The organism is Pseudoalteromonas sp. SG43-8, from assembly GCF_014164245.1.
Classification (GTDB): domain Bacteria; phylum Pseudomonadota; class Gammaproteobacteria; order Enterobacterales; family Alteromonadaceae; genus Pseudoalteromonas; species Pseudoalteromonas distincta.
This window is the reverse complement of sequence record NZ_JACJEX010000001.1, coordinates 1111240-1158427: the sequence shown is the minus strand read 5'-3', so window position 1 is coordinate 1158427 and position 47188 is coordinate 1111240. Positions and strand designations below refer to the sequence as shown.

34 protein-coding genes and 9 tRNA genes (1 of these 43 cut by a window edge) are annotated in these 47188 nt (G+C 39.5%); 27 read left to right on the top strand and 16 right to left on the bottom strand.

Annotated features, from left to right (window positions below; all coding sequences use genetic code 11):
- The 14 genes from tolA to H5122_RS05140 form a co-directional block, all read left to right on the top strand.
- Positions 1–498: cell envelope integrity protein TolA (gene tolA, locus H5122_RS05205; protein ID WP_182712992.1), on the top strand; the 498-nt coding region annotated here is incomplete at its 5' end.
- Between the two features lie 9 nt (positions 499–507).
- Positions 508–1866: a Tol-Pal system beta propeller repeat protein TolB gene (gene tolB / locus H5122_RS05200; protein ID WP_182682632.1), complete on the top strand. Its 1359-nt coding sequence runs from the start codon at positions 508–510 to the stop codon at positions 1864–1866.
- A 34-nt stretch (positions 1867–1900) separates the two neighbouring features.
- Positions 1901–2443, top strand: a complete 543-nt coding sequence (pal, locus tag H5122_RS05195; RefSeq protein ID WP_002960636.1) for a peptidoglycan-associated lipoprotein Pal — start codon at positions 1901–1903, stop codon at positions 2441–2443.
- A gap of 13 nt (positions 2444–2456) precedes the next feature.
- Positions 2457–3206, top strand: a complete 750-nt coding sequence (gene ybgF, locus H5122_RS05190; protein WP_033021320.1) for a tol-pal system protein YbgF — start codon at positions 2457–2459, stop codon at positions 3204–3206.
- Between the two features lie 226 nt (positions 3207–3432).
- Positions 3433–3508: transfer RNA gene (locus H5122_RS05185), tRNA-Lys, on the top strand.
- Positions 3509–3578: 70 nt separating this feature from the next.
- Positions 3579–3654, top strand: a tRNA-Lys gene (locus H5122_RS05180).
- Positions 3655–3738: 84 nt separating this feature from the next.
- A tRNA-Lys gene (locus H5122_RS05175) sits at positions 3739–3814 on the top strand.
- 85 nt (positions 3815–3899) lie between these two features.
- Positions 3900–3975 (top strand) — tRNA-Lys (locus H5122_RS05170).
- Between the two features lie 83 nt (positions 3976–4058).
- A tRNA-Lys gene (locus H5122_RS05165) sits at positions 4059–4134 on the top strand.
- Between the two features lie 24 nt (positions 4135–4158).
- Positions 4159–4234, top strand: a tRNA-Lys gene (locus H5122_RS05160).
- A gap of 83 nt (positions 4235–4317) precedes the next feature.
- Positions 4318–4393, top strand: a tRNA-Lys gene (locus tag H5122_RS05155).
- Positions 4394–4455: 62 nt separating this feature from the next.
- Positions 4456–4531 (top strand) — tRNA-Lys (locus tag H5122_RS05150).
- Between the two features lie 141 nt (positions 4532–4672).
- Positions 4673–5713, top strand: coding sequence for a quinolinate synthase NadA (nadA, locus tag H5122_RS05145; protein ID WP_182675392.1), 1041 nt, complete (start codon positions 4673–4675; stop codon positions 5711–5713).
- 176 nt (positions 5714–5889) lie between these two features.
- Positions 5890–5979, top strand: a tRNA-Ser gene (locus H5122_RS05140).
- Positions 5980–6049: 70 nt separating this feature from the next.
- Here H5122_RS05140 and H5122_RS05135 read toward each other — a convergent pair.
- Complete coding sequence (locus H5122_RS05135) at positions 6050–8728, bottom strand: CHASE domain-containing protein (protein ID WP_182682633.1); 2679 nt, start codon at positions 8726–8728, stop codon at positions 6050–6052.
- A gap of 609 nt (positions 8729–9337) precedes the next feature.
- Here H5122_RS05135 and H5122_RS05130 point away from each other — a divergent pair.
- Both H5122_RS05130 and H5122_RS05125 read left to right on the top strand, forming a co-directional pair.
- Positions 9338–10663: an OprD family outer membrane porin gene (locus H5122_RS05130; RefSeq protein ID WP_182682634.1), complete on the top strand. Its 1326-nt coding sequence runs from the start codon at positions 9338–9340 to the stop codon at positions 10661–10663.
- Between the two features lie 107 nt (positions 10664–10770).
- Positions 10771–11640 carry an alpha/beta fold hydrolase gene (locus tag H5122_RS05125; protein ID WP_182682635.1) on the top strand — a complete coding sequence of 290 codons (870 nt, stop codon included), beginning with the start codon at positions 10771–10773 and terminating at the stop codon, positions 11638–11640.
- Positions 11641–11706: 66 nt separating this feature from the next.
- On the opposite strand, the gene H5122_RS05120 is transcribed toward H5122_RS05125, so the two are convergent.
- Complete coding sequence (locus H5122_RS05120) at positions 11707–12096, bottom strand: DUF2750 domain-containing protein (protein WP_182682636.1); 390 nt, start codon at positions 12094–12096, stop codon at positions 11707–11709.
- Between the two features lie 224 nt (positions 12097–12320).
- Between H5122_RS05120 and H5122_RS05115 the strand changes: the two genes are divergently transcribed.
- The 8 genes from H5122_RS05115 (at position 12321) to H5122_RS05080 (ending at position 29286) form a co-directional block, all read left to right on the top strand.
- A complete protein-coding gene (locus H5122_RS05115; RefSeq protein ID WP_024595958.1) occupies positions 12321–13364 on the top strand; it encodes an alkene reductase in 1044 nt (347 codons plus the stop codon).
- Between the two features lie 194 nt (positions 13365–13558).
- Positions 13559–15928, top strand: coding sequence for a TonB-dependent receptor domain-containing protein (locus H5122_RS05110; protein WP_182682637.1), 2370 nt, complete (start codon positions 13559–13561; stop codon positions 15926–15928).
- Positions 15929–16097: 169 nt separating this feature from the next.
- Positions 16098–19397 (top strand): exodeoxyribonuclease V subunit gamma, encoded by a 3300-nt coding sequence (recC, locus tag H5122_RS05105; protein ID WP_182682638.1) that lies wholly within the window; start codon positions 16098–16100, stop codon positions 19395–19397.
- Positions 19384–22962, top strand: coding sequence for an exodeoxyribonuclease V subunit beta (gene recB / locus H5122_RS05100; RefSeq protein ID WP_182682639.1), 3579 nt, complete (start codon positions 19384–19386; stop codon positions 22960–22962). The genes recC and recB overlap by 14 nt, the downstream gene beginning before the upstream one ends.
- The gene (gene recD, locus H5122_RS05095) at positions 22959–25007 is read left to right on the top strand and encodes an exodeoxyribonuclease V subunit alpha (RefSeq protein WP_182675384.1); all 2049 of its coding nucleotides are present in this window, start codon (positions 22959–22961) and stop codon (positions 25005–25007) included. Before recB ends, recD begins: the two co-directional genes overlap by 4 nt.
- 479 nt (positions 25008–25486) lie before the next feature.
- Positions 25487–26812: a PAS domain-containing methyl-accepting chemotaxis protein gene (locus H5122_RS20285; protein ID WP_182682640.1), complete on the top strand. Its 1326-nt coding sequence runs from the start codon at positions 25487–25489 to the stop codon at positions 26810–26812.
- A 286-nt stretch (positions 26813–27098) separates the two neighbouring features.
- The gene (locus tag H5122_RS05085; protein ID WP_002963298.1) at positions 27099–28169 is read left to right on the top strand and encodes a hypothetical protein; all 1071 of its coding nucleotides are present in this window, start codon (positions 27099–27101) and stop codon (positions 28167–28169) included.
- A gap of 55 nt (positions 28170–28224) precedes the next feature.
- Positions 28225–29286, top strand: coding sequence for a hypothetical protein (locus tag H5122_RS05080; protein WP_182682641.1), 1062 nt, complete (start codon positions 28225–28227; stop codon positions 29284–29286).
- Between the two features lie 82 nt (positions 29287–29368).
- Here H5122_RS05080 and ttcA read toward each other — a convergent pair whose 3' ends face one another.
- The 11 genes from ttcA to ccoN form a co-directional block, all read right to left on the bottom strand.
- The gene (gene ttcA, locus H5122_RS05075; RefSeq protein WP_182682642.1) at positions 29369–30283 is read right to left on the bottom strand and encodes a tRNA 2-thiocytidine(32) synthetase TtcA; all 915 of its coding nucleotides are present in this window, start codon (positions 30281–30283) and stop codon (positions 29369–29371) included.
- Positions 30284–30436: 153 nt separating this feature from the next.
- A complete protein-coding gene (gene uspE, locus H5122_RS05070; protein ID WP_165743043.1) occupies positions 30437–31369 on the bottom strand; it encodes a universal stress protein UspE in 933 nt (310 codons plus the stop codon).
- Positions 31370–31472: 103 nt separating this feature from the next.
- Positions 31473–32210 carry an FNR family transcription factor gene (locus tag H5122_RS05065; protein ID WP_182682643.1) on the bottom strand — a complete coding sequence of 246 codons (738 nt, stop codon included), beginning with the start codon at positions 32208–32210 and terminating at the stop codon, positions 31473–31475.
- 70 nt (positions 32211–32280) lie between these two features.
- Positions 32281–32952 carry a sulfite exporter TauE/SafE family protein gene (locus tag H5122_RS05060; protein ID WP_182682644.1) on the bottom strand — a complete coding sequence of 224 codons (672 nt, stop codon included), beginning with the start codon at positions 32950–32952 and terminating at the stop codon, positions 32281–32283.
- Positions 32945–33112 (bottom strand): cbb3-type cytochrome oxidase assembly protein CcoS, encoded by a 168-nt coding sequence (gene ccoS / locus H5122_RS05055; protein WP_002963071.1) that lies wholly within the window; start codon positions 33110–33112, stop codon positions 32945–32947. Before ccoS ends, H5122_RS05060 begins: the two co-directional genes overlap by 8 nt.
- On the bottom strand, positions 33109–35484 hold the full coding sequence (locus tag H5122_RS05050; protein ID WP_182682645.1) for a heavy metal translocating P-type ATPase: 2376 nt from the start codon (positions 35482–35484) through the stop codon (positions 33109–33111). The genes ccoS and H5122_RS05050 overlap by 4 nt, the downstream gene beginning before the upstream one ends.
- Positions 35485–35492: 8 nt before the next feature.
- Positions 35493–35984, bottom strand: coding sequence for a FixH family protein (locus tag H5122_RS05045; protein ID WP_002963075.1), 492 nt, complete (start codon positions 35982–35984; stop codon positions 35493–35495).
- 149 nt (positions 35985–36133) lie between these two features.
- Complete coding sequence (gene ccoP / locus H5122_RS05040) at positions 36134–37168, bottom strand: cytochrome-c oxidase, cbb3-type subunit III (RefSeq protein WP_182682646.1); 1035 nt, start codon at positions 37166–37168, stop codon at positions 36134–36136.
- Complete coding sequence (locus tag H5122_RS05035) at positions 37165–37350, bottom strand: CcoQ/FixQ family Cbb3-type cytochrome c oxidase assembly chaperone (RefSeq protein WP_024597380.1); 186 nt, start codon at positions 37348–37350, stop codon at positions 37165–37167. Before H5122_RS05035 ends, ccoP begins: the two co-directional genes overlap by 4 nt.
- Positions 37351–37356: 6 nt before the next feature.
- Positions 37357–38031, bottom strand: a complete 675-nt coding sequence (gene ccoO / locus H5122_RS05030) for a cytochrome-c oxidase, cbb3-type subunit II (protein ID WP_024597379.1) — start codon at positions 38029–38031, stop codon at positions 37357–37359.
- Positions 38032–38043: 12 nt separating this feature from the next.
- Positions 38044–39477 (bottom strand): cytochrome-c oxidase, cbb3-type subunit I, encoded by a 1434-nt coding sequence (gene ccoN / locus H5122_RS05025; RefSeq protein WP_002961515.1) that lies wholly within the window; start codon positions 39475–39477, stop codon positions 38044–38046.
- A gap of 340 nt (positions 39478–39817) precedes the next feature.
- Between ccoN and H5122_RS05020 the strand changes: the two genes are divergently transcribed.
- From H5122_RS05020 to H5122_RS05010, 3 genes are all read left to right on the top strand, one after another.
- The gene (locus tag H5122_RS05020; RefSeq protein ID WP_039490088.1) at positions 39818–40243 is read left to right on the top strand and encodes a hypothetical protein; all 426 of its coding nucleotides are present in this window, start codon (positions 39818–39820) and stop codon (positions 40241–40243) included.
- 621 nt (positions 40244–40864) lie between these two features.
- Entirely contained in the window at positions 40865–43447 is a 2583-nt protein-coding gene (locus tag H5122_RS05015; RefSeq protein ID WP_182671753.1) for a TonB-dependent receptor, read from the top strand.
- 104 nt (positions 43448–43551) lie between these two features.
- Complete coding sequence (locus tag H5122_RS05010; protein ID WP_024597376.1) at positions 43552–44904, top strand: hypothetical protein; 1353 nt, start codon at positions 43552–43554, stop codon at positions 44902–44904.
- A gap of 54 nt (positions 44905–44958) precedes the next feature.
- Here H5122_RS05010 and H5122_RS05005 read toward each other — a convergent pair whose 3' ends face one another.
- The 3 genes in view from H5122_RS05005 to mfd are tightly spaced (at most 19 nt apart) and all read right to left on the bottom strand, a layout consistent with a single transcriptional unit that may run on beyond the window.
- Entirely contained in the window at positions 44959–45213 is a 255-nt protein-coding gene (locus H5122_RS05005; protein ID WP_024597375.1) for a lipoprotein, read from the bottom strand.
- A 19-nt stretch (positions 45214–45232) separates the two neighbouring features.
- Positions 45233–46069 carry a peptidoglycan binding protein CsiV gene (locus H5122_RS05000; RefSeq protein WP_182682647.1) on the bottom strand — a complete coding sequence of 279 codons (837 nt, stop codon included), beginning with the start codon at positions 46067–46069 and terminating at the stop codon, positions 45233–45235.
- A protein-coding gene (gene mfd / locus H5122_RS04995) for a transcription-repair coupling factor (RefSeq protein ID WP_182682648.1) crosses the window boundary here: on the bottom strand, positions 46069–47188 show its end. Its footprint extends 2354 nt past the window's final position; 1120 of the gene's 3474 nt are visible here — the last part of the coding sequence; its start codon lies beyond the right edge, outside the window; the stop codon is at positions 46069–46071. Before mfd ends, H5122_RS05000 begins: the two co-directional genes overlap by 1 nt.

Below are 47188 nucleotides of genomic sequence, written 5' to 3'. Positions count from 1 at the left end.
CAAGAAGCTGAAAACGCAGCAAAAGCAGCAGCTGACAAACGCAAAGCTGAAGAAGAAGCACTTAAAAAAGCAGAAGCTGAGCGCAAAAAGCGTGAAGAGGAAGCAAAAGAGCGTGCTGCTGAGGCCGAACGTAAACGCCAGCAAGCAATGCAAGAGCAAATGTTACAAGAGCAACTTGCCAAAGAGCAGGCTGCCCGTAGTAAAATACGTCAGCAACAAGTGGTGAGCGAAGTTGATAAGTACCGCGCATTAATTATGGCGCGTATTCAGCAAAACTTACTGATTGATGAAAAAATGAAAAACCAACAGTGCCGAGTTAATATTCGTTTGGGCTTTAATGGTTTAGTAACGCAAGTTAAATCATTAGGTGGCGACAAGTTAGTATGTGAAGCTGCATTAAGAGCAGTGCGCATGGCTGACACATTACCGGTATCTAAAGATAAAGACGTATTCGAAAAACTTAAGAATATTAATTTAACAATCAAGCCAGAATTTTAAAGGAATGATATGTTCAACAAAATAAAAATAGCCTGTTTAGTTTTACTGTTTGGGTTTACGGGTGTTGCTAATGCAGCGCTTGAAATTGTAATAACAGAAGGTGTAGACGGTGCAAGGCCTATTGCCATTGTACCTTTTAAATACCAAGGTGTTGGTCCAATTCCTGAAAAGCTAAGTGGTGTTATTGCTGCCGATTTAATGCGCAGTGGTAAGTTTAAACCTGTTGATGTGGCGCAAATGCCGCAACAGCCAAGTAAAGATGGCGAAATTGATTATGCGTCTTGGGTTAATAAAGGTGTTGAAGCTGTTCTTGTTGGTGAGGTTGAACAACAAACTGATGGGCGTTATTTAGTTCGTTATGAATTAGTTGATGTGATTCGCGGCCAAATTACCGGTGGCAATACGCAAATGATGAGTAACGGTAAGTTAGTTAAAAGCCAAGATCATATTTTAGAAGCGCGTGAAAGTGTTATTGGCGAGAGTGGTTTTCGCCGTTACTCTCATCGAATCAGTGATGTTATTTATGAAAAGCTAACGGGTGAAAAGGGCGCGTTTTTAACTAAAATTGCATATGTAATAGTACGTGATAACGAGCCTAAACCTTATCAGCTAGTCGTTGCTGATTACGATGGTTTTAACGAACAGGTATTACTTCGTTCAAAAGAACCATTAATGTCGCCAGCATGGTCACCAAATGGTACTAAACTAGCGTATGTAACGTTTGAAAACCGTCAAAGCCAAATTTACATTCAAGATATATACACAGGTAAGCGTGAAATAATAGCAAGCTACCGTGGTATTAATGGTGCACCGCAGTTTTCGCCAGATGGCAAAAAGCTATTATTAGTGCTTTCTAAGGATAAGACGGGTGCGACAGAAGTTTACATGCTTGACCTTGCTACACGTAAAGAAACACGCTTAACAAATCATCGTAGCATAGATACTGAGCCATCTTGGCACCCTAATGGCCAAGATATTGTGTTTACATCTGAAAGGGGTGGTAATGCTCAGATTTATAAGTTAAATTTAAAAACAGGTAGGTCACAACGACTCACCTTTGATGGTGATATGAACCTTGCTGGTTCTATAACACCAGATGGAAAAGAATTAGTGATGGTTAACCGTACCAACGGGCAGTACCATCTTGCTAAGAAAGAGCTGGCTACAGGTGCGTTTCAAGTATTAACGAGAACACGCCTAGATGAATCACCGAGCATAGCGCCAAATGGTTCGATGATTATATACAGCACGCTCCATAATAATAAACAGGTACTTGCGCTAGTATCGATGGACGGCCGCTTTAAAGCACGGTTACCTGTGCTAGACGGACAAGTAAAGGCGCCAGCTTGGTCGCCATACTTACAGTAATATTACTGGTTTACTCAAAATAGGAATCTACTCAATGCAACTTAACAAAATACTTAAAGGCCTGCTAATTGCTGTGCCAGTAATGACATTAGCAGCTTGTAGCTCATCTTCTGATATTGATGAAGGTGCTGCAAACCAATCAAATCAAGGCGTTGTTGAGCAATCAACTAACACTGATACAGTTGAAGTAGCTACAATCTCTCCTGAGCAACAAGCAGAAGAGCAACTTCGTCAAAAGTACGAAGCACTTCGTCAAGAGCAAGTAATTTACTTTGACTTTGATAAAGCAACTGTTGAAGGTAAGTACGCTGATTTACTTCGTGCACATGCTGAGTTTTTAGTTCAAAACCCATCAGTTAAAGTACTAATTGAAGGCCACGCAGATGAGCGCGGTACTCCAGAGTACAATATTGCACTAGGTGAGCACCGTGGCCAAGCAGTTGAAAAATACCTATTAAGCTTAGGTGTTTCAGCTAGCCAAATGTCAGTGGTAAGCTACGGTGAAGAGAAGCCAATGGTTAAATCTCGCACTGAATCAGCTTTCGCTAAAAACCGCCGTGCGGTACTAGTTTACTAAGATAAGAGATATTATGAAGCCGAAAATTATTTTGGCAGCCATGATATTGAGCGGGAGCACCCAGTTAATGGCTGCTCCCGCTCCTGTTTCAGAAGCTGCAAGTTCACAATCAAGTATTGAGAAGCGATTAGCGTCGCTTGAGAATATGATGCAGTCGCGTAACTTTTTACAAGTAGAGTTACAGCAACAACTTAACTTGTTACAAGACGAAGTAAGTCAAATTCGCGGTGTAACTGAAGAGCAAAGCTACAAACTTGAAAAAGTACTGCAGCGTCAGCGTGAGTTGTATCAAGAAATTGAAAACCGCGTGAGCCAGGCTTATACACAGCCAACAGCAGCTCCAGTAGTCGATCAGGCGCAGCCAAACGATGCACAGAGCTACAGCAGTGACTTATCTGAAAATGAAGCGTACGAGCGTGCTGTTGCGTTAATAATGAAAGATAAACGTTATGATCAAGCGATTCCTGAATTTCAAACGTTTTTAACTACCTATCCAAACTCTGTATATGCGTCTAACGCGCATTATTGGTTAGGGCAGTTGCTTACTATTAAAAATGATGGCGTAAAAGCGGTAGAGCATTTTAAAGTGGTTGTTAACGAATTTCCAAATTCTAATAAACGTCCAGATGCAATGCTAAAGTTAGGCACACTTTTACAAGATCAAGGTTCAGCGGCGCAAGCACAAAAAATATTGAGCGATCTTATCAATCAATACCCAAGTACTACCGCTGCAAAACTAGCAACTGATCGTTTAGGAAACTAAAGTTCACCAGCGATTAAATTTCTATTTTAGGCGAGCAAACTACATGGAAATTCTCGAAGAATCTTGGATTTGCATGTAGTTTGAGCACAAACGGTTTAATTTTGTGCATCTAGACATAAAAACTTAAAAAAAGAGACAATTTCGGTTGCACTCATTTTATAAATAAGTATTATAAGCGCCCGCAGCAAACGAATGGTTACCCCACTCGAAATGCGACAAAAAGAGCGGGTTATTAGCTCAGTTGGTAGAGCAGTTGACTTTTAATCAATTGGTCGATGGTTCAAATCCATCATAACCCACCATTCTTTGAATGGTCTTTTATCGGCGGATTTACGTACAATACTAAGTTGTTATAAAACGCAACGTCAGAGCGGGTCATTAGCTCAGTTGGTAGAGCAGTTGACTTTTAATCAATTGGTCGATGGTTCAAATCCATCATGACCCACCATTCTTTATTCCTCGTGAATACGGTTTGGCATCAATCGGCGGATTTACGTAAGCTTTAACTTAGTAATAAGTTAGCATCTGGAATGGGTTATTAGCTCAGTTGGTAGAGCAGTTGACTTTTAATCAATTGGTCGATGGTTCAAATCCATCATAACCCACCATTCTTTATTCCTTGTGAATAATGACTGGTTCCAATCGGCGGATTTACGCAAAGTAGTAAGTTGCATTTAAACGTAACAATAGAGCGGGTCATTAGCTCAGTTGGTAGAGCAGTTGACTTTTAATCAATTGGTCGATGGTTCAAATCCATCATGACCCACCATTCTTTATTCCTTGTGAATACGGTTTGGAATCAATCGGCGGATTTACGTAAGCTTCATTCATAATTGAATAAGTGCATAGAGCGGGTTATTAGCTCAGTTGGTAGAGCAGTTGACTTTTAATCAATTGGTCGATGGTTCAAATCCATCATAACCCACCATTCTATGAAAAGTTATATAAGAGCGGGTCATTAGCTCAGTTGGTAGAGCAGTTGACTTTTAATCAATTGGTCGATGGTTCAAATCCATCATGACCCACCATTCTTTATTCCTTATGAATAGTGTTTGGCATCAATCGGCGGATATACGTAAGCTTCATTCATAATTGAATAAGCGCATAGATTGGGTTATTAGCTCAGTTGGTAGAGCAGTTGACTTTTAATCAATTGGTCGATGGTTCAAATCCATCATAACCCACCATTCTATGACAGTTTAATCGGCGGATTTACGCAGCTTTTTACAAAGCAGATTTATATTAGAGCGGGTCATTAGCTCAGTTGGTAGAGCAGTTGACTTTTAATCAATTGGTCGATGGTTCAAATCCATCATGACCCACCACTCTCTAATACTTTCCTTTATATTCTTTTTTAATTTCCCACTTTATTTTTTATAAACAGCCTTACTAGTTTACTGTTATTTGCTTTCATATTCTCGTATAATTCGCCCTAATTAATGCACTGTAGATAAGTGGTCGAGAACATGAGTCTAGCTCAAACTATTATGCCTGAAGGTTATATTTTTCCCCCTAAGCCAGCACCGTTAACACAAGACGAGCAAGGCGAATATAAAGCGCGTATAAAACAGTTACTAAAAGATAAAAATGCAGTACTTGTTGCCCATTATTATACCGATCCTGAAATTCAAGCACTTGCTGAAGAGACCGGCGGCTGTGTTGCCGACTCGCTAGAAATGGCGCGTTTTGGCGCACGTCACGATGCAGATATGATTATTGTTGCGGGCGTAAAATTTATGGGCGAAACAGCCAAAATTTTAACGCCAAATAAAACGGTTGTTATGCCAACGCTTGAAGCAACATGTTCGTTAGATATTGGTTGCCCGATAGACGAGTTCTCTGCGTTTTGCGATCAGCACCCAGATCGTAAAGTAGTTGTATATGCAAACACCTCTACGGCTGTTAAAGCACGTGCAGATTGGATTGTAACTTCATCATGTGCACTTGAAATAGTAGAGCACCTCGATGAGCAAGGCGAAAAAATCATTTGGGGCCCAGATAAGCACCTTGGTAGTTATATTCAAAAAAATACCGGTGCTGATATGCTTATGTGGAATGGCGCATGTATTGTACATGACGAGTTTAAAACAAAAGCACTTAAAGACATGAAAGCGCTGCACCCAGATGCAGGCGTATTAGTTCATCCTGAGTCACCAGCAGAAATAGTTGCTCTTGCCGATTCGGTTGGATCTACGAGCCAATTAATCAAAGCAGCGCAAACAATGGACAATAAAAAGTTTATTGTAGCAACTGATCGCGGCATCTTTTATAAAATGCAGCAACTATGTCCAGATAAAGAGTTTTTTGCGGCTCCTACGGCAGGTGAGGGCGCTTCATGTAAAAGTTGCGCACATTGCCCTTGGATGGCAATGAATGGCTTAAAAGCGATTAAGGAAGCCCTCATAAGCCCTAAAGGTAAAGAAGTATTCGTTGATATGGATTTACGCGAAGGCGCACTTAAATCCTTAAATCGCATGCTTGAGTTTACTGCGAGCATGGCTAAGTAACTTCTAAGGTATAAATTAAAAACGGTTAAGTCTTAGATTTAGCCGTTTTTTTGTGCCTATAGGTATGTGTTGCTTGATTAGTAAGCATTTAAAGGCCCAAATTTAAAAATGCCTTGCACCTTAAGGGTCTATTTCATACTATAGCGCGCTGTTGCATTACACAATTGCAGCACCGTGGAGGGATGGCTGAGTGGCTGAAGGCGCACGCCTGGAAAGTGTGTTTAGGTTTATCCCTAACGAGGGTTCGAATCCCTCTTCCTCCACCATTATTCTTAGAGCCCAGTTATTAATATCGAAAGGTAACAATAACTGGGTTTTTTAATGCCTTCAGTATGACTAATTACTTACTAAGCTAAGTGTCGATAACATGCCGACAAGTTCATGTTTTTCGATTGGTTTTGAAACGTAACCATCAAATAACTGCCTGTATATTTCTTTTTGTTCTGTAAAAACATTAGCAGTTAATGCAATAACAATTTGTTCGCTATTAAGCGCCTTAATTTTTTTACATGCCTGAAGACCATCCATTTTTGGCATTTGAATGTCCATAAAAATAATGTCTGGTTTGTGTAACTCGTATAATGAAATCGCTTCTAAACCATTGTTGGCAATAATAATAGTGGCTTTAGTTGGTTCAAGCATCGCAGCTGCAACGAGCTGATTTATTTTATTATCTTCAGCTAATAAAATAATTTTTCCAGATAGGTCAGGAAACTCAATATTTTTGGTTGTTAATGTGCTGTCATCCCCCTGCGCTTGTTTTAATGGTAAGTACACATAAAACTGACTCCCTGAACCTAACTGGCTTGTTACTTTAATTTCGCCATTCATCAGGCCTATTAATGATTTAGTGATGGGTAAGCCGAGGCCCGTACCACCATATTCACGCGTGGTTGATTGCTCAGCTTGTTCAAAGCGCTCAAACAATCGATCAATTGCTTGCTCAGAAATTCCAATTCCGGTGTCTGATATACAACAACATATTTTTTTTTCGTCGGTTAGCCTAAAGGTTACTGTAACGCCACCTTGAGATGTAAACTTAATCGCGTTAGATATTAAGTTTAAAAATACCTGTCTGAGTCTAACTGGGTCGCCCACCCAATGCTTGTGCTCAATATCAATCACAAATTTAAGGTAAATGTTTTTATCTGTTGCTTGCACACCTAAGTCTGACTCTAAGTGATGAATAAGTTCAAAAAAGTCAAAAGGCTTATGCTCTAATGAGAGCTTGCCAGCCTCAATTTTAGAAAAATCAAGAATATCGTTAATAATGGTGGTGAGTGCTCGAGTTGAATACAGTGATTTTTTTAAATACTCTTTTGATTTTTCATTAAGCGGCTGTTCTTGTAATAGTTGTAATGTGCCAAGTATACCGTTCATCGGGGTTCGTATTTCGTGGCTCATATTTGCTAAAAATTCAGACTTTGCCTGCGATGCTTGCTCAGCAAGTTCTTTTGAGTGACCAAGGGCTTGCTCGTGGTCAATTTGTTCTGTTAAATCGTAAGCAATACCTAAGTAGCCAACGGTGTCTCCTTCGTTATTTAACAACGAAGTGACGCTTAAATTAACTTGTATTTGCTCGCCTGTAGAAGAAATATATGTCCATTGATTAATATCTGGCTCTGTTGCTGTTGCTTTTAGGATAAATACTTCAAAACCAGGGGGTACAGGTTTATTTAATTCAGCACTAAGTAGTTTAGCCTTTGTTATAATTTCTTCTTTTAAATGAAATATGCCAGGGTTTTTAATGCCAATAACATCTTGCGCTTTGTAGCCTAATAACTTTTCAGAGGCGGGATTAAATAGAGTGATTAAGCCGTTAGTGTCGGTCGCAATAATTGAATAACTAGCACTGTTTAAAATACTTTGTTGGAGCATGTTCATATCGGCTATTTCTTGAGTACGTTGTTTAACTTCGCTTTCTAGTTTTAAATTTGCTTGCTGCAATGCGAGTTTATTTTTTTTAGCCTGAAGTGTTTTTCTCTTAATTCTTTGGTTTCTTCTAAAAATAAACAATTGCATTAAAAAAACTACAAACATACAGCCAATAGTGGCGAAAGAGCCATTAACAATGGCTTGATACCGACTAGGAAGATAAAGGTTATAAATAAAGGCGTCTGAGGCATCAATGGTAATTTTCCACGTTCTACCCATTAATTTTATAATTTTAGTTAATTGATAATCGTTAGTTTTGCTTTTTATGCCATAACTAAAAAAATCAGTCTCAGTATTGTTATTGATATCACTTATCGTTAGTTGATTTTCGTCAAGGTGTGAAAGTGAGTCTAAAATTTTATCAATTAACAACGGCGAATATGCCCAACCTAAAAGCTCATTAAGGCGCTGTTTTTTATTATCAGAAATAGTAATGGTTTTATATATTGGCACTAATATTAAAAAGCCTTGTTGCGAGAGTTTATTCGCTTGTACTAAAGTCAGTGGCGCCGTTAATTGGGTTGTATTATTTATGGCAGCATTCAGTGCTGCCTGTTTGCGCATGCTCTCAGATCCAATATCTAATCCAATTGCTTGTAAGTTTTTTTGCTCAGGAAAAATATATTGAATTATAAAATGCTCATCACTAGTCGCTACGAGTGTATTCAAATTAAATGTCTGATCGGGTCTATCGTTTTTTGCATCATTCAAAAATTTATTTAATTGCTCTACGCCAACTTTTTTTATATAGCCAATACCATTAGCTCCAGGAAATTCTTTAGCGTAGTTACGGCTCCCAGAGTAGTTAGTTATGGCTTGATAGTTTAAGTTATTTGCACCTATCCCATGTACAAAGCCCTTTAAACCAAATAGCCCATATTGATACAAATCGAGCCTACTGTTAATACCTGTAGAAAGCGAGGATAGGCGGTTATCAAGCGCATTGTTTATTTTATTTTTTATGGCTTCTTGGTGTTTAATATGAGCAAAGTAGGTAAGTATAATGCCCGCAACTAATAAAATGACGTGAGGAAGCAGTGAGATTAATAACCCTTTATTAACCGGTCGTGCTTGAATCATTAATTAATCCTTTTTCATGAGCCACAGTAAGTGTGTTTCTATTTTAATAACGTGATAAATATAGCACCTATTATTCAAGACACAACTTTGTTATTAATTGGAATGTATATATTTTATAGAGGTTTAGAGTAGGGGAAGTCTAAAAAGTTGATTTTAAGCCTCAAGATAAAATTAAAGTGCATATAAATATAATAATTTATAAATTTTGCATCACTTTATAGATACCAACAAAAGTAGTAGCAAAAGGTGCTGGTTTTTGTGCTTATTGATTTTTAGAAGAAATCAGCTGCTCATAACTTTACTTAGGTAAGTTTAAATCAAGTAAAATTCAATTGATATTGTGATACTTTTTTAAATAAAATTAGCGACTTAAATACGAGTGAGCAAGAGGTGATCTTTACCAGTTTTTACAATTCATCCGTAATAAAACAAACTCTTACTATTTTATAATATAAAAATTAAAACATTATAAATTTATATTGTTCTATATTTATTAGCATGAAAGAAATGTAATTACCTTATGACATGTTTGCCGTGTAGGTCAAAAAGCATACACATCCCTATGTGCTGCACAGTAAAAACTTCAAAAACAAGGTAACGGAGATAACTATGGCTCACCGAGTATCTAAATTACTTGCGGCAACAGGCGCAGTATTAACATGTATTTCTATCCCTACGTATGCTGCTGTTAATGGGCTGACAGAACAAGATGAATTTAATATAAAACTTAGATCAATTTATTTCGACCGTGACTACGATAACGACGCAAGTGACGATTCAACTTTTGCTCAAGGTATAGAGCTCAATTACACATCGGGTTATATAAATGATTTATTGATTGTGGGTGTGTCGACTTACACCGTAATGAATATTAACTCTACAGGTTCAGCCGCAGGTAATATTTTACCAGCAGGTAATGAGAGTGGTGGAGTAGACGATAGCTTTTCTAAATTTGGTCAATATTTTTTAGATTTTAAATTGGGCAAAAACGGTCACGTTAAAGTAGGTGGGCAAAAAAACAAAAGTATGCTTTTAAAAAGCTCAGGCAGCCGTGCTATTCCTAATACTTTTAGAGGCGTTTTTGGCGATTACAGAATTGGCAACACTAAATTATATGGTTACGTATACGATAAATGGAGCCGTCGACATGATGATAGATGGGAAGATTTTTCTACCGACCAATCGGCACCTGGTGCCATTAGCGTAATTTGGGGCGTAGGTGCTACGCATAAAAAAGACGATGTAACATTAGAGGCTGAATATTTAAATTCCCACAATTATCTAAGTAAAATGGGATTAAAAATCAGTTACGACATTAAACTTGAGCAAAGTAAGTTAACCCTTTCAACTGGCATATTTACCTCACAAGATGATGGTGATTTATTTGTAACAGGCGCAGAGGGCGGCGATTTAGATGATGAGGATGCAACTGGCGCATTAACAGGTTTAACTAGAAGTGAAAACGATGGATTTGCCTATTACTTAGATGCTGATTGGAAAAAAGATATTTTGAGTGTAGGTGCGGCATTTACTAAGGTAAGTGATGCTTGGATTGAAGATAACTTTAGTGGCGATCATGGTACAAACCCATTTCCAACTCGCTCATTGATTGGTGCCGATTTAACAAATCAAAACGAGGCAACGTGGCAGGCACGTTTTGGCATTGATTTAAAAGCAGTATCGCCTGGCTTAACAATTAAATTTTACTACACAGACGGCAGCGATGCTGAAAACTCTGCATTGGGTAAGTTAGGTGGTACAGCCGACGAAAAATATTGGGCTGTAGATACTCGCTATAAAGTTGAGAAAATAAAAGGCTTAAGCTTACGTTGGTTATTTGTAGATTATACAACCGAAAAATCAGGCAGTGTTGATGGTGTTAAAGGCGATAGAGCTGACCATCGAGTTTATGTAGATTACACTATTAAATTTTAACATGACTTTTAATAAGCCAATGCAAATTTTATGCATTGGTTTTATTTCCTTTATTAATTACCACTATGATAAAACTAACAAATAGATAATAAAAATAAAGCTAATATATGTTTTCTCTTCAACAGTGGCAATCACAGGGTCAATTTACTCAAATTAGTGGCCATCAAATTTTTACTAAAACAGCTGGTGATATAACTAAGCCTGCGCTGCTTTTAATACATGGCTTTCCAAGTGCTAGTTGGGACTGGGAAGGTATGTGGCAAACCCTTAGTGAACATTATTTTGTAATTACACTCGATATGCTAGGTTTTGGTTTGTCAGATAAACCAATAAACGCTACTTATAAAATTACCGAACAATCCGACTTATATACCCAATTTTTAAAAACGTTAAATATTAATGATGTACATATTTTAGCTCATGACTATGGCGATACTGTGGCTCAAGAGTTATTAGCAAGGCAAGTGGTTAGCCAAAGTGACTTTAAAATAAACAGCGTGTGTTTTTTAAATGGTAGGTTATTTCCTGAGGTGCATAAACCATTATTTATACAAAAGCTTTTACTTTCAAAGCTAGGTTGGATAGTGCCAAAATTAATGAATAAACAAAAATTTGCCAATAATTTAGTGACTATTTTTAGTAAAAGTACACCGCCTTCAAAACAAGTGGTAGACACACTTTGGGAGTTGCTAATTTATAAAGATGGTTTAGCCGTTATGCCTAAACTCATTAGTTATATAAAGCAGAGGCAGCAAAACCGAGAACGCTGGGTTGGTGCCATCATAAATAGCAATATACCACTTACGTTTATAGCAGGCGCAGAAGATCCCATCTCTGGTAAGCACATGATTGAGCATTATAAAAAGCTTACTCCCAATGCGCGCGTACAAGAGTTTGTAGAGCTTGGGCATTATCCGCAAGTAGAAAGTCCAGATGCTATTACGCAGGCTTATTTGGATTTTAGAAATTGCCAATAAAAACGCGGCACTAAATTAAGTGCCGCGTTTATAAATTAATAACTCTGAGCATTTAGGCTTTGAACCTTAATATTTTTTCTTTGGTGCTTTTAATTGTTTTTCAAACTCGTCTGAAAACAATATCGTGCCGTCGTCTTCCTCTGTAGGGAAAGCAGCAATAAGTAAGTCATCTTCTTCAAGGCCTGGTGTCCAGCGGCTAAACCAGTCAGCAAGCGGGATTGCTTTAGCGCTGCAGCCAGCCCATTCGCCGGTTGCCCATGCTTCTGCAAATTCACGAGTTGGCCAAACTGGTACGCAGTCGTCATCTTCGTTGGCAAGCATAACGCAGCCATCATCGTCGTTTAAAATCCATACTTGATTGAACTGTTGTACGGTTTCGAACATATAGGCTAGGCGTTTTTTTGCCCCAAGCCCTAAAATTACTGCTTGTTCTTCGCTTAAATTTGGCGTTGTCATAATTAGCTCACTCTTAATTACTATATCTAAATTATATGCACACAAGTATATCGAGTTATATGACAGAGTGTTGAAAAGTTGATATTTAATTTCAGCAATGCAGATCTAATTTGTATATTGAGCAGTATATGTCACAACTAATTTGAGCGTTCATTCAAAATAAGCTTGAATGTTTGTAAAAAGGCCACATTGTAGTAAGCATATACTTAATGAAGGATTGAAAAATGACTACTGATCTACTTGCTCCGTTTAAACTAAATAACACGATTGAGCTTAAAAACCGCGTACTTATGGCACCATTAACGCGTTGTATGGCTGACGATAACTTAGTGCCAACACAAGATATGGTTGAATATTATGCTCGCCGTGCCGAAACCGGTTTAATTATTAGCGAAGCAACTATTATTCGTCCAGATGCGCAAGGTTATCCAAATACACCGGGTTTATTTACCAGTGAGCAAATTCAAGGTTGGAAAAAAGTAACAGACGCAGTGCACGCTAATGGCGGCAAAATGTTTGCACAGCTTTGGCATGTTGGCCGTGTTGCACATCCTCACTTTTTTGATGGCGATGTACTGGCACCATCGGCAATTGGCGTTGAAGGCTCTGTACCTCGTATGCGTGAGCTTACATATATCACACCAAAAGCAGCGACTATAGATGACATTAAGGGCCTAGTAGCTGATTACGCAAAAGCGGCAGAAAATGCGATTGAAGCGGGTTTTGACGGGGTAGAAATTCACGGTGCTAACGGGTATTTGATTGACCAGTTTTTACATTACGCTGCAAATACACGCAGCGACGAATACGGTCAAACGCCTGAAAATATGTCGCGTTTTGCACTAGAAGTAACCGATGCAGTTATCGCTGCTGTAGGTAATGAGCGTACTGCTTTACGTGTTACACCGGGTGCTTATTTTAATATGAGCGAAGATAACCGTGATAAAGCGGTATTTGATTACTTATTACCAGAGCTTGAGAAGAGAGATTTAGCATATTTACACGGCGGTATTTTTGACGACAGTACAACGTTTGAATCGCTTGAAGGTAAAACGACGTCTGAATTTTTACGTGCAGGCTACAAAGGTACATTAGTAGGCGTTGGCAGCTATAGTTTTGAGTCAGCAAAAGAAGCAATTAACGATGCTAAGTTTGATTTAATCGCGATTGGTCGCCCACTTATTGCAAATCCAGATTACATTAGCAAAATTGCAAACGGTGAAGAACTAGTACCTTACAGCGATGAAATGCTAGCTGAATTAAAGTAACAGCTAAATATTATATTTAGTTATTAAGGCACCCAAAGTTAAACCTTTGAGTGTCTTTTTTTGTACATATTCCCGCCATAAATCTTCCATATTTGTTTAACCTTTATGTAAATAAAGTTCATCCTCGTTGTCATATTTAAAATTCATACTGTGCTCGTTTTCATATTTCATAATTAAAACTAAACGGGACAACAATGTACGCTTTAAAAAACAAATCGCTATTGAGCATGGCTATTGCCATGGCGGTATCAACATCTACTTATGCTAACGACAACACCATAGAAGAAGTAACCGTTGTAGCTAAACCAACGAGCTACGCTAACAATGTTATTGAGCCTGCAATGCTTGAGCAGCAAAGTTCGGTATCGAGCATATTATCGGTTATTGATAACTTACCAGGTATTAGCATAAACGAAGGTGATGCATTTGGTGGCGACGATTGGTCTACTACAATCACTATGCGTGGTTTTAGTATTGATGGAAACCAACAACAATTAGGTATGACCGTTGATGGCATTCCCAATGGTGGCTCTAATTACGGCGGTGGTGCTAAAGCTAACCGTTACTTGGAGAGTGAAAATTTAGCAACGGTAGAAGTAGGTCAAGGTACCTCTGATATTAAGTCGGCTTCACTTGAAGCACTAGGCGGGACATTTAACTTTGTAAGTAAAGACCCAAGCCTTGAAAAAGGCACTACCTTTGCTTATACATCAGGCAGTCACGATGCCACGCGTTATTATATTAAACACGAAACAGGCACTGTTTTTAATAACACACAAGCGTACGTAAGTTACTCGCAAACAGATACAAGCCGCTGGATTGGTTCAGGCAGTAATGGGGGCAAAGACAACCAACACGCAGAGCTTAAGTTTGTATCTAATTTTGACGATTTAACACTTACTGGTCGTTTATCTTACGATGATGTAAGCGAGACAAACTATAACAGCGTAAGCCTTGAGCAGTTTGAACAAACACCCGATTGGGATCAGCTAACATGGAATTGGACAGGAGTTCCGCATTTTGACCAAATGTTTGCAGAAGGTTGGGGAACGCTTCGTGAAAATACCTTAGGCTATTTAAAATTTGAATACGCGATTTCACCAACTTCATTATTAACTGTTAGCCCTTATTATCATAAAAATTCAGGTCGCGGCGATTGGATCCCACCTTATTTAACAACGCCTGTTGATGAAAATGGCGACCCAACAACCAAGGGTGGCACTAATGCAGGCTCTTATGGTTTTGCTGATAGTGAAGGCAACCCGCTTGCACCCGATGCCGATTGTACGCAAAGTTTGAGCTGGCCATGGGAGTCGGGTCCTGGTTTAAATCCTGCGTGTTACGATGCAACAGCAACGCCGGTTATGTCTTACCGCCATACGCATTACAACAAAGATCGTTTAGGTGTAACGGCAAATTACCAAGCTACATTTGGTGATCACGATATCGAAGCGGGCTTTTGGTATGAGCAAAGCGAGCGTGACGAGTCGCGTGATTGGCACAAAGTAATTGACGCGCGTATTTATCATCACTTTGATAGCACGCCTTACTGGACACAATACAAAAACACTTTTGATACTGATACATTCAAATGGTACCTACAAGACTCGATTAATTTTGGTGACTTAACATTAAATATTGGTGCAAAACAATATTTAGTTGAATTACAAAAATACGACCACTTTGCTAACGAAAGATCAGATAAAGTAGATAGCGACTCAGACGTGTTATTTAGCGGTGGTGTATTGTATCAGGTAAATAACAGCACAGAATTATTTGCTAGTTACAGCGAGAATTTTTCAGCAATAAAAGACGGTGTACTTGAGCGAGATAGCTCAACACTTACAAACATAGAGCCAGAAACTGCCGACAACATCGACTTTGGTGTACGTTACCAAGCCGACAGATTAACCCTTACAGCAACGGCTTACAGTGTTAAGTTTGATAACCGCATTACCTTTATTGCCCCTGGTAGTGGCACAGACGGCATTGATTACACCATTGGTACAAATGGCTCGTACGTAAATGTAGGGGGTATTGACTCAAATGGGCTTGAGCTTGCAGCAAGCTATATGTTAACACCAAGCTGGAGTGTGTACTCGTCGTATACAAATAGCAGTTCTGAGTATTCATCTGATGATCCAAATGCATACGATTCACAGGGTGTAATATTAAGAGATGAAAGTGGTAATGAGGTAGCACCGAGCTTTAGAAAAGGCGACAGCATAATAGATTCATCAGAAGATTTATTTGTGGTATCTACCGATTACTTTAGCGATGGCTTTAGTGTTGGTTTATCGGCTAAATACACCGGTGAGCGCTTAGGTGCATGGCAAGACGAAGACACTCGCACGCGTAATAAAGTAGACGGCTACACCGTACTTGATTTTAATGCAGGTTATTCAACTGACGTAGATGCCGGCCCGTTTAAAGCCATTGACGTATCGTTTGTTGTTTATAACGTTACTGACAAAAGCTACTTAGCAGGTGGTACTGGTAACGGCGCTACTTATTACATTGGCGCGCCACGCACCGCAGCAGTTACATTGACCGCTGACTTTTAAGTTAAAGTGTAGGATTAACAATTGAATTAAAGCAAAGCCCATCACCGATGGGCTTTTTGACTGTTTAATGACTAACTTATTGATTTATTAGAATCAATTTCAGTGAATAACTACCCCTAATATTGAAAATATCTTACACTGGTTTTATCTCAAGCAAGGTCAGTGTTATATGCTAAATATTATTCAATCAAACCGGATGGAAGCCCTGCAAGCGCAGTTCCACCAGCTGTTAAAAGTAAACCCATTGCAAAGCCCGTTCGACAAAGAAGTAGTGCTAGTGCAATCGCCGGGTATGTCGCAGTGGTTAAAAATAGGTTTGAGTGAAAACTTAGGGGTTGCAGCGCAGGTAGATTTTCCGCTGCCGTCGAGCTTTATTTGGCAGTTGTATCAGCAATTACTGCCAAATGTCCCTAAAGAGTCGGCATTTAATAAGCCCAACCTTGCTTGGAAACTGTTTGCAATTTTACCAACCTGCATTGATGAACCGCTTTATTTGCCGCTAAAAACCTATTTAGAGGGCGATATTGACGGGCAAAAAACCTTTGCGCTATGTGAAAAAATAGCCGATGTGTACGACCAATATTTAATGTACCGACCGCACTGGATAGCCACATGGGATAGCGGCAAAGATGAGCTTGATGACGTAGATGTAGCCATTGCCCCATGGCAACCTGATTTATGGCGACGCATTGTAAAACTAAGCCAAGAGCTTGGGCAAAGCCAATTTCATCGCGCTAATATGCAAGGACAATTACTTGCAGCACTTGAGACCATGGACAATAGCTTACTGCCACAACGCATTAGTTTATTTGGTATATCGGCGATTGCCAGCTCCCAGCTAGACGTATTTGAAGCACTGAGTAAAAAAACCGAGGTTATATTATTCTTTTTTAACCCAAGTGAGCATTACTGGGGCGATATTATAGATGAAAAAACAGCAGCTAAAATAAGCGCTAAATACGCCAAAATGCCGCTGGTGGAAGCACAACAAAAAAAACAAACCAATCCAGATGAAGAATACTACTTTATTGGTAATCCATTGTTATCGTCGTGGGGTAAATTAGGTCGCGACTATTTTGAACAACTTGTACAGTTAGATGCCCGTTGGATTGATGGTTTTATTGATGTGTTTGACGACACGTTACTAGGGCAAGTACAAAGCGAGATTTATCAGCTTGCGTTTAAGGGGGAGTCTCTTACCGATAACAAAGAGTGGTTTATAAACGACGAAGGTAAATTACCAATCAGCGCAACCGACACCAGCATTACGCTCAGCGATTGCCATACACCGCTTAGAGAAGTTGAGCGCTTGCACGACTACTTACTTAACTTATTTAATCAAAACCCAACGCTTACTCCCAAAGACATAATTGTCATGATGCCCGATGTAGGCACTTACAGCCCCTACATTGAAGCCGTATTTGGCGGGGCACAAGGCAGCCGCTTTATTCCTTATGCATTGGCCGATTTAGCCATAGAGCAAGAAAAGCCCGTCCTTAGCTCATTTGCGAGTTTAGCTAACTTACCGTTTTCGCGCTTTGGTGTGTCGGATATTCTCGATTTATTACAAGTGACGCAAATAGCCGAAAAATTTGGGCTTGAAGCGCACGAATACGAGCAAATTCAATATTGGCTTGAACGTGTTGGGGTTAAATGGGGTATAAACGCAGCGCATAAAAGCAGCTTTGATTTACCCGCTATTGATTTAAATACCTGGCAACATGGGCTCAACCGTTTACTGCTTGGCATTGCCATGCGCGACGAACAATGTCCGTTTAACGGTATTTACAGCGCTGATGAAGTAGAAGGTATGGCGCTTGATACACTCAACAAGCTCGTGCATTTTATTGATGTACTGCAAAGCTTTAAAGAGCAGTTAACGCCCGACGATACGCTCACTAATAAAGCGCATATTTTAAGCGAGCTGTTAAACGCCATATACGAAAGTGAAAGCGATGACAGCTGGGATTTATTAGTACTTCAAAACGTGCTCGAAGAGTTACAAAAACACCACGACAACGGCGATTACAGCAAGGCGGTTTCGCAGCGTATTGTTAGTTACTTAATTAGACAAGGCATTCAAGAAAAAGGCGTAGGGCAGCGGTTTTTGGTTGGGCAAGTAAACTTTTGTACGCTTATGCCCATGCGCGCCGTACCATTTAAAGTGGTATGCATGCTGGGCTTAAACGATGCCGACTACCCGCGTAACGTACAACCCATTGGTTTTGACTTGGTGCCTTATTCTAAAAAGCAAAAAGGTGACCGATCACGTAAATTAGATGACCGCTACTTATTTTTAGAAGCACTACTGAGTGCCCGCGACAACTTATACATGAGTTACATTGGTCGCTCGTGTTTTGATAACCAACCGCGCATGCCATCAACCCTTGTAAGTGAGTTGCTAGAATATATTGGGCGTAGTTTTGTATTAAACGAAAAGAGTGAAAAAACGCTGCCCGCATGTCTAATTAATCAGCAGCATTTACAGCCCTTTAATAGCCATTACTATTTAGCCGATGAGCAAGCTAATACTGTGCTGAGCAACCACAGTTACAATCCAATTTGGCTGCCAAGTGAGTCAATTAAACCAGAGCCAGTTATTGCGCTTGATGTGACTGTGCCAGATCAGCTAGATCTCGATGTGTTTATTAGAAGTGTGTGCAGCGCACAAGAGAGCTTTTATCAACAAACACTAGGCTTACGCCTGCCACAATTTAATGAAGTAGCAAAAGACGAAGAACCCTTTAGCCTAGATGCACTGCGCCGTTACTTTTACCTTGATGAAATACTTAAAGCCAATATAAACGAGCAACCACTAAGTACCGAGCAAATACTGCAGCGAGGTGAGTTACCTCAAGCCAATGTAGGCAGTCTCATATTTGAGAGTATGGAGCACCGAGTTGACGCGCTTGCAGGGCAAGTAAAAGAGCACATTAAAGGCGGGAAAAGTGAGCCGATAGAAGTTTTGCTTACCATTGAAGGCACCAAAATAGAGGGCTGGCTCAATCATGTGTATTTGCAAAAACAAGTGTTTTATCGCAGTGCGAGTATTAAAGCGAAAGATTTAATTAAAGGCTTTATTTACCACCTCGCAGCGCAAAGTATGGATCAACAAGTAGAAACATTGTTACTTGGGCTCGATAAGCAAATTACCTTTGCGCCAATTAATAAAGCTGATGCCGATGCACTATTAGCCGATTGGTTTGAGTTATACAAAGCGCTGCGCGCAGAGCCTGTGCCGTTTTTTCCGGTAAGTGGTTATGAATACGTTAAAAGCGGCGGCGATATAACAAAAGCAATGAGCAAATTTAGCCCGCAATACATAGGGCGAGGCGAGGGCGAAAATCCGTATATTCGCTTAACGGTGCAATCGCTAAACGACTGCCAAGAAGAATTTATAAAATGGAGTGATAAATTGCTCACGCCTTTATTTGAACACGCAAAGGAGAGTGACCATGCAAGCGCTTAATCCTCTTACTATGCCGCTCATTGGTCAAAGTTTAATAGAAGCCAGTGCGGGTACTGGTAAAACTTATACCATTACAGGGCTGTATTTACGTTACTTACTAGGTATGCAAATAGAAGGTGAGTTAAATACGCCGCTCAGTGTTGAGCAAATTTTGGTTGTAACCTTTACCGACGCCGCCACCCAAGAAATTAAAGACCGCGTACGCAGCCGAATTATTGCTGCACGCGACGCACTGCTTGGGCAAGACCCAAACGACGAACTCATTGAAGGCGTAATTGCCAAAATTGATGATAAGCACCGCGCGTTTGATTTACTCGATGCAGCTGCTAAATCAATGGACGAAGCCGCTATTTTTACTATTCATGGCTTTTGTCAGCGGATGCTAAAACAACATGCGTTTGAGTCGGGAGTGGCGTTTAATCTCGAATTTATTTTAGATGAGCGCGACATATTACTCGAAACTATTAAAGATTTTTGGCGTGCGTTTGTATACCCACTTAATAAAGAACGCACCGATGCTATTTTAGATGTATTTGCCGCACCCGAGGCTTTATTCGCTCAAGTGGCGAGCATTTTAAACAAAGCTAATGCGCACATTACGCCACAAATAAAATTAGACGATGTATGGAAAGCCCGTGACGAGTACATAACCCGTGTACCTGCATTTAAAAAAGCGGTGTTAGAGCAAGAGTTTATAGGTGCTATTAAAGGCTCGGGTTTAAGCGGGTCTAAAACGCCAGCACGAAAAGGCAGCCTTGGTGCGCTTGAGGCATTTTGTTTAGGCGGCGATTTGTTTTTTGAATTTGGCACTAACAAGTATTCGTTTGAAGTGTGGAGTACAGAAAACCTAAGCGATGCAGGCAATTATAAAAAAAATCAGCCATTATTTGTGCATCCATTACTGAGTCAGTTTGACGAGCTTGCCGCCCTTAACAACACCATAAACCAAGGGCTCAAAATAGCGGTTGTACAACATGCAGCACGCTGGGTAAAAGCCGCAATAGTTAAGCGCAAGCAAGAGCAAAGCGTGATCACCCCCGATGATTTACTGACCAATTTACACAGTTCGCTTAATAACGAGCAAGGCGACGTACTTGCGCAAAAAATTGCGCAATTGTTTCCGGTCGCCATGATTGATGAATTCCAAGATACCGATCCGATTCAGTACGGTATTTTTAGTAAAATTTATGGGCAACAAAATACCACGCTTGCCATGATAGGCGACCCTAAACAAGCTATTTATGGCTTTAGGGGCGCGGATATTTTTACATATATTGGCGCAAAAGAAGCTGTACAGACTGATCAGCAATTTACGCTGGGTACTAACTTTCGCTCAAGCACCGATATGGTAAATAGCGTTAATAGTTTATTTGGCAAACACGCTAACAGCTTTATTTATAACGACGCCATACCGTTTAACGCAGTAGCTGCTAAAGGCAAAAAAGCGGATGACTCTTTTTTTATTGATGGCAAACCCGCGACCGCATTCGAATTTAATGTATTTGTAGATGAAGCCGCAGACGAAAAAAACAAACCAACTAACAAAGGTGTAGGGCAAGCGCATTTAGCCACCCACTTTGCTAATAAAATAGTAACCCTGCTTGAAAAAGCAAAACAAGGGGATGCGTGTATTGGCAGTAGCCCTGTAAGCGCTGCCGATATTTGTATATTAGTGCGCGACCGTGTTGAAGCGCAAATAATGAAAAAAGCGCTAGATGATGCCAAAATTGCCAGCGTGTATTTATCGCGAGAAAGCGTTTTTAGCCAAGAGCTTAGCCATCACCTACTTAACTTTTTAACAGCGCTGCATGGTCAATATGACGAGTCATTGCTGCGCGGTGTTTTAGCTGGCCCGTTATTTTGTTTAAGTTATAACGAAATACATGCACTCGCCGATGATGAAAATAAATGGCAAGACTACTTAAATTTTTTTGCACAACTTAGCCACATTTGGAACAAGCAAGGCGCCATGGCGATGCTTGAGCGCTTAATGAGCCATAACCAGCTTAGCGCTAAATGGCAAGGGCTGGGATATAACGTTGAGCGTTGGCTGACAGACTTTAGGCACTTGGGCGAAATACTTCAGCAAAAACAAATAGAGCTTGAAGGCACGCTGCGTTTGCTGCGCTGGTTTGCACAAAAGGTAAGCCAACAAGACGGTGAGACAGTACAAGTGCGCCTAGAAAGTGACGCCAACTTAGTTAAAATTGTGACTATGCATGCCTCAAAGGGGCTTGAATACCCACTGGTATTTATGCCGTTTGCCAGTGGCTATCGCGAAACAAAAGAAGCGCTTTATCATAATAATGGCAAGCTAGTTTACGATTTAAGTAAAGACGAAGATGCCCTTCAAAAAGCAGAACAAGAACGCCTAGCTGAAGATTTACGCCTGCTGTATGTAGCACTTACTCGCGCCGTACATTTTTGTGCGCTTGGTGTTTATAACATAGGGCAAGGACAAAGTAGCCGCTTGGCTATGCAAAGTAGTGCACTTGGGCATGTTTTATTTGCAGGGCTTGAACTTGCCAGTAGCCAAACATGGCGCACGCATTTAAGTGAGTTTTGCGACGCTAACAGCGCGATGAGCTATCAGCAATTTACCTCACAAACATTATTAGAGCAGGGAACACTTTGTTTTAATAACAGTGAAAGTGCGCAGCAAACGTTAAGTGTTAATAAAGTAACGGCAAATATTGAGCGTAACTGGCGAGCAACCAGCTTTAGTGCATTGAGCTTTAAAAAGCACAGCGACCAATTAGCACCAGGGCGAAGTGATGAAGATCACGAAAAAGACGAGTTTGCAGTGCAAGAGGACGAAATACCATCACCTTATAGTTTTCCTAAAGGGGCAAAGCCTGGTAGCTGTTTACACGAAATATTTGAACAAATAGATTTTACTAGCCCAATAGTTCACCCAACTAATACCGAGCAAAACTTATCTGAGGTAGTTAAGCGCAGCCTTGAAAAGTATCACATAGGTGATCAATGGCAAGAGGTGGCTGAAAAATGGGTGCTTGATGTTCTTGCGTGTCCCCTAGATAACAGCTCTTTAGAAAACGGGCTTCTTTCATTAGGTGTGCTTACACCAGGTGACTGCCTAGTCGAAATGGAATTTAATTTACCTCTTGAGAGCTTAAGTGCACCTAAGCTAAACGAAATGCTAATTAAACATTTTGGTTTTACGCAAAGTAAGCTTGAATTTTCGCAAGTAAAGGGCTTGTTAAAAGGCTTTGTCGATTTAATATTTTGCTACCAAGGCAAATATTATATTTTAGATTATAAGTCTAATTATTTAGGTAGCACGCCAGCTGATTACGAGAGCGACATGCTTGAGCAAGCGATGAGCAGTCATCAGTATCATTTGCAGTATTTAATTTACACGGTAGCGCTGCATCGTTTATTAAAACAACGTATAGCTGATTACTCAATAGAAACTCATTTAGGCGGCGTGTATTACACATTTTTACGAGGAATGCCCGCAGGGCAAGGCGTGTACTTTAAAAAGCTAACTGAAGAACAGGTGATTATTTTAGATGGCTTATTTAGCCAAGGAGCCATGCTATGAGCGATTTAAATGAGCAACCTGGCTTGTTTGACGATATAGACGAGACACTTAATAATGAAGCCGTAGAGCCTCTTACTTCAAAAAATGTAGCACAAGATGCCCCATTAGAGGACATTGTGTTAAATAATACGATTACCGAAGTCCCGTTACTTGAGTATTTATTAGCGCAAAACCGACTGCGTGTAGTTGATGTGAAGCTCGCTGAATTACTGTGTGCTAATGACATTGAGCAAACTCACAATGAGCTGTTTTATATTATTTTATTACTGTGCTTATCGCAGCAAAGCCAGCATAGCTGCCTAACTTTAAATGAGGTTGATTGGAGTAATCCTTTTAACTTGCGCAAAAGCGACTTTAATAAACTCGATGGCAATGTACCCAGTACGCTAAGCCCGTTTAGTGATGACTTTAATGTACATACAGCGCTCAGTTATTTACAAAACCATGAAAGCGTGGGCGAAAATAAACCACTGCAACTGTTTAAAGAGCGACTTTATTTTGCGCGCCTTGCCGGTTATGAGCAAACACTCGCAGATAGACTATTAAGCATGAGCGAGCGAAAGCTCAATATTAATAATGAAATATTGGCTGAACTTTTAAATACCTATTTTCCTGCTGATTCTGCAATTGAAACTGATTGGCAAAAAGTGGCGTGTGCGATTGCTGCCACCAAAGGCTTTAGCGTGATCACGGGTGGTCCAGGTACCGGTAAAACTACCACAGTGACTAAGTTGTTGGCTATTTTGCAGTCACTTTATAAAACCGCACCACTTAGTATTAAGCTGGTGGCACCGACAGGTAAAGCCGCTGCACGTTTAAGTGAGTCTATTTTAGGCGCTAAAAATAAGCTCACAACGATTCCTGATGATATAAAAACGCTGATACCGCAAAACGCTCAAACTATTCATCGCTTATTAGGCGTAAAACCGTTTACTAATAAATTCAGACATAACAAAAGCAATCCACTGCATTTAGATGTGCTGATTATTGATGAAGCCAGTATGGTCGATTTATCGCTGATGGCTAAATTAATAGAAGCACTGCCTGCGCATGCGAGATTAATACTCCTAGGTGACAAAGACCAGCTGGCCTCGGTAGATACTGGCAGCGTAATGAGCGATTTATGCCAAGGTTTAACACTTGGGCAAACGCCACGCTACTCGCAAGCACGTTGTGATGAGCTAAATAGCTTATGTTTTAATAATGAGCCTAAGCTCGTAGCGCAAAGCGTGAGTGAATTTAAACTCGCAGATTGCGTTGCCTTTTTACAGCACAGTTATCGATTTGATGCACAAAGTGGCATTGGTCAACTCGCACTTGCGGTAAACACAAATAACACCGGCATTTTAAATTACGTTGAGCAAGAAAGTACTGAAGGGCGTTTTAACGATGTAATTTTAGATTACGACTTTGTAGCGAAACCAATTGAAAAGCTTGTTAAAAGTGCAGCAAGTCATTATGCAAAATACCTTAACTTAATTGCCCAAGGTGCAGATGTTGCACAGGTGCATGCTGCTTTTGCGAGTTATCAGCTTTTAGCTGCGGTACGAGAGGGCGATTATGGTGTGCATAGCTTAAATCAGCGAATAGAGCGCGTATTGCAACAGCAAGGTTTAATAACAGTTAGCCCTAATACTCATCATTATACAGGCATGCCCATTATGGTGAGCCAAAACGATTACCAGCTTAAGTTATTTAACGGCGATATTGGTATTTTAATGCCCGATGAAAGTAATCAGCTCAAAGCCATATTTATTGATGAGCAAGGTAATCAACGAGCATTTTCGCCAGCACGACTCCCTGCACACGATAAAGTATACGTAATGACTATTCATAAATCACAAGGCTCAGAGTTTAGTTACACCGCTATGGTACTGCCACCGCTAATACAAGCGCGCATGGGTATTAACAGGCAATTAGTGTATACGGGAATAACCCGCGCTAAAAATAAGTTTGAGCTGGTGGCTGACAAAAAAGTACTGCAACTAGCAATGAATAAAAGCGTATCAAGAGCATCTGGTTTATATGAAAGGTTACAATTTTAAGCTTAATTTGAATTTTTTATTAATAATTTAGCTTCAAACTGCTTGTTATTTATCGCGTTATTATAAATGTCTTCTATACTAAAATTAATTTTATATTGAATGTATTCGGGCGTGTTGATCTTTGGTGGGTGAATTTGCGGCAGTGTGTTTGGTTTTTAGGCAAGGCAGAGCCTATGTAGTGTGGTATTCCCCATAAATAGGCGATAACGTAGTATAAATACCAAACATACGCTGCCCTTTGGGTTCTTTCTAGGGACGATTAACTCTTTGTTACCTACATGGATGTAGGTAAGGGGCGTGAGCAGGACGCGGTAGCTTTGCTCGGTTTTTACTTATTCTTACATGGATGTAAGCCATTAGAATAACGCAGGAGCAGTTATCGAGCCCACTAGGTTACAAACCTCGCGCCGTGATTTAATCGCCCCTAGATTGAACAAATTTCAATCCACAAAGGTCAACACTCCCTAGTAAGGATATTAATGTTTTTTTCTAAAAATAAGCAAAATGAGATAGCCTCTTTAAAAGCAGAACTCTATCCGTTACAACAAGTGTGGGAAGGGCTTTACCGAGAGATGTTAGTACTGAACATTCTCTATGATGGCAGAATTTCGCACGCCAATGATAGGTTTTTAGAAAACTTAGGCTACAACGAAGACGATCTTACTAATAACTCTTTTGATGATTTTATTACTGAGTCATCTCGTCAATCTTCAGAATTTAAAAGCCTACAGCAAGCTATAAAAAAAGAAGGACATTGGGGCGGTGCATTACAAATTGCGCGCGGTGATGGTAAAGCTGAATGGTTACGTTTAATAGTACATCCTGTAAAAGGGGAGCAAGATCAGTTGCTCTATTTTTCTATATTCGGGAGTGTGCTTACAAAAACAATTACGGCTTCCCGCGAGCAAAGCGACACTATCAAAGCAATATATCGCTCTATGGCAGTAATTGAATTTGATTTAGAAGGCCATGTTTTAAAAGCAAATGAGCAGTTTTTATCAGCAATGGGTTATCAAGAAAGTGAATTAATAGGAAAACACCATCGCACATTTTGTGAAGCTTCAGAGTATAATTCCCAAGAGTATCAACAGTTTTGGGCTAAATTAAGAGAAGGACAGTTTATAGCGGAGCGCTTTAAGCGTGTTGATAAATACGGCAATGTTGTATGGTTAGAAGCGTCATATAACCCAATCTCAAATGACGTGAATGAGCTTTATAAAGTAATGAAGTTTGCAACAGTTATTACAGAGCAAGTAAATCAAGAAATTGCGATATCACAAGCTGCCGAAATTGCTTATAGCACCTCAACCCAAACGGATAAAAAAGCAGAGCAAGGCGCGAGCGTTATACAAGATACGGTTGCAGTAATGACCGAGCTGGCTATTAACATGGAGCAAGCGGCAAGTGAAATTTCAGCGCTTGATCAGCAGTCGCAACAAATATCGAGTATTGTACAAAGTATTAGTAGTATTGCAGAGCAAACCAATTTGTTAGCATTAAATGCCGCAATTGAAGCGGCTAGGGCTGGAGAGCAAGGTCGAGGTTTTGCTGTTGTTGCAGACGAGGTTCGATTGCTTGCATCGCGTACATCAAAAGCAACAGAAGAAATAGTAGAAGTAGTACAGCGTAACCAATCACAAACCCAAAATACGGTGGCTGTAATAGAAAAAGGTAAAGAAAAAGCAGAGCAAGGTTTAGCACTATCTAAAGAGTCGGGTGATGTGATGCAGGAAATTCAGCAAGGCGCACAAGAAGTTGTAAATGCGATTGGGCAATTTACCAGTGAACTCAAAGCTAACGGCTAGATTAGTTACGTCCTTATTCTAAAGCGGGCACCTTTACAGGTACCCGCTCAACCTAACCCCCCTCAATATTACTCTCGAAACACCCCTGATAATTTTAAATTTAACAATTATTTTTTAATAACCCATTAAATAACAAGTAATAAGTTTCTTCATCCCTATAAATGATAATAAATTGTTGCATTTTTGTTCTTTGTTCCTAATACTGATGAACGCCAAGGCTGACAAGCCCTAGTATGAATACCTTAAATGATAATAAAATATTACGTACACAACATTAAGGAATTGTATGAACAACACTAAGCGCACACACACATTAATTAAACCAAGTCACCTAATTGGTGCTGGGCTTGCTATGCTAATGAGCTTTTCTGCTGCGAGTAAAGACTACAAAATTATATTAATTCACGGGTTACAAACTTCGCAAATAACCAATAAGTCGGGTAGTGATGTAATTAATGACGGTGAAACATATTGGCAATCGTACTGGAATAATCGTGCAGATGAGCGAATTGATTGGCCTGCTTATGAGCGAATTGAAGATAAAATTGCTACCGATTGGGTGTGGCCAAAGTTAAAGCAAATTTCACGCTCTAATTTATGCAGTGATGGCTGTGTATTTGTAACACATTCAACAGGCGACTTAGTTGCACGCCATATTATTGATAACCAAGAAAACTGGTTAGAAAACGCAGGCTTACAGCCGCTTAATATTGTTGCGACGTTTGATTTAGCAGGCGCGGGTGGTGGAAGTGAGCTTGCAGACGTAGCAGTTAGTGCTTTAACTGGCGCATCATGGAACTTTGCGGTCGATGCAGCACTCAAATGGTGGCTAGGGAGCGATGTAACCGAAGCTGTTGGCGTATTACACGATTTAAAAGTGAATAATGCCCGTAAAATATCGCCATTTCCTGATGCACGTACACCTAGATTACGCTTTGTGGCAGATGGTAATGCGTATTTAGGTTTAACAGGTGGATTTTTAAAAGGTAATGATGATTCGGTTGTAGCATCGCACTCTTCATGTGGTGCAAGTTCGGCTGGCTCGTTTGGAAGTTGTAGCAGCAGTATTGATACAGATGGCCATTTAAAATCGCAAGGTGATGCTGTTAGTAGCTTTATGCCAAATCATTATCCAATGATGATGAGTGACAGTTATAGCCATAACGAAATACATAACGCGCAGCGTAAAGGTAATGTCACAATAGCCATGAATAACGTAAATGTTGAAGGTAATAACGTAGGGTTTAATACGTTTGATAAAACTACAGGTAGTTGGTTTTGGAAAAAACAATATCGTTATATTAAGGATTCAAATAATTTAAGTGCATCAGCACTTATTTATAATGTGATTCCATAACATAGAAGGCGTGTAGTTAAAAACTATACGCCTTATAAAAGATTGAAATATAAAAATGAAAAAATTTTATGTCGTTGCTTTAATTATTAGCACTATTTTATTCTCGCTATGGTTGACTGGTAAAAATGATGCTCATAAAGTTGCTGAGCCAATAAAACCACAGATTAAACACAGCGCGAACGCACCTGACTTATCGCCTGTAAAAGTGATCCCTATAGATGTGCCTAAAGCTAAAAAACCACAATTAAAAAAGCAAATTGCGTTTAATGAAGACCTAACAAAAGCAGCGCAGCAAGTGGTGATGCAATACGAGAGTGCACTTAAGTTTCCTCCTTATTCCCAACCTTTAAGTCCTTTAGATGAAGATCGATTAAAGCCAAATCAATTTTATCCTGTGTCGAGCCCCATAGATGAAAGCGGCGATGCTTTAACGGTAAGTCTCAAACAATATCGTTTTGTATATCCAGAAGAAATAACAATAAAGGTAAGCGCTCAAGGGCTTGGTAAAGTGGTCGTTGAACTTGCAAATACTGATACAAAGGAAGTATTAAATACCCACATGGGCAATGCGCGTGACGGTGAGGCAATTATTACATTTAAAGAAGATGAAGATTACCCTCGTAGTTTGCAAGTGTATGTGCAGGGCGATGTTGACGGTAAAAAAGTACCCGTAGTTGCGCAAATTCAATATATGCCACCAAGTGCTACTTTAACAGGTTTTGAAATTGCTTATGCTCAAAATGAAAACATGGTTATGCCAGCTAATTTAACGGTGATAAAAAGTGGTTTGTATCGTGTTAGGGCGAATTTATATAGTGGTGATACACCACTTGCCCATTTGGTATCTAAGGAACGCTTAACACAAGGGAGCCAAACCGTAGACTTAAAAGCTCATTGGTCAGTATTACCTAAGGGCGTTACCGATATGCGCTTAAGTGACTTTGTAATAGAAAGAATGTCGCCAAGCCCAGGTGAGCGTAACAGCTTTGGGAGTAGTGAAATAAGCCATTTTGATATAAACGATTTCTCGTACGACAGTTTACAGCAGTTGCCGTATCAGACTAATGCACAAGAAAAGTTAAGTTTAGAGTTTTTACAAGGCCTAGCTGAGAGTTAAAAAGACAACGTAAGGCTGAATTGGTAAATTTAAGGGGGTTGTACATAAATACAACCCCCTTAAATTTGTTAGCTTAGATATGTTAGCTTAGATTTATAGTAACTACACTTGGCGCTTCTTGTTCATCAAGCTCATTAGTAACAGGCACTTTAGGAATGTCTGGCTTATCAAGAGCTATATCGCCACCATCAATGACTTCACCTGTTTGTAAGTTTTTAAAATCAAACAAATCAGCATCAGCTAAGTGTGAAGGCACGACGTTTTGCATTGCTGTAAAAATACTCTCAATACGACCTGGATGCTCCGCATCCCATTTAGCGAGCATTGTTTTTGTATGTTTACGCTGTAAGTTTTCTTGCGAGCCACATAGGTTACACGGAATGATAGGGTAACCTTGTGCAAATGCGTATTGGCTTATGTCGCTTTCTTTACAGTATGCAAGTGGGCGAATAACCATATGCTCGCCGTTATCACTCATTAATTTAGCCGGCATACTTTTTAGTTTTCCACCGTAAAACATATTTAAAAACAACGTTTCAATCATGTCGTCACGATGGTGGCCAAGGGCTATTTTAGTTGCGCCTAACTCATTTGCTGTGCGGTATAAAATACCACGACGCAGTCGTGAGCAAAGTGAACAGGTTGTTTTACCTTCAGGAATAATGTCAGTAACAATGCTGTAGGTATCTTCTTCTACAATTTTGTATTCTACATTTAATTTATCAAGATACTGGGGTAAAACGTGCTCAGGAAACCCTGGTTGTTTTTGATCTAGGTTTACAACAACGAGATCAAACTTTATAGGTGCTACACGTTTTAAATGTTGAAGCATTTCAAGCATTGTGTAGCTGTCTTTGCCACCTGATAAACACACCATTATACGGTCACCTTCTTCAATCATATTGAAGTCCATAACGGCTTGACCAGTTTGGCGACGTAAACGCTTTTGTAGCTTATTTAAGTTAAATTGAGCTTTAGCTTGATCTGAGTGTGACAATTACGCCCCCTAGTAAAACAATACAGCAAAGTTATTTGCTAAAAATAAAGGGGCGTATTATACCCAAACCACCTGAATATGCGAGTTTAGGATGTAATTAAACACGGTATTTTTAGCAAGTAATATCCAGTTTGTTACTTGCTAAATTTTTAATTAATCTAGTTTCTTTGCCATCGGGCTTACGTAACCATCGGGCTTGAGTGCCAGTACATCGCAGTCAAGGCTATCAATTACATGCTCTGCTGTATTACCTACTAAAGCGGCACTTAAGCCTGTACGACCAACGGTACCAATAACAACTAATTCGCTATTTAACCGCTTAGCTACATCAGGGATTACATCCTCTGGTAGGCCTTCTTCAATAAAACATTGCTCTTGGCTTAAATTAAACTCAGCAGCAAGTGCATTGGTTGATTCAATGTGGTGTTTTTTAACTGATTCGTTATAAAGTCCAGGGTTAAACTCAGGAATTTCAATTGCTATATTTATGGGCGTTGCAGGATAAGCATTAACTAAATTAAGTTTTGCGTTGGCAAGTTCACATAAAAATTGTGCGTCTTTAATTACCCGTTTATTAAGTGCTACATGTTCTTCGTTTTCACTAACCGCATTCACAGCAGCTAAAATATTACCGTTTTCTGGCCATGCCATTTCTTTAACAAACAACACCGGGGCAGGGCATTTTCGTACTAAATGCCAGTCGGTAGGGGTGAAAATAACGGATTTAAGTGCACCATGTTGATGTGTGCCTTTAATTACTAAGTCGTACTTTTGATCAATTACAGTATCGATTATGGCTTCATAAGGACGGTTATGCCAAACCACTTGGGTGTCAATATCTATATCTTTGTAAGGTGAAACCAAATCGTTAAGCCATAGCTGGCGATCTTTTAGTACGGCATCACGCATTGCTTCGCGTTCATCGCCAGATAGCATCGTTGTCATTTCATAAGAGAAGTCGTAAACCGTCATAAAGGCGGTAATACTTGCGCCAGATTTTTTGGCTAAGTCTATTGAACGTGATAAACCGTGTTGATCGTCTTTGGTAGGGTCAATAACCGCAATAATGCGTTTAATAGTGTTCATATGCTACTCCATTTGCCTAACGGGTGTACAATTAGTGTAACGCAAATATAAAACAGTTAAAGGGGTAGCATATAAATTGTTGTTCTAAATCAAACTATTTAATTTAGCGAGGCTTAACGATTGCTGCCGTTTTAGCTAAGGCATCATTATCTAAAATTGTAATAAATTTACCTTCTACTTTAATTAAGTCGGCTTTTTGAAAACGGCTTAATAAACGGCTAATGGTCTCTACGGTAAGGCCTAAGTAGTTACCTATTTCACCGCGAGTCATGGTAAATCTAAATTCTTTGCGTGAAAAACCACGCTCGCCAAAACGCTCTGATAAGTTATAAATAAAACTAGCTAAGCGTTCTTCTGCTGATTTTTTATTGAGTAATAACAGCATTTCTTGATCGTATGTAATTTCGCTGCTCATCAAGCGCATTATTTGTTGACGAAGTTTTGGTAATTTACCAGCAAGTTCGTCAAGGGTATCGAATGGTATTTCGCACACCATTGACGTTTCAAGTGCTTGTGAAAAACTCTGGTGCGCCATTTTGCTTATTGCGTCAAAGCCTACTAAGTCACCCGCTAAATGAAACCCGGTTATTTGCTCATCACCTTGCTCTGATAATGTGTACGATTTAAATGAGCCAGAGCGTACAGCATAAATAGCCTGTAAAGGCGCGCCTGATTCAAATAGATAATCGCCTTTATGGAGTGGTTTTTTTCGCTCAATAATTTCGTCTAGCTTATCCATTTCTTGGCCATTGAGTGAAAATGGCAAGCACAATTGACTAATACTGCAGTTATTACAGCTAATAGCACAATTACTTTTAGCGCGACTTTGAGAGAAATCCATAATTTAATCCGTTTAAATTTTTATACACACGACTGCAAAATAACCATAAAAGGTTAATACTGCGAATAGGTTATTGTATCAGCTTGTCAGTTGCAATTATCAATAAGTAGATACCATACCAGATTATAACACTGCCCAATCCAATTCGGGTCCAAGGGTGGTTAATAATACTATTTAGTTTTTGTGCGGTAACGCCTAACGTGATCATTGCGGGGAAAGTACCCAAAGCAAAACAAAGCATCACTAAAGCACCGTCTAGAGCACTTGGGCTAGTCATCGCCCATGTAAGTGCTGAGTAAACAAGTCCACATGGAAGCCATCCCCACAAAGCACCGTAACCTAGAGCTTTAAAAGGCGAGTTAATAGGCATTAAGTATTTATTTAGCTTAACAATGTGTTGCCACACTAAGGTTTTACCAATTTTTTCTAACCATTGCAACGTAGGGCCTAAGCGCATTATATACACGCCGACTAGGAGCATAAAAATAGCTGCAATGAATGAAAGTGCTAAAGAAAAAGATGTGTTTTGCCTAGCAAATTGGCTGCTAATACCAGCAACAAGTGCACCTGCTACCATGTAGCTCAGTGCACGCCCGGTATTATAGGCAAATGAATAGGTAAATGTTTTGCGTTTATCACTTGCCAGTTGTAATGAGCTTGCAATACCGCCACACATGGCAATGCAATGACCGCTACCTATTAGTCCCATTAAAAATGCGCTGGTGTAAAGAGGATCAATCATTACTTTTGTTATGTTGCTCTTTGTCATCTTCAAACAAAATACTATGACCTTGCTTATTTAAATCAGAAAACTGCTCACTCTTTACGGCCCAAAAGAAAACGCCTATAGCAATAATGACAAACAAAATGGCAATGGGGATCAAAATGTAAATTATGCTCATAACTTTAATAGCCTTAGTGAATTACTAATCACAATAATTGAGCTGGCAGACATGCCAATAACAGCCATCCACGGAGCAACTAAGCCCAGTGCTGCCAATGGTAATATGGACGCATTATACAATAAAGACAGCGCAAGGTTTTGCTTAATAATTCGTCTGGTTTGTTTTGCCACATTGAGTAAATGATCAATTGACGCTAAATCGCTATTAAGGAGCACTACATCGGCGCTATTTTTTGATATGTCAGCACCGGTTTCCATTGCAATGGATAAATGCGCACTGGCAAATACAGGGCTGTCGTTTACGCCATCGCCGACCATTGCTACAACTTCGTTTTGTGACGCCCATTGTTCAACGGCTGTTTGTTTATCTTGTGGCGAACACCCAGATTGCACACTTTCAAGGTTGAGTTGTTTAGCTACTTTTTGCCCAGCATCTGATGCGTCACCGGTTAACATATGGCACGTTAAATTTTGCGATTGAAGTGAGCCTATAAGCTTTTTAGCATCGTTTTTTACTTTATCAATAAAGTAAAAACGTGCAACAACCTGCTTATTTATATACAAGCTAGCTTGTGCATTTGATTTTTTGCTATCAAACCAACCACTTTTACCAATTGCATAATGATTAGTTGCATCTTGTGCGCTAATTCCCAGACCTGGATGCACTTCAACGTTATTAATATTGTGGTGAGCAGGAGTAATTTCATCAAATGCGCTGGCGATAGGGTGTTCAGAATAACGCTCTAACATAGCTGCTATATCTAGCACTTGCGCTTTTGTGTATTGCTTATCGAGTATATCTACTTCATCTAGGCTAAATTTACCTTGAGTAAGTGTGCCTGTTTTATCAAACGCAAATAACGTAATTTGTGAGAGTGTTTCGAGCACATGCGCTTGTTTTATTAATACGCCTTTACGGGTCAAGGTTGCAACCGCGCATGTAAGTGCGGTTGGTATGGCTAAACTCAGGGCACATGGGCAGGTAGCAACTAAAACCGAAATGGTGATCCAAAATGCGTGTTCAGGGTCAATTTGGTACCAGCCAATAGCTGTAAGTGAAGCAAATATAAGCAGGCACGCTATAAACCATTGCGCAACTTTATCTGTAATTTCAACCAGTTTAGGGCGTTTAGTTAATGCGTTGTGTTGCAAACGTATGATTTGATTTAAAAGCGTATTTTGGCCAATTTTATTAATTTTTATTTCAATAACGCCGTCGTGGTTAACGCAACCGGCGTAGACATTGTGGCCGATAAATTTTGTAACGGGTTGGTGTTCGCCCGTCATCATTGATTCATCAACCGTAGTTTTACCCTTAATAAGCTCGCCGTCGGCAGGGATCGTTTCACCCGCTTTAATGAGTACTACGTTATTAAGTTTTAGTTTTTTGGCTGCAATTATAAGTTCTTCACCACTGTCGTTAATGGTGCGGGCTGTTAATGGCAATAATTTTTGTAAGTTGGCAGTAAATTCGCTCGCTTTTAAACGCGCTCTAAATTCAAGATACTTACCTAATAAAAGTAAAAAGGTAAACATGCACACAGATTCAAAATATACTTCGCCGACTTGCATAAATGTGGCGTAACAACTTGCGCCAAACGCACCAAAAATAGCCAGCGATACGGGCAAGTCCATATTGAGCTGTTTTGCTTTTAAGCCATTTATGGCGTTGGTTAAAAAAGGCAGTGCGCTATATAAAATAACCGGAGAGGCAAGTACTAAGCTGATCCATCTAAAATACTGCTCAAAATTACTATCCATGCCTGAAAACATGCCAAAGTACATGGCAAACGCAAACATCATAACTTGCATGGTCATTAAGCCTGCAACACCTAAGCGGCGAATATAGGCTTTGGCAGTTTGTTGCTTTTGTTGAGCTTCAATATCTGATTGAAATGGGTAGGCTTTATAACCAATTTTGGCTAAGGAAGTAATAATTTCACTCAATGGGGTGCTGGTTTTATCCCATTGGATCATCGCGCGGTTGGTGGAAGTATTTACATCAACCCGTTTTACAGTCTTTAAGTTTAAGAGTTGTTTTTCGATAAGCCACGCACACGCTGCGCAGGTTATACCTTCAACACTCAACAATACCTCTGAGATATTATCGTTAGTGGCTATAAATTCGTCTTGAATGTCTTCATTGTCATAACTTTTTATAAATGCGAGTTGCTCAGGTACCAGTTGCTCAACTTTGCCTGCGCGAACAGTTCGGTATTTATAATAATCAGTCATACCTTGATCAACAATATTTTGTGCAACTGCTTGGCAGCCAATGCAACACATTGGCTGGGCTATATCGTCAATTATAACGTTTGCGCTAAATCCGTTTGGCACACTTTCAAGGCAATGAAAGCAAGAGAGAGACATAGTGATGATTACTTATAGTTAGGAGTAACTAAAACGGTTTCAGCCGTCGGTAGAACAATGTTTTCTTTTAGTTTCCAGCTGCCATCAATTGGCTCAATAAATACAGAATATGCACCTGGCGTATACTTATCAAGTAATGCAGTAAATTCTTGATTGGCATTAGGCGTAAGTGTGGCCTCAAAGTCATGCGCTTTAATAGTACGGTGGTAAAACGAAAGTTTTAAAACATGTACATTGCTACTGTCACCTTTTGTAAACTTAAAGCTTACACGCTCGTTGGTTACATTTAATTCGCCATGTAAGTAAAGTGCTTTTGCTTTTTCAAACTTAGTCAGTTCTAAGTTTATTGCTTTGCCTTTTTTGTAGTAGTCGTCAACAACCATATCTGGGCCGTTACCTATTGCCGTAATAAATAAGCTAATACAGCCAATAATGGCAACTAACGGAAAAAAGATTAAAAACCAAGGCCAAAAATTTTTATACCACGGAGTAGGTTGCATAGTGTCTCTAAAGTTAGTTTAGGAAGTGTTATTTTATAGGAATTATACGTAAAAGACTAAAAAAAAGCCTCACAGTGGAGGCTTTTTTGATCTGGATTAATCTATTGAATTAAATAAATTAATTTATAAACATTTTATTAACCGCGTGCTTATTTATCTTGCGATAAACTGTAAACGTAGGCTGTTAATAAGTGAATCTTATCTTCACCTAAAATGTCTTTCCAAGCAGGCATTACACCAGCACGGCCGTGGTTAAGCGTTTCTTCAACAGCACGTTGAGAACCACCGTATAACCAAATGTTATCAGTCAGGTTAGGCGCGCCAAATGGTAGGTTATGTGCAACCGACCCTTTACCGTCAGCACCGTGACATGCAGCACACATAGCAAACTTAGCTTTACCTGCGGCTGCATCTTTTTGGTTAACAGTACGACCAGAAAGGCTCAGCACATGTGCTGTCATTTCTTTAACGCCTTGCTCACCAAGAGCATCGCCCCAAGCTGGCATTGCAGCTATACGACCATTAAGCAGTGTTTCTCTAATTTTGTCTGGTGTACCGCCATATAACCAATCTTTATCAGTTAGGTTAGGGAAGCCTGTTCCACCACGTGCATCAGAGCCGTGACATTGCGCACAGTTTTGTGAGAATAAACGCTGACCAATTTCGATGGCTAATTGACCATCTGTTTGTTCATGTTTGTCACCATTTTCAAGAGCAACTTGCTGCGCTGCGTCACCTTCAAACTTAGAATTAACTAAATCTAAAACCGGCACTTGTGCAAGTCGATTAAAAATAGGACCAAAGCGTTCTTCTGCAGCTTCATACTCTTTATCAAGTTTAACAAAGCGACCTTCTGCTTTTGCATCTGCAACTGCTTTTTTAGATTCAGCTAAAGACGTAATACCTTGATTAGAGCTAGTCCATTTACCTAAACCTTCCCAGTTGCCTAAACCTGGGTAAGCTGCAAGATAATATACTGACCAAATAAAAGTTGCGAAAAACATGTAAGTCCACCATTTTGGTAGTGGATTATTTAGCTCTTCAATGCCGTCAAATTCATGTCCACAGCTTTCACCTTCTTTTACGCCAGCATAGTTTTTTAAGTTCCAAACTAATAGGCCAAAGATGATGCATAAGCATGCAAGGGTTAATACAATAACCCAAATACTCCAAAAGCTAGTCATTTTTCAGACTCCTTTTCCTCGTTAGAGAGTGTGTTGTTATGTTTTTTTTCATCTTCGAAAATGGCATTAGCAGCGCTATCAAAACGATTTTTGCTACGCTTGCTGTATGCCCATACAACAATCACAATAAACAATACTAAAATTACCAGAGTCAAAATGCCTCTGTATGTTCCGTAATCCATAATAATTTACTTCAAGTGGGTACCAAGTTGCTGTAAATACGCGATTAGAGCTTGGATTTCTGTTGCGCCTTCGCCGTTATTCATAGCGTTAACTTTTTCAACATCAGCTTTAAGTTCTTCGTCGCTGCCATAACCTAGGCCCGGGTGTTTAGGGTTTTCTGGGTTAATAGCAAAAGTATCACGGAAAATTTGTAGTTTTTTCAGAGTCAGGCTTGTATCTACCTTATCCTCTGCTAACCAAGGAAAACCTGGCATATTCGACTCAGGAACCACAGCACGTGGGTCAACTAAGTGAGCATAATGCCAGTCGTCCGAGTAACGTTTACCAACGCGAGCAAGGTCAGGACCAGTACGTTTTGAACCCCATTGGAAAGGGTGATCCCATACTGATTCGCCCGCTACAGAGTAGTGACCGTAACGCTCAACTTCATCACGAAAAGGGCGGATCATTTGTGAGTGACAGTTATAACAACCTTCACGTACATATATGTCACGGCCTTCCATTTCTAAAGCATTAAGAGGGCGTAGGCCTTCTACTGGTTTAGTTGTGTCGTCTTGGAACATTAGCGGAGTAATTTCAACTAATGCACCAAAGCTGATAGCAAAAACAGTCAGAATAGCCATAAGGCCAACGTTCTTTTCTACTATTTCATGTTTGTTTTGTGAATTTTTATTGCTCATCATCTCACTCCGTTATGCTAATTGTGCTTGCGCGTCTAACTTCAGAGATTCTTTCTCAGCTGAAATTGTACGGAAAACGTTATAAGCCATAACTAACATGCCTGTTACGATGAATACACCGCCTACAAAACGCATAATGTAGAAAGGATGTGACGCTTCTAAAGACTGCACAAAGCTGTACATTAATGTACCGTCGGCATTTACCGCACGCCACATTAGACCTTGCATTACACCAGAGATCCACATTGCAACAATGTATAAAACAACACCTACAGTGTGTAACCAGAAGTGGGTGTTAACCAATTTAACGCTATACATACGACCTTGCGCAAATAACGCAGGAATTAAGTGGTAAATAGCACCAATTGAAATCATAGCAACCCAACCTAGTGCACCTGAGTGTACGTGGCCGATTGTCCAATCTGTGTAGTGAGATAACGCATTTACAGATTTAATTGCCATCATAGGGCCTTCGAACGTAGACATACCGTAGAAAGACAATGAAACAACTAAGAAGCGTAGTACTGGATCAGTACGCAGTTTATGCCATGCGCCTGATAGGGTCATAATACCGTTAATCATACCACCCCAAGACGGTACGAATAGGATAATAGACATAACCATACCTAAACTTTGCGTCCAATCAGGAAGCGCAGTGTAGTGAAGGTGGTGAGGACCTGCCCAGATGTATAATGAAATTAATGCCCAAAAGTGAACTACCGATAAACGGTATGAGTAAACTGGGCGACCTGCTTGTTTTGGTACAAAGTAATACATCATACCCAAGAAACCTGCAGTTAATAGGAAACCTACAGCGTTATGACCGTACCACCACTGAACCATAGCATCTACTGCGCCTGCGTAGATTGAGTATGATTTAGTTAACGACACAGGCACTGCCATGCTGTTTACAATGTGTAGTACTGCAACAGTAATAATAAAACCAGCATAGAACCAGTTAGCAACATAAATGTGCGACACTTTACGCTTGATTAAAGTACCAAAGAATACAATAGCGTAAACAATCCAAACCACAGCGATTAAAATATCGATTGGCCATTCAAGTTCTGCGTATTCTTTTGAGCTAGTAATACCAAGTGGTAATGTAATTACTGCTAATACAATAACTAGCTGCCAGCCCCAAAATGAAAAGGCGGCGAGTTTGTCTGAGAAAAGACGCGTTTGACAAGTACGTTGTACGACGTAATAAGACGTCGCAAACAGTGCACTAGTACCAAATGCGAAAATTACTGCGTTCGTGTGTAACGGACGTAGTCGAGAGTAAGTTAACCATGGTGTATCAAAGTTAAGTGCTGGCCAAGCTAATTGGGCAGCAATCAGAACCCCAATACTCATGCCAACGATGCCCCAAATCACTGTCATAATAGCGAATTGGCGTACAACCTTATAGTTATACTCAGTTTGTGATGCTACTGTTTGGCTCATTTTCTGGCTTCCGCTGCAATAAATGCGTTTAGAAATGAATTACCCACTATTAAAAGTGGGGCCTACTATTTTCCTCAAGCGTCTTACCTAAAACTTTCAATACATGAAAACTTCAGAAAAAAAACTTGAGAAACCCTTATTTTTTGCGGGTGAAATGATAAATTTTTTGGCCTAAAAAAGATAGGTCAATTACATAAAATTATGACATCAATCAAACTTTGTGAGCTTGTTGTTTATTTTTTGATACAGTTTGTGCCTAATTTGGCCTAATAGTAACACTCGCACTTGTTATTTACAGTCACGATTATTAGTATTTGCTTTTCTTTAGTGCGAAATTGTTATGCTTATATATAGGTTAAGTTTATTCACTGTGGTGTTTTTTTTATTAACAGCGTGTGATTTTTCTAAAAATACAGATGAAAAATTTCTTAAAAATGCCCAGTGCGAAGCCAATTTGCCTTGTACTTTTTCAAATGATGTTAAAGTATGGTTAAGCGAGAAAACCCTTTCCCCCGAAACCCCATTTACTATCTTTAGTGACTTACCTGCAAACGTTACAATTGAAGATGCCAAGCTTAAAGGCATCACTATGTACATGGGTTACATTCCCCAAAAATTTAAAAAACATAATGATCTTTGGCAAAGTAATACTATGGTTGGTATTTGTTCAGAGCAAAATATGCTTTGGAATTTAGAACTAACCGTTAAAGATAATGCCACCTCTGTAATACAAACACTCAATTACTCTTTTTACGTAACGTATTAAAGTCGCGACTACAAGCTCTTGTATACAGCTTACATTTTTTATGTGAGTTCGTTTTCTTATACATACGATTATTTGAGTGACAAGATCAATAAAATTGCCTTTTTAGGTTTTAATACTGACAAAACTTCAATAGTGAATAAGTGCTCTCTAAAAGTTCAACTTTAATTACGACTGAATAAAAAATCTAATCAAAAAACCTTCCAAAGGGGCTAAATAAGACTATTTAAGCACCAAGTATGCATAAATATGGTTATTAATTAACATTTAGTTTTGCGGTTTTAATAATGTGCTGTGATTAAGTTGTTAATTTGTCTGTTTTTGGTACGTAGCTCAGTTAATTACATTTGATTACAAAGTGAATCACTTTGGTTTCAGGTGTGTTTCTAATGTTTCCTTATTTTTTCAAGGCATTGTTTTTAAAGTGTATTTATTAATTAACACTGAAACATAATGTAACCTATGTACCTACTATAGTTATTCCATTTTATTTCTTGATATAAATTGAGCTGTCGTTAAGTTTTCGTTCAGTTAAAAGCGCCTAAGTTGCCCACCTGACTCACTATTCTAATAAAAAGTGAGCATTACCAATAAAGGTAAATTTCCAACAAGTAGGGTTCTTTCATGAAAAAATCAACTCTTGGTTTAGCTGTAATCGCAGCATTTCCAATGTTCTCAAGTGTGCAAGTTCTTGCTGCTGAAGACTCAGCACAAGCAATCGAAAAAATTCAAGTAACGGGTTCTCGCATTAAGCGCGCAGATATGGAAACCGCTAGCCCAGTTACTATTATCGGTGCTGATGATATTGCTGCTTCAGGCGCAGTATCAGTAGATTCTGTACTACAAAAAATGACCGCTACAGGCGGCGCAATGACAAACCCAGGTATCAATAATGGTTCTGGTGGTAATGCATCAATTGATTTACGTGGTTTAGGTTCACAACGTACTTTAGTACTTGTAAACGGCCGCCGTATGATCAACTCAGGTACAGGCGCAGCTTCTACAGTTGATTTAAATACTATCCCAGTATCTATGATCAAGCATATTGAAGTACTTAAAGATGGCGCATCTGCTGTTTATGGTACTGATGCTGTTGCGGGTGTTGTAAATATTATCTTAAAAGATAACTTTGAAGGCCTAGACCTTAATGTTAAATCAGCAATCACTACTGAAGGTGACGCAGATGAAACGTCTTTTGATATTACAATGGGTGGTAACTTCGGTCGTGGTAACGTTGTAATCGGTTTGCAGTACACAGACCGTGGCGATGCTTCTCAGGCTGATCGTAGCTTTTCTGATTGTCCATTAACTGAAGATGGCGATGGCAGTGCTCCGTACTGTTCTGGTTCTTCTTATACTCCTAATGGCCATGTTTGGTCAGGTGATGAATCTTTACAAGGTCAAGCTGATAATGGTTGGCACGACTTTGGTACTAGTGATGCTTACAACTATTCGCAATCTAGCTACTTATACACGCCAATGCGTCGTTTAAACCTTACAGGTATTGGTAGTTTTGATTTAACTGATGACACGCGTTTATACTCTGAATTTACATACTCAAAACGTTGGTCAGAGCAGCAATTAGCACCTCAACCAGTATGGTTCGACTTTGACTACGCTGAGTGGATGGGTGATTCTTTAATCGACCAAAATATTAATTACGGTGATGAAGTTTCTTACGGCCGTCGTATGGTTGACACTGGTACACGTGATTCATCTCAAGTAGTTGATACAGTTCGTTCTGTTATCGGTGCTGCAGGTTATTTAGATAACGGTTTAGAGTGGGATACATCAGTAATTTTTGGTCGTAATGACTCAGTAGATCGCTTAAGCAACCTTCACAATATGGGTTCAATTCAAAGCGAAATTGAAGCTGGTAACTTTAACCCACTTTCACAAGCTTCATGGTCAAGCAGTAGCTTTAGTGATTATGTTTACACTGAGCAAAACTCAGGCGGCAGTCAATTATTTATGATTACAGCTGCGCTTTCTGGTGAGTTAATGGAAGTACCTGCGGGCTTTGTAGGTTTTGCTGCAGGTCTTGAACGCCGTGAAGAAAAAGCGTGGTACACACCAGATTCGATCACTTCACAAGGCCTTGCAAATGACCCACGCGTTGATGCAACAAGCGGTCGTTTTGATGTAAACGAAGCATACCTTGAGCTGGCTATTCCTTTAGTTGCAGATGCTTATCTTGCACAAAATGTAGAATTAAGCGCTGCGATCCGTGCTTTTGATTACAGTACATTTGGTTCTGATGAAACGTGGAAACTTGGTTTAACTTGGCGTGTAAACGACGAATTAATGCTTCGTGGTGTTCGTTCTACAGCTTTCCGTGCTCCTACAGTTGCTGAGCTATACTCAGGTGATTCTCCATCTTATGAGCAAGTTAGCTTCACCGGTGCACAAGATCAGGCTGAAGTAACCGTTGGTGGTAATGACCAATTAACACCTGAATTAGCTGATACAGTTACCGTTGGTGTAGTTTACGAACCAGAATGGTTTGAAGGTTTCTCAATGACGTTAGATTACTACGACATTGAAATCGAAAACGCTATTGCTACAGTAAACAACCAATACATTGTTGATTCATGTCTTGCAACAGATGGCTCTTTAGCGAATCAATCAACAGCACTTTGTAGTTCAGCAAATATCGATTTTAACCAAAGCACAGGTCGTATCGCGTTTAATAACCAACTACAAAACGTAGGTTATGAGCAAACAAAAGGTTATGACTTAAACTTAAATTACAAATTTGATTTAGCTGGCCTTGCTTGGAATACGTCACTAGATGTTACTTACCTTGACGAGTACACTGTTGATGTTATTGAATCAAGCATTGATTACGCTGGTTTAATTACTTCTGGTATAGGTGGTTATGCTGACGTAAAAGCAAACTTTGAGCTAGATGTTAAAGGTGATGCTTGGTCTGCTAACTACAAAGCACGTTACATTGCAGGAATGGATAGCTACAGCTGTTTAGGTAAAGAATCTACATGTTATGCACCAACAACACCATCTGTTGTTTACCATGATGTGAGCGGTTCTTACTTTATCAGTGACATGGTTTCGTTAACTGCAGGTGTAAATAACTTATTCGATAAGCAACCACCATACTACTCAGGTAACAACGATTCTAATACTGACCCGTACACATATGATGTACTTGGCCGTCGTGTATTTGCTGGTGTAAACGTTAAATTTTAACTAGCACATTAATCTTATTAAGGCTCAGTATTTACTGAGCCTTTTTTATTGAACAAAATAAAGGAGACAAGTACACTAAAACGATATTTTAGAAGGAGAACTGATTGTTAAAACAAGATGAAAACTTATCTTTTGTCATTGAACCAGAACTAACTCCTCGTTCTGAACAGCGCATAGATCTGTATTTTTCTATCCCTAATGAAATGGGGATTAATCCGCAAACACTTACCGAAGAATCTTACTTTAATAACCACTTTAAATCACACCTAGCGTATAACGCTAACAATATACATTTGCCTTTAGTGAGAAGCCGTTTTGTTAGTAAAAACAAAGGTGAGCAACAAGATTACCGGCAAAATCTTAATTTATTTTGTTATCAAGTACGTTTAGCCCTTGATGCCGATATAAAAGACGCGTTAAAAATTGATGAGGCAGAAGATTTTTATAAACGTGCTAACGAGGTATATGAGCAAAGCGAAGGGCTTTTAAAAAAGCTGCGTCGCTACACACCAGATGACGAAAAACTACTGCCATTTTTTACCAATGCTGATAACTATTTAAGTTGGCATGTTGAGCAATCTTTTTTAAAGCTTTTAGATGAAGGCCCACGTAGTAGCGATTATGCAAAAGAGCGTAACGATTTACTGCAGTTTTGTAAAAGCGAAAATACGTATCGAGCAGAGAAAAGCTACAACTCTGAAACAACCATGCAAGACGCAAATCGAATAACAAATAAAATGCGCTTGTTACAACGCTTAATTGAGCACGGCGTAATATTACAGCGTCAAACGCGGTTTCTTAACAGCTACCTTAAGCGATTAGTTAAAGGCACTGTTACAGCTGTTATCATGGCATTTGTGATGGTTGTAATACTCAATGCTCGCTCAACGTTTACTGAAGTCACCGCGACGCTTATTTTAATTTTAGGGGTTATTTACGGGCTACGTGAAATATTTAAAGAGGATATTACACGTATGATTTGGCGAGCCATTGTACAAGGGCGACCTAAGTGGCGATTTAGTTTTAAAAATAGTATTACCAAAGACAAAGTAGCGAGTCAGTTAATTTGGCTTGAATACATGCGCTTTAAGAAAATACCTAAAGAAGTGAAATCTATTTTTTCAAAACGTCGTCAACAAAATAAACAAGCTGCGCAGTGGTTACACTTTGCAAGTGAGACACGTGTTAGTGCGAAAGAATTTTTGCCCGGCTACGATACACTACAGCACACGCTACAATTTAATCTTGCACCATTTGCACGTTATTTAAAACGTGGTGAAGGGAAGCTATATCATTTAGACAGTAATAAAATTTCTAAGCAGGCTGTAGAAAGGCGTTATCAATTAAACATGGTACTTGTTCTAACTGAGGAAGATAAAACACTTTATCAACGCTATAAAATAACGTTAAATCGCAGTAAAATCGTTAATATTGAGCTTATCTACTCCAAAAAATGAGTTTAATTAATTTTAAAAGGGGCTGATACAATCAGCCCCTAATATTTGGTCACTTTATTTATTAGCTAAGCCATGTTTGCTATACAAAGTTACTTTGTCTGATACTAGCGTGATCTCGATATTTTTTGCTTCATCGCCCCATACACAGTTAGTATGTAGTGTTTTTTCAACACAGTTATCAGCACTGCCTAAAATAGTTTCAACTTCAGTCTTATCCATGCCTACTTTAATTTTTTCATAATTTTCAAGACTTACCTTAGAACAAGCCGCAAGGCTTAATGTAGCTGCGATGATAAGGAGTTTTTTCATTGTTATATCCTACTTAATATTAATGTTTGAATTTTCTGATCTGGACAATCATGCCCATTCGTGGATGGTCAAAGTAATGTACTTCACCACTAATTACACGTCTAAACTGAGAGAAACGGGCTGACTCTATATCGCCGTTTTCTAGCTTTTGGCTAATATCAAAATTAGCTGTTATGTATAAATAATGTCGTAAATGTATTTTAAATAAACCGTCTAGTTCCCATTCTGCTTTTGATTGATCTGGGTCGTTAAATAGCGCCGGTTGTGAATTCAATAAACTTACAAAATCAGGGTTTGAATAGCTAGGTGTTACATTGGGTTCATTTTTAAGATGCTTACCCGCTATTAAATGCATGCTTGGGGCGCGTGACTTGCTTGCGCCTTCAAAGCGCCAGCCAGTATGTAGAATAGGTGTTAAGCCTTTGCGGTCTAGTTGCCTATATTGCGCTTTAAATTGCAGCTGTTGCGGCGCTAATAAATAGGTTTGCTGCATATCATCTTTAGCGGGTGCTAAAGGCGTTACAGGTAGCTCATCGTAGCTTTGTAGGTAGTCAATACTGTTGTCACATACACCCGATTGCGGGTTTGAATTAACTAATGAATCAGTAAAAGTGCGTTTTTGAAAACGCTCATCGCCATCTATGCAGGCCTGCATTGCTTGTTCAGTGTAAAGAGGGGTCAGTAAGTCTAGCGTATTTTTATCTTCAATAGCTTTGTGCTTAAGGCTAAAGTCTTCTTGTAAATACGGGGCAGGGCGCTGTTTAAATACAAGCACCTCAACCTCAAACCAGCGTTCTGCAAATGCAGTGCTGCTAAATAAGCAGCATAAAACAATAAGCGATTTTTTTAGCAACATTAATGGCTAACCTTTTTTTCGAAATCTGCAATCATTGCAGTGACCATTTTTAAGCGTTCGCGGGCATTTGCCTCACTAATTGCAAAGCGCAGTTTATTTGCGCCATCCATTTTGTACACCTTAGGCGCACTTTGTATCAAGCCAATGATGAAGCTAGGGTTAACCTTGGTATCTTGGCTAAACTCAAAGTAACCACCTTTTGGATTTGCCTCAATTTTAGTTATACCTAAATTACTAGCCTTCATTTTTAATAATTGTAGGCTAAATAGGTTTTTAGCAGCATCAGGTAGTAAACCAAAGCGGTCTATTAGTTCTACCTGTAGTTCATCCATATCATCAAGGTTAGCACAACTTGCTATGCGCTTATACATACCCAAGCGTGCATTAACATCGTGTATGTAGTCATCAGGTAATAATGCAGCCAGCTTTAAATCTACTTCGGTTTGTTTTTGTAATAGGTTTTCAAGCGTTGGTTCTTTACCTTCGCGCAGCGCATTTACTGCTTGTTCGAGCATTTCCATATATAAACTAAAGCCGATGGTTTGCATTTGGCCTGATTGATCATCGCCAAGTAGCTCTCCCGCACCACGAATTTCTAAGTCATGTGTAGCAAGGGCAAAACCTGCACCTAAATCCTCTAATGATTCAATTGCTTGTAAGCGTTTACTCGCATCTTTAGAAAGGGCTTTAGGGTCACCTGTTAGTAAGTAGGCATACGCTTGATGGTGGCTTCGACCCACTCGTCCGCGTAATTGGTGTAATTGCGCAAGCCCTAGTTTGTCTGCTCTGTCCATGATAATGGTATTAGCCGTAGGCACATCAATACCAGTTTCGATAATCGTGGTACATACCAGTACGTTGTATTTTTGATGATAAAAGTCAGTCATTATTTGCTCAAGCTCTTGCTCGCGCATTTGACCGTGGGCTGTAGTTACACTAGCTTCAGGTACCCATTCACTAATTTCTTGTGCAACACGTTCGATAGTTTCTACGTTGTTATGTAAAAAATAAACTTGGCCACCGCGTTTAATTTCTCGCAGTACCGCTTCGCGTATTAGTTCTACATCGCGTTGGCGTACAAAGGTTTTTACCGCTAAACGTTTAGCCGGTGGCGTTGCG

Bases quoted from the DNA above. Each gene is read 5' to 3' on its own strand.
- tolB (WP_182682632.1), top strand. From the start codon at position 508: ATGTTCAACAAAATAAAAATAGCCTGTTTAGTTTTACTGTTTGGGTTT.
- pal (WP_002960636.1), top strand. From the start codon at position 1,901: ATGCAACTTAACAAAATACTTAAAGGCCTGCTAATTGCTGTGCCAGTA.
- ybgF (WP_033021320.1), top strand. From the start codon at position 2,457: ATGAAGCCGAAAATTATTTTGGCAGCCATGATATTGAGCGGGAGCACC.
- nadA (WP_182675392.1), top strand. From the start codon at position 4,673: ATGAGTCTAGCTCAAACTATTATGCCTGAAGGTTATATTTTTCCCCCT.
- H5122_RS05135 (WP_182682633.1), bottom strand. From the start codon at position 8,728: ATGATTCAAGCACGACCGGTTAATAAAGGGTTATTAATCTCACTGCTT.
- H5122_RS05130 (WP_182682634.1), top strand. From the start codon at position 9,338: ATGGCTCACCGAGTATCTAAATTACTTGCGGCAACAGGCGCAGTATTA.
- H5122_RS05125 (WP_182682635.1), top strand. From the start codon at position 10,771: ATGTTTTCTCTTCAACAGTGGCAATCACAGGGTCAATTTACTCAAATT.
- H5122_RS05120 (WP_182682636.1), bottom strand. From the start codon at position 12,096: ATGACAACGCCAAATTTAAGCGAAGAACAAGCAGTAATTTTAGGGCTT.
- H5122_RS05115 (WP_024595958.1), top strand. From the start codon at position 12,321: ATGACTACTGATCTACTTGCTCCGTTTAAACTAAATAACACGATTGAG.
- H5122_RS05110 (WP_182682637.1), top strand. From the start codon at position 13,559: ATGTACGCTTTAAAAAACAAATCGCTATTGAGCATGGCTATTGCCATG.
- recC (WP_182682638.1), top strand. From the start codon at position 16,098: ATGCTAAATATTATTCAATCAAACCGGATGGAAGCCCTGCAAGCGCAG.
- recB (WP_182682639.1), top strand. From the start codon at position 19,384: ATGCAAGCGCTTAATCCTCTTACTATGCCGCTCATTGGTCAAAGTTTA.
- recD (WP_182675384.1), top strand. From the start codon at position 22,959: ATGAGCGATTTAAATGAGCAACCTGGCTTGTTTGACGATATAGACGAG.
- H5122_RS20285 (WP_182682640.1), top strand. From the start codon at position 25,487: ATGTTTTTTTCTAAAAATAAGCAAAATGAGATAGCCTCTTTAAAAGCA.
- H5122_RS05085 (WP_002963298.1), top strand. From the start codon at position 27,099: ATGAACAACACTAAGCGCACACACACATTAATTAAACCAAGTCACCTA.
- H5122_RS05080 (WP_182682641.1), top strand. From the start codon at position 28,225: ATGAAAAAATTTTATGTCGTTGCTTTAATTATTAGCACTATTTTATTC.
- uspE (WP_165743043.1), bottom strand. From the start codon at position 31,369: ATGAACACTATTAAACGCATTATTGCGGTTATTGACCCTACCAAAGAC.
- H5122_RS05065 (WP_182682643.1), bottom strand. From the start codon at position 32,210: ATGGATTTCTCTCAAAGTCGCGCTAAAAGTAATTGTGCTATTAGCTGT.
- H5122_RS05060 (WP_182682644.1), bottom strand. From the start codon at position 32,952: ATGATTGATCCTCTTTACACCAGCGCATTTTTAATGGGACTAATAGGT.
- ccoS (WP_002963071.1), bottom strand. From the start codon at position 33,112: ATGAGCATAATTTACATTTTGATCCCCATTGCCATTTTGTTTGTCATT.
- H5122_RS05050 (WP_182682645.1), bottom strand. From the start codon at position 35,484: ATGTCTCTCTCTTGCTTTCATTGCCTTGAAAGTGTGCCAAACGGATTT.
- H5122_RS05045 (WP_002963075.1), bottom strand. From the start codon at position 35,984: ATGCAACCTACTCCGTGGTATAAAAATTTTTGGCCTTGGTTTTTAATC.
- ccoP (WP_182682646.1), bottom strand. From the start codon at position 37,168: ATGACTAGCTTTTGGAGTATTTGGGTTATTGTATTAACCCTTGCATGC.
- H5122_RS05035 (WP_024597380.1), bottom strand. From the start codon at position 37,350: ATGGATTACGGAACATACAGAGGCATTTTGACTCTGGTAATTTTAGTA.
- ccoO (WP_024597379.1), bottom strand. From the start codon at position 38,031: ATGAGCAATAAAAATTCACAAAACAAACATGAAATAGTAGAAAAGAAC.
- ccoN (WP_002961515.1), bottom strand. From the start codon at position 39,477: ATGAGCCAAACAGTAGCATCACAAACTGAGTATAACTATAAGGTTGTA.
- H5122_RS05020 (WP_039490088.1), top strand. From the start codon at position 39,818: ATGCTTATATATAGGTTAAGTTTATTCACTGTGGTGTTTTTTTTATTA.
- H5122_RS05015 (WP_182671753.1), top strand. From the start codon at position 40,865: ATGAAAAAATCAACTCTTGGTTTAGCTGTAATCGCAGCATTTCCAATG.
- H5122_RS05005 (WP_024597375.1), bottom strand. From the start codon at position 45,213: ATGAAAAAACTCCTTATCATCGCAGCTACATTAAGCCTTGCGGCTTGT.
- H5122_RS05000 (WP_182682647.1), bottom strand. From the start codon at position 46,069: ATGTTGCTAAAAAAATCGCTTATTGTTTTATGCTGCTTATTTAGCAGC.